57 protein-coding genes (1 of these 57 running past the window's edge) are annotated in these 55871 nt (G+C 65.3%); 30 read left to right on the top strand and 27 right to left on the bottom strand.

Annotated features, from left to right (window positions below; translation table 11 throughout):
• Positions 1-149 carry the end of a bifunctional diguanylate cyclase/phosphodiesterase gene (locus ACT4OC_RS23770; protein WP_444841481.1) on the top strand. The gene continues 2254 nt to the left of window position 1, outside the view, so only the last 149 of its 2403 coding nucleotides appear in the window; the start codon falls outside the window, past its left edge; the stop codon is at positions 147-149.
• Between the two features lie 3 nt (positions 150-152).
• On the opposite strand, the gene ACT4OC_RS23765 is transcribed toward ACT4OC_RS23770, so the two are convergent.
• Complete coding sequence (locus ACT4OC_RS23765) at positions 153-587, bottom strand: hypothetical protein (protein WP_444841480.1); 435 nt, start codon at positions 585-587, stop codon at positions 153-155.
• Positions 588-648: 61 nt separating this feature from the next.
• On the opposite strand from ACT4OC_RS23765, the gene ACT4OC_RS23760 reads away from it, so the two are divergent.
• Together ACT4OC_RS23760 and ACT4OC_RS23755 are read left to right on the top strand one after the other, a co-directional pair.
• Positions 649-1251 (top strand): hypothetical protein, encoded by a 603-nt coding sequence (locus tag ACT4OC_RS23760; protein WP_444841479.1) that lies wholly within the window; start codon positions 649-651, stop codon positions 1249-1251.
• Between the two features lie 72 nt (positions 1252-1323).
• Positions 1324-1914: a YdcF family protein gene (locus ACT4OC_RS23755; RefSeq protein WP_444841478.1), complete on the top strand. Its 591-nt coding sequence runs from the start codon at positions 1324-1326 to the stop codon at positions 1912-1914.
• Between the two features lie 72 nt (positions 1915-1986).
• Here ACT4OC_RS23755 and ACT4OC_RS23750 read toward each other — a convergent pair whose 3' ends face one another.
• The gene (locus ACT4OC_RS23750; protein WP_444841477.1) at positions 1987-3333 is read right to left on the bottom strand and encodes an aminotransferase-like domain-containing protein; all 1347 of its coding nucleotides are present in this window, start codon (positions 3331-3333) and stop codon (positions 1987-1989) included.
• Positions 3334-3510: 177 nt separating this feature from the next.
• Here ACT4OC_RS23750 and ACT4OC_RS23745 point away from each other — a divergent pair, with 177 nt between their 5' ends.
• Positions 3511-3744 (top strand): DUF1127 domain-containing protein, encoded by a 234-nt coding sequence (locus ACT4OC_RS23745; RefSeq protein ID WP_444841476.1) that lies wholly within the window; start codon positions 3511-3513, stop codon positions 3742-3744.
• 116 nt (positions 3745-3860) lie between these two features.
• Here the strand turns inward: ACT4OC_RS23745 and ACT4OC_RS23740 are convergent, their stop codons facing one another.
• Positions 3861-4286, bottom strand: a complete 426-nt coding sequence (locus tag ACT4OC_RS23740) for a universal stress protein (RefSeq protein WP_444841475.1) — start codon at positions 4284-4286, stop codon at positions 3861-3863.
• A gap of 50 nt (positions 4287-4336) precedes the next feature.
• Positions 4337-4879 carry a SixA phosphatase family protein gene (locus ACT4OC_RS23735; protein WP_444841474.1) on the bottom strand — a complete coding sequence of 181 codons (543 nt, stop codon included), beginning with the start codon at positions 4877-4879 and terminating at the stop codon, positions 4337-4339.
• Positions 4880-4978: 99 nt separating this feature from the next.
• Between ACT4OC_RS23735 and ACT4OC_RS23730 the strand changes: the two genes are divergently transcribed.
• The 5 genes from ACT4OC_RS23730 (at position 4979) to ACT4OC_RS23710 (ending at position 12809) form a co-directional block, all read left to right on the top strand.
• Positions 4979-6448, top strand: coding sequence for an NAD(P)/FAD-dependent oxidoreductase (locus ACT4OC_RS23730; RefSeq protein WP_444841473.1), 1470 nt, complete (start codon positions 4979-4981; stop codon positions 6446-6448).
• A gap of 85 nt (positions 6449-6533) precedes the next feature.
• Positions 6534-7031: a peptide-methionine (R)-S-oxide reductase MsrB gene (gene msrB, locus ACT4OC_RS23725; protein WP_444841472.1), complete on the top strand. Its 498-nt coding sequence runs from the start codon at positions 6534-6536 to the stop codon at positions 7029-7031.
• Between the two features lie 168 nt (positions 7032-7199).
• Positions 7200-9005 (top strand): flagellar hook-basal body complex protein, encoded by a 1806-nt coding sequence (locus ACT4OC_RS23720; RefSeq protein WP_444841471.1) that lies wholly within the window; start codon positions 7200-7202, stop codon positions 9003-9005.
• Between the two features lie 38 nt (positions 9006-9043).
• On the top strand, positions 9044-10924 hold the full coding sequence (gene flgK, locus ACT4OC_RS23715) for a flagellar hook-associated protein FlgK (RefSeq protein WP_444841470.1): 1881 nt from the start codon (positions 9044-9046) through the stop codon (positions 10922-10924).
• Between the two features lie 7 nt (positions 10925-10931).
• Complete coding sequence (locus tag ACT4OC_RS23710) at positions 10932-12809, top strand: flagellar protein (protein WP_444841469.1); 1878 nt, start codon at positions 10932-10934, stop codon at positions 12807-12809.
• A gap of 80 nt (positions 12810-12889) precedes the next feature.
• Here ACT4OC_RS23710 and flbT read toward each other — a convergent pair whose 3' ends face one another.
• Entirely contained in the window at positions 12890-13321 is a 432-nt protein-coding gene (gene flbT, locus ACT4OC_RS23705) for a flagellar biosynthesis repressor FlbT (RefSeq protein WP_444841468.1), read from the bottom strand.
• 542 nt (positions 13322-13863) lie between these two features.
• Here flbT and flaF point away from each other — a divergent pair.
• Together flaF and ACT4OC_RS23695 are read left to right on the top strand one after the other, a co-directional pair.
• Positions 13864-14229, top strand: coding sequence for a flagellar biosynthesis regulator FlaF (gene flaF / locus ACT4OC_RS23700; RefSeq protein ID WP_444841467.1), 366 nt, complete (start codon positions 13864-13866; stop codon positions 14227-14229).
• A gap of 25 nt (positions 14230-14254) precedes the next feature.
• Positions 14255-14620: a hypothetical protein gene (locus ACT4OC_RS23695; protein WP_444841466.1), complete on the top strand. Its 366-nt coding sequence runs from the start codon at positions 14255-14257 to the stop codon at positions 14618-14620.
• A gap of 57 nt (positions 14621-14677) precedes the next feature.
• Here the strand turns inward: ACT4OC_RS23695 and ACT4OC_RS23690 are convergent, their stop codons facing one another.
• The 5 genes from ACT4OC_RS23690 to ACT4OC_RS23670 form a co-directional block, all read right to left on the bottom strand.
• Complete coding sequence (locus ACT4OC_RS23690; RefSeq protein WP_444841465.1) at positions 14678-15043, bottom strand: hypothetical protein; 366 nt, start codon at positions 15041-15043, stop codon at positions 14678-14680.
• A gap of 157 nt (positions 15044-15200) precedes the next feature.
• Complete coding sequence (locus tag ACT4OC_RS23685; protein ID WP_444841464.1) at positions 15201-15686, bottom strand: hypothetical protein; 486 nt, start codon at positions 15684-15686, stop codon at positions 15201-15203.
• Between the two features lie 17 nt (positions 15687-15703).
• Complete coding sequence (gene flgJ / locus ACT4OC_RS23680) at positions 15704-16048, bottom strand: flagellar assembly peptidoglycan hydrolase FlgJ (protein WP_444841463.1); 345 nt, start codon at positions 16046-16048, stop codon at positions 15704-15706.
• Positions 16048-17169, bottom strand: a complete 1122-nt coding sequence (locus ACT4OC_RS23675) for a flagellar basal body P-ring protein FlgI (RefSeq protein ID WP_444841462.1) — start codon at positions 17167-17169, stop codon at positions 16048-16050. Before ACT4OC_RS23675 ends, flgJ begins: the two co-directional genes overlap by 1 nt.
• Positions 17170-17231: 62 nt before the next feature.
• Complete coding sequence (locus tag ACT4OC_RS23670; protein WP_444841461.1) at positions 17232-17405, bottom strand: hypothetical protein; 174 nt, start codon at positions 17403-17405, stop codon at positions 17232-17234.
• A 30-nt stretch (positions 17406-17435) separates the two neighbouring features.
• Here ACT4OC_RS23670 and ACT4OC_RS23665 point away from each other — a divergent pair, with 30 nt between their 5' ends.
• Entirely contained in the window at positions 17436-17849 is a 414-nt protein-coding gene (locus ACT4OC_RS23665) for a flagellar assembly protein FliX (RefSeq protein WP_444841460.1), read from the top strand.
• 157 nt (positions 17850-18006) lie between these two features.
• Here ACT4OC_RS23665 and ACT4OC_RS23660 read toward each other — a convergent pair whose 3' ends face one another.
• Positions 18007-18378, bottom strand: coding sequence for a winged helix-turn-helix transcriptional regulator (locus ACT4OC_RS23660; protein WP_444841459.1), 372 nt, complete (start codon positions 18376-18378; stop codon positions 18007-18009).
• Positions 18379-18490: 112 nt separating this feature from the next.
• On the opposite strand from ACT4OC_RS23660, the gene ACT4OC_RS23655 reads away from it, so the two are divergent.
• The 3 genes from ACT4OC_RS23655 (at position 18491) to ACT4OC_RS23645 (ending at position 20650) form a co-directional block, all read left to right on the top strand.
• Entirely contained in the window at positions 18491-19102 is a 612-nt protein-coding gene (locus ACT4OC_RS23655) for an NAD(P)-dependent oxidoreductase (RefSeq protein WP_444841458.1), read from the top strand.
• Between the two features lie 228 nt (positions 19103-19330).
• Positions 19331-19696 (top strand): RNA polymerase-binding protein DksA, encoded by a 366-nt coding sequence (dksA, locus tag ACT4OC_RS23650; protein WP_444841457.1) that lies wholly within the window; start codon positions 19331-19333, stop codon positions 19694-19696.
• 168 nt (positions 19697-19864) lie between these two features.
• Complete coding sequence (locus tag ACT4OC_RS23645) at positions 19865-20650, top strand: 2-keto-4-pentenoate hydratase (RefSeq protein ID WP_444841456.1); 786 nt, start codon at positions 19865-19867, stop codon at positions 20648-20650.
• A gap of 874 nt (positions 20651-21524) precedes the next feature.
• Here the strand turns inward: ACT4OC_RS23645 and ACT4OC_RS23640 are convergent.
• The gene (locus ACT4OC_RS23640) at positions 21525-21689 is read right to left on the bottom strand and encodes an AbrB/MazE/SpoVT family DNA-binding domain-containing protein (RefSeq protein ID WP_444841455.1); all 165 of its coding nucleotides are present in this window, start codon (positions 21687-21689) and stop codon (positions 21525-21527) included.
• 124 nt (positions 21690-21813) lie between these two features.
• Between ACT4OC_RS23640 and ACT4OC_RS23635 the strand changes: the two genes are divergently transcribed.
• Together ACT4OC_RS23635 and ACT4OC_RS23630 are read left to right on the top strand one after the other, a co-directional pair.
• Positions 21814-25194, top strand: a complete 3381-nt coding sequence (locus ACT4OC_RS23635) for a type ISP restriction/modification enzyme (protein WP_444841454.1) — start codon at positions 21814-21816, stop codon at positions 25192-25194.
• A 100-nt stretch (positions 25195-25294) separates the two neighbouring features.
• Positions 25295-25582 (top strand): hypothetical protein, encoded by a 288-nt coding sequence (locus ACT4OC_RS23630; protein WP_444841453.1) that lies wholly within the window; start codon positions 25295-25297, stop codon positions 25580-25582.
• A 105-nt stretch (positions 25583-25687) separates the two neighbouring features.
• Here the strand turns inward: ACT4OC_RS23630 and ACT4OC_RS23625 are convergent, their stop codons facing one another.
• The 5 genes from ACT4OC_RS23625 to flgF all read right to left on the bottom strand — a co-directional run bounded on the left by ACT4OC_RS23625 (position 25688) and on the right by flgF (position 29983).
• The gene (locus ACT4OC_RS23625) at positions 25688-26065 is read right to left on the bottom strand and encodes a hypothetical protein (protein ID WP_444841452.1); all 378 of its coding nucleotides are present in this window, start codon (positions 26063-26065) and stop codon (positions 25688-25690) included.
• Positions 26066-26537: 472 nt separating this feature from the next.
• Positions 26538-27290, bottom strand: a complete 753-nt coding sequence (gene flgH / locus ACT4OC_RS23620) for a flagellar basal body L-ring protein FlgH (protein WP_444841451.1) — start codon at positions 27288-27290, stop codon at positions 26538-26540.
• A 5-nt stretch (positions 27291-27295) separates the two neighbouring features.
• A complete protein-coding gene (gene flgA, locus ACT4OC_RS23615; RefSeq protein ID WP_444841450.1) occupies positions 27296-28399 on the bottom strand; it encodes a flagellar basal body P-ring formation chaperone FlgA in 1104 nt (367 codons plus the stop codon).
• 12 nt (positions 28400-28411) lie between these two features.
• On the bottom strand, positions 28412-29200 hold the full coding sequence (flgG, locus tag ACT4OC_RS23610; RefSeq protein ID WP_444841449.1) for a flagellar basal-body rod protein FlgG: 789 nt from the start codon (positions 29198-29200) through the stop codon (positions 28412-28414).
• A 15-nt stretch (positions 29201-29215) separates the two neighbouring features.
• Positions 29216-29983, bottom strand: a complete 768-nt coding sequence (flgF, locus tag ACT4OC_RS23605; RefSeq protein ID WP_444841448.1) for a flagellar basal-body rod protein FlgF — start codon at positions 29981-29983, stop codon at positions 29216-29218.
• A 381-nt stretch (positions 29984-30364) separates the two neighbouring features.
• Here flgF and fliL point away from each other — a divergent pair, with 381 nt between their 5' ends.
• The 5 genes from fliL (at position 30365) to ACT4OC_RS23580 (ending at position 37120) form a co-directional block, all read left to right on the top strand.
• Positions 30365-30862, top strand: coding sequence for a flagellar basal body-associated protein FliL (fliL, locus tag ACT4OC_RS23600; protein WP_444841447.1), 498 nt, complete (start codon positions 30365-30367; stop codon positions 30860-30862).
• A 21-nt stretch (positions 30863-30883) separates the two neighbouring features.
• Positions 30884-32086 (top strand): flagellar motor switch protein FliM, encoded by a 1203-nt coding sequence (fliM, locus tag ACT4OC_RS23595; protein ID WP_444841446.1) that lies wholly within the window; start codon positions 30884-30886, stop codon positions 32084-32086.
• Positions 32083-32538 (top strand): DUF6468 domain-containing protein, encoded by a 456-nt coding sequence (locus ACT4OC_RS23590; protein WP_444841445.1) that lies wholly within the window; start codon positions 32083-32085, stop codon positions 32536-32538. Before fliM ends, ACT4OC_RS23590 begins: the two co-directional genes overlap by 4 nt.
• Complete coding sequence (locus tag ACT4OC_RS23585; RefSeq protein WP_444841444.1) at positions 32535-33308, top strand: MotE family protein; 774 nt, start codon at positions 32535-32537, stop codon at positions 33306-33308. The genes ACT4OC_RS23590 and ACT4OC_RS23585 overlap by 4 nt, the downstream gene beginning before the upstream one ends.
• A 92-nt stretch (positions 33309-33400) precedes the next feature.
• Positions 33401-37120 carry a tetratricopeptide repeat protein gene (locus ACT4OC_RS23580; protein ID WP_444841493.1) on the top strand — a complete coding sequence of 1240 codons (3720 nt, stop codon included), beginning with the start codon at positions 33401-33403 and terminating at the stop codon, positions 37118-37120.
• Positions 37121-37137: 17 nt separating this feature from the next.
• On the opposite strand, the gene ACT4OC_RS23575 is transcribed toward ACT4OC_RS23580, so the two are convergent.
• The 5 genes from ACT4OC_RS23575 to ACT4OC_RS23555 all read right to left on the bottom strand — a co-directional run bounded on the left by ACT4OC_RS23575 (position 37138) and on the right by ACT4OC_RS23555 (position 40610).
• Positions 37138-37425, bottom strand: a complete 288-nt coding sequence (locus ACT4OC_RS23575) for a hypothetical protein (RefSeq protein WP_444841443.1) — start codon at positions 37423-37425, stop codon at positions 37138-37140.
• On the bottom strand, positions 37422-37817 hold the full coding sequence (locus tag ACT4OC_RS23570) for a TfoX/Sxy family protein (RefSeq protein WP_444841442.1): 396 nt from the start codon (positions 37815-37817) through the stop codon (positions 37422-37424). Before ACT4OC_RS23570 ends, ACT4OC_RS23575 begins: the two co-directional genes overlap by 4 nt.
• 11 nt (positions 37818-37828) lie before the next feature.
• Complete coding sequence (locus ACT4OC_RS23565; RefSeq protein WP_444841441.1) at positions 37829-38509, bottom strand: winged helix-turn-helix transcriptional regulator; 681 nt, start codon at positions 38507-38509, stop codon at positions 37829-37831.
• Between the two features lie 24 nt (positions 38510-38533).
• Positions 38534-38968 carry a hypothetical protein gene (locus ACT4OC_RS23560; protein WP_444841440.1) on the bottom strand — a complete coding sequence of 145 codons (435 nt, stop codon included), beginning with the start codon at positions 38966-38968 and terminating at the stop codon, positions 38534-38536.
• 127 nt (positions 38969-39095) lie between these two features.
• Positions 39096-40610, bottom strand: a complete 1515-nt coding sequence (locus ACT4OC_RS23555) for a DHA2 family efflux MFS transporter permease subunit (RefSeq protein ID WP_444841492.1) — start codon at positions 40608-40610, stop codon at positions 39096-39098.
• Between the two features lie 100 nt (positions 40611-40710).
• Here ACT4OC_RS23555 and ACT4OC_RS23550 point away from each other — a divergent pair, with 100 nt between their 5' ends.
• Both ACT4OC_RS23550 and ACT4OC_RS23545 read left to right on the top strand, forming a co-directional pair.
• The gene (locus ACT4OC_RS23550) at positions 40711-41217 is read left to right on the top strand and encodes a MarR family winged helix-turn-helix transcriptional regulator (RefSeq protein ID WP_444841439.1); all 507 of its coding nucleotides are present in this window, start codon (positions 40711-40713) and stop codon (positions 41215-41217) included.
• On the top strand, positions 41214-42287 hold the full coding sequence (locus tag ACT4OC_RS23545; protein WP_444841438.1) for an HlyD family secretion protein: 1074 nt from the start codon (positions 41214-41216) through the stop codon (positions 42285-42287). Before ACT4OC_RS23550 ends, ACT4OC_RS23545 begins: the two co-directional genes overlap by 4 nt.
• A gap of 138 nt (positions 42288-42425) precedes the next feature.
• On the opposite strand, the gene ACT4OC_RS23540 is transcribed toward ACT4OC_RS23545, so the two are convergent.
• Both ACT4OC_RS23540 and ACT4OC_RS23535 read right to left on the bottom strand, forming a co-directional pair.
• Positions 42426-44138 (bottom strand): protein kinase domain-containing protein, encoded by a 1713-nt coding sequence (locus ACT4OC_RS23540; protein ID WP_444841437.1) that lies wholly within the window; start codon positions 44136-44138, stop codon positions 42426-42428.
• A 28-nt stretch (positions 44139-44166) separates the two neighbouring features.
• The gene (locus ACT4OC_RS23535) at positions 44167-45426 is read right to left on the bottom strand and encodes a nitrate/nitrite transporter (protein WP_444841436.1); all 1260 of its coding nucleotides are present in this window, start codon (positions 45424-45426) and stop codon (positions 44167-44169) included.
• 593 nt (positions 45427-46019) lie between these two features.
• On the opposite strand from ACT4OC_RS23535, the gene nirB reads away from it, so the two are divergent.
• The 3 genes from nirB to ACT4OC_RS23520 are packed head-to-tail and all read left to right on the top strand — an operon-like array spanning position 46020 to position 51483.
• Positions 46020-48488 carry a nitrite reductase large subunit NirB gene (gene nirB, locus ACT4OC_RS23530; protein ID WP_444841435.1) on the top strand — a complete coding sequence of 823 codons (2469 nt, stop codon included), beginning with the start codon at positions 46020-46022 and terminating at the stop codon, positions 48486-48488.
• The gene (gene nirD / locus ACT4OC_RS23525) at positions 48485-48811 is read left to right on the top strand and encodes a nitrite reductase small subunit NirD (protein ID WP_444841434.1); all 327 of its coding nucleotides are present in this window, start codon (positions 48485-48487) and stop codon (positions 48809-48811) included. Before nirB ends, nirD begins: the two co-directional genes overlap by 4 nt.
• Positions 48812-48825: 14 nt before the next feature.
• Entirely contained in the window at positions 48826-51483 is a 2658-nt protein-coding gene (locus tag ACT4OC_RS23520; RefSeq protein WP_444841433.1) for a molybdopterin-dependent oxidoreductase, read from the top strand.
• A gap of 146 nt (positions 51484-51629) precedes the next feature.
• On the opposite strand, the gene ACT4OC_RS23515 is transcribed toward ACT4OC_RS23520, so the two are convergent.
• From ACT4OC_RS23515 to ACT4OC_RS23505, 3 genes are all read right to left on the bottom strand, one after another.
• Positions 51630-52511, bottom strand: a complete 882-nt coding sequence (locus ACT4OC_RS23515; RefSeq protein WP_444841432.1) for a VOC family protein — start codon at positions 52509-52511, stop codon at positions 51630-51632.
• Positions 52512-52651: 140 nt separating this feature from the next.
• On the bottom strand, positions 52652-53407 hold the full coding sequence (fliP, locus tag ACT4OC_RS23510; protein WP_444841431.1) for a flagellar type III secretion system pore protein FliP: 756 nt from the start codon (positions 53405-53407) through the stop codon (positions 52652-52654).
• Positions 53404-54390 carry a flagellar biosynthetic protein FliO gene (locus ACT4OC_RS23505; protein ID WP_444841430.1) on the bottom strand — a complete coding sequence of 329 codons (987 nt, stop codon included), beginning with the start codon at positions 54388-54390 and terminating at the stop codon, positions 53404-53406. The genes fliP and ACT4OC_RS23505 overlap by 4 nt, the downstream gene beginning before the upstream one ends.
• 380 nt (positions 54391-54770) lie before the next feature.
• Here ACT4OC_RS23505 and flgB point away from each other — a divergent pair, with 380 nt between their 5' ends.
• The 3 genes from flgB to ACT4OC_RS23490 all read left to right on the top strand — a co-directional run.
• Positions 54771-55178 carry a flagellar basal body rod protein FlgB gene (gene flgB / locus ACT4OC_RS23500; protein ID WP_444841429.1) on the top strand — a complete coding sequence of 136 codons (408 nt, stop codon included), beginning with the start codon at positions 54771-54773 and terminating at the stop codon, positions 55176-55178.
• An 18-nt stretch (positions 55179-55196) separates the two neighbouring features.
• Positions 55197-55622 (top strand): flagellar basal body rod protein FlgC, encoded by a 426-nt coding sequence (flgC, locus tag ACT4OC_RS23495; protein ID WP_444841428.1) that lies wholly within the window; start codon positions 55197-55199, stop codon positions 55620-55622.
• A gap of 17 nt (positions 55623-55639) precedes the next feature.
• Positions 55640-55871, top strand: a 232-nt coding sequence (locus ACT4OC_RS23490) for a flagellar hook-basal body complex protein FliE (RefSeq protein WP_444841427.1), incomplete at its 3' end; no start/stop codon positions are given.

Below are 55871 nucleotides of genomic sequence, written 5' to 3'. Positions count from 1 at the left end.
CGGCGGAGGGCGTCGAGACGGCGGAACAGCTCGACCTGTTGCGGCGCGAGGGTTGCAACCAGGCGCAGGGCTATCTGTTCAGCCCGCCGCGTCCCGCCGCCGAGGTGGAGCGCATGCTGTCGGACGGTACGCAGGCCGCGGTGGCGTAAAGGTCAGGCCTTGCGCAGCGCGAAATAGGCGCCGCAGAACGCCACAACGGCGCCGAGGCACAGCGCAGCGATGCCGGCGAGCACGCCGGACACGGTCGGCAGCGGGCTCGGTGCGGAGGCTGCCTGTCCCGCGCCGGCCAGCACCAGCACGCCGATCGCGATCAGGAGCTGGCGCATCCGCTGCGGGATTTGCCCGGACGCCGCGCTGTCCATCAGCGTTGCGGTAAAGTAGCCGCCGGAAAAACCGACGGTGGCGATCAGCCACCAGGCGATCGCCGCGCCCGCCGGCATGAAATCGCGCGTGTCACTTCGCCACAGGCCGCCGAGATCGAGGCCGTAGCGCGCGCCCAGCATGTGGACCGCGAGCGCCAGCAGCACGCCCGTGATGACGGCGCCGCCCAGGATCAGGCGGCGCGGAAAATAATTCGTTTGGGCCATGTCCCGCTTGTAGGCTAAGCGGGGTGCACGGCGCAAGCGCGCGGCGAGCCGAGGAGCCGAATTGGCAACCGAACTGAAAGAGCCATTTGACGAGGCGGACCGTCCCGGCATTCGTTACGCCTACAAGGCATCGCTGATCGGTTCGGCGCACCAGTTCGAGCTGACCGACAACGGCCTGTCGTGGGAGATCGCGGGACGATCCGGCGTGTGGGCCTATCGCGACATCTCTGCGGTGCGCCTGTCGTACCGGCCGACCTCGATGCAGTCGCGCCGCTTCCGCGCCGATATCTGGCACAGCAGCGCCGGGCACATCACGATCCTGTCGACCAGCTGGCAGACGGCGTCGCTGATGACGCCGCAGGACGATGGCTATCGTCGCTTCATCGAAGCCTTGCACGCGCGCATGGCCGCTGCGGGAAGCGCGGCGAATCTGACCGGCGGGCTGCCGTTCGGCACGCACACCGCGGCGCTGGCGGTCGTTGCCCTGCTGGCGATTGCCATGACCGGGCTGTTCGCGCGCGCGATCGCCACGGGCGAGCATGTCGGCGCACTGTTCCTCGTCGGCTTTGCGCTGCTCTTCTATTGGCAGATCGGCGGCTTCATCCGGCGCAACAGGCCGATCACCTACACCTTCGATCGCCTGCCGGAAGTGCTGCTGCCGTAATCCGGCGACATCAAACGTGACTCGCGCCTTTTCGTGGGTGGCGGCATCTTGCCGCCGGGCGAGGGAAGAATCGTGGGACATGATCGCAGCGATCGCATACCCGATGCGGCGGAGATCGCCGCAATCAGTGCGAGGCATTTTGCCGACACGGAGCTTTCGCCGGCCGATTTGCTGTTCGTGTTCGGCACGCGCGAGGACGCCGGACTGCGCGCGGAAAAGGCCTGCGCGTTGTGGCGCGAAGGGCTGTGCCGCTGGATCATCGTCAGCGGCGGCGTGACGCCGGGATCGACGCAGTCCGAATGCGAGATCATCAAGCGTGCAATGGTCGCGCGCGGCGTGCCGGCGGAGAATATCCTCGAAGAGCATCGCGCGACCAACACGGGCGAGAACGTGATTTTCTCGCTGCCGGTGATCGACGCGGCGCTGGGTTTGCGCAACGTCCGCAGCGTGATTTGCCTCGGCAACAGCTGGACGGCGCGGCGCTATGCCATGACGCTGCACCGCCACTGGCCGGAGGTGACGAAGATGCTGGTGACGATCGACAGCTTCGCGACGCCGCGCGCGCTCTGGCACACCGATCCCGAATTCCGCCGCCGCGTGCTGCACGAATGGGACAAGATCGCGCCCTATATGGCGCGAGGCTTCATCGCGGAATGGCCGTGATCGAGGTCTTCTCGATGACGCGTTTTCTTCACGCGAACCGGTATTCACTTCGCTTGAAAACGCTCTCGCCGCTCACTCCGTCGAGTCGAAATCGTCCTGCTGCGTGCGCAGGATGTCGGCGAGCGTACGCAGCGCGAAGTCGAGCTGCTCGATGGCGGGCGCGGCGAGCGCAAGCCGCACCGCGTTGGGGGCGTGACCCGGCGTGATGGCAAAGGTCGTCGACGGCGTCAGCGCGATGTCGCGGCGCGCCGCGGCGGCGACGAAGCTCTGCGACCGCCAGTGCTGCGGCAGCGACAGCCAGAGATGATAGGACTTCCGGTCCGCCTGGATCTCGAAACCGGCGAGGCGCTCGGCCGCCATCTGCTGGCGGCGCTGCGCATCGGCGCGCTTGAGCCGGATCAGCTCGGTGGCGGTGCCATCGCCCATCAGCCGCTGCCCGGCGGCAAAGGCGTAGCCCGAGGCGGTCCAGCCGCCCGAACGGATCGAGTTCAGGATGTTCTCGCGCAGGCGAGGGGGCGAGACGATGAAGCCGAGCGCCAGTCCCGGTGCGACTTTCTTGGAGAGCGAGTCCAGCACCACGCAGCGGTCCGGCGCCATCGCCGCCATCGGCGCCTCGTCGGAGAGAAAGCCGTAGACGCTGTCCTCGATCACGGTCAGGTCGAGCTTTTCCACGACGCGCAGCAGATCGGCGCGGCGCGCCGCCGGCATGGTCATGCCGAGCGGATTCTGGATCGTCGGCTGGATGTAGAGCGCGGACAGCTGGCCCTCGCGATGCGCCTTCTGCACGGCGTCGGGGCGGACGCCCTGCGCATCCATGGCGAGCGGCACCAGTGTGATGCCGAGCCGGGCGGCAATGCCCTTGACGAAGGGATAGGTGAGGGCTTCGACGCCGCAGCGCCCGCCCGCGGGCACCAGTGCCGAGAGCACTGCGGCAATGCACTGACGTCCGTTGGCGGTGAAGGCAAATTGCTCCGAGCTGGGAGTCCAACTCGGGCGTGCCATGAAGCCAGCCGCGATATTGCGCGCGGCCTGCGTCCCGCCGCTGGAGCCCTGGCGCTGCGCGATGTCGAGCGCCTCGGCGCGCTCGAGCCCGGCGAGGCTCTTGGCGATCATCGCCGCCTGGGTCGGCAGCATCGGATAGTTGATTTCGAGGTCGATCCGCACGCCGCGCGGCTCGTGCGGCAGCGTTGCGATGGGGTGCCGCGATTCGCCTGAAACAAAGGTGCCGCGGCCGACCTCGCCGACGACGAGGCCGCGCCGTAACAATTCCGTGTAGACGCGGCTGGCGGTGGAAGCGGCGATCTTGCGCTCATACGCGAAAGTCCGCTGCGGCGGCAGGCGATCGCCCGGTTTGAGGGCGCCGCCTGCGATATCGGCAGCGACGGCGTCGGCAAGCCGGATGTATTCAAATCGCGACATTATTGCACCGAGAGCAATGTTTTCCTTGCACCGATACAATTACGGGATCATCTAAGGTTCATCAAGCCCGAGATTGCACCGAGGAGGCGAGAGCAATCCGAGAACAAGGCGCGAGCGCTCTTCCGGCGCTGGCGTCAACGGCGGTGCTTGGCCGCTGCATCCGATTGGAGACCAGAAATGACCACGATCTACACGACTGCACAAACCGCTCCCGCAACCGCCTTCGGCGGTTTCACCCGCATGCTCGGCAACTGGGCCAACGGCCTTGCCGCGTATTGGGTACGCCGGGAAGCGATCAAAGCGCTGCGGGCGATGAACGATCGTGAGCTGCGCGACATCGGCATCCACCGCAGCCATATCGAGGACGCGGTGTGGGGCAAGTTCAATCCGGAGTTCGGCCCGAGGCGCTAATGCGCGCGTGCTCTGCCGGCGCGCATTCAAGCGGCTCGGTGCTGGCCTGACCTACTTTGCATGGGGTTGTTTTCGCGATTTCGAGCTTCGGTTCTGATTCAATCGGAACCGAAGCTCTAGTGCCTGACCACCAGCACCGAGCATTTGGCGTAACGCACGACATGGCCGGCGTTCGAGCCGAGGAAATAGGTTCGCATCGCCGGCCGGTGCGAGGTCATCACGATCAGGTCGGCCTTCATGCCGGCGGCCTCTTCGAGGATTTCGTGATAGATGCCGCCCTGCCGCACCACGTAGGAAATGCGCGACGCTTCGATCCCGGATTCGCCGGCGACGATGGCAAGCGCCTCCTCCGAGGTCTGGCGCTGCTGGGTGTCGAAATCGGCGGGCACGTATTCGGCCAGCATCACCGGCGTCATCGGCATCACGTTGAGCAGCCGGACCGAGCCGTTCATCGCCTGCGACAATGTCGCGGCGGTGGCGATCGCGGGTCTTGCGAGATCCGTGTCGGCCAGATCGATCGGCACGAGAATGGACTTGAACATCTGCGTCTCCCACCTTCACCGCTCAGCCTAGCACGCCTGCCGGCTTGCGGTTAATCCTTCGACATTTGCCGCAACAGCTTCGGACTGACGAACCGCGCGAGATTGCCGCGGCGGAATGCCACGTCGGTCCAATCCTTGATGTCGAAGTCGAGGATGGCAAGGCCCGAGGTCGGAAGATTGTCCTCCAGCGCCTTGCGCGAGGCCTTGTCGCCGTGGCCGGCGAGCATCAGCGCGAGCTCGTGCATGCCGGGATTGTGCCCGACCAGCATCAGCCGTTTCGGATCGGAGCTGGACGCCATCCGCACCATACGCAGCAGCTCCGCCGGCTCGGCGCCGTAGAGCTCGTCGAGCGTTTCCACTTCCGGCGCCGGTACGCGATCCTGCATCGCCTCCCACACGAGATTCCAGGTCTGCTGGGCGCGGACGGCGCTCGACACCAGCACCAGTTCGGGGAAGGGGGGATGACGGGCGATATAGTGGCCGACCTCGCCGGCGTCGCTGCGCCCGCGATTGTCGAGACGGCGGTCATGGTCCTGCCCGGAAGGCGCGTCAGTCTCGGTCTTGGCATGACGGAGCAGCATCAAACGGCGCATGGGCGAAGGTCTCTGATCGTCCTGATTCCCGCGGATTAACTACAAGCCAGCCCTCAGGACAAGGTGACAAGCGCCGCATCGTCAGTCTAAGAAAACGCCATGAGCGGGACTTCCACAAGTATGACGAATGGATATGACGCCGCAGCGCAGCAGCCGCGCTCGCGGCTGTCCTTCGACCTCGACGTCGATATCGCCATCGTGGGCGCGGGCCTCGCCGGGCTGACGGTGGCGCTGGAAGCCGCGCGCCTGGGTGCCAGCATCGCGGTGCTGGAGGGACGCCATGTCGGCTGGGGCGCGTCCGGCCATCATCTTGGCACGGTTATGCCCGGCTTCGGCCTGCCCGTGGCCGATCTGATCGAGCGGGTCGGGCTCGAGGATGCCCGGGAACTCTGGGCATTGTCGAAGGAGGGCGCCGAATACGTCCGCGCCACCGCGACCGAAGAGGCGATGCCCGGCATCTCCGTGAGCGAGGGGGCGCTGGAAGTCAGCAATGTCGACGTCGGCGAGGCTTTGATCAGCCGGCTGCAGACGCTTTCCGGGGACCTGGACACTGAGGTAGAGGGCTGGCAGGTCGATCGCGTGCGCAGCGAATTGCGAACCGACCGCTATTTCCACGGCATCCATTATCCGAAGGCATTCCAGCTCGATCCTCGCAAATACGTCCATGGTCTCGCTGCGCTGGCGCGGCGCGCCGGCGCGCGCATTTTCGAGGATACGCCGGTGGTCAGCATCGATCCGTCCGGCATCCGCAAGCGCATCGTGACGCCGTCGGCGCGGTTGCGCGCCTCGCACATCGTGCTGTGCGGCAACGTCCATCTCGGCGCGCCCTTGCGGCGGCTGTCGGAAACGCTGCTGCCGGTGTGGCGCTATGCAGCGGTGAGCGAGCCGCTCGGCGAGCGGCTCGGTGAAGTCGTCGCCTTCAGGGGCTCGGTGATGGACTCCGACGGCATCGACCATTTCCGCATCGTCGATGGCGACCGCCTGATGTGGGCGAGCCCCGAGACCACCTGGGACGCGCGTCCGAAGCGCTTTGCTGCCGCCATCCAGCGCCGCATCGACACGGTGTTTCCGCGGCTCGGCAAGGTCGCGATCGCGGACGTGTTCGGCGGCCCGGTCGGCGTCACCGTGCACGGCATGCCGCAGGTCGGGCAACTCCGCAAAGGGCTCTGGGTGGCGAGCGGCTTTGGCCGCCAGGGCATCGGCACCACGGCCATGGCGGGTCTCCTGGTGGCGCGCAGCATCCTGTGGGGCGACGAGCGCTGGCGGCTGTTCTCGCCGTTCGAACTGGTCTGGGCCGGCGGACCGACCGGCCGTGTCGCGGGCCACCTGATCGGCAAATGGACCCGCGGCAGTTCTGCCGCGGCCGGTGCGCTCGCGCGCTACCGCGAGCGGGCGCGGCTGAAGGAGCGTCAGCGCGAGGCGCGGCTGGCGGAGGCCAATCGCCAGGCCGGAGCGCGCAGCCCCCCGCGCCGTCCGCCGCCGGGTCAACCCCGTCCGGCGCGGCCGCCGGCCCAGCAGGCCGAACCGGCCGCCGCCGGCGAGCACGAGGGCGGCCCGTCCTCGCATTAATGTGAGGCAAGCGGCCTCCGATCCGTGTAACTTTCGGGCTGTGCGAGCCGTATCTCGGGCAAACCCGCCCGTACGGAGAAAACAGATGGACCGCCGCATCTTGCTTGCTTCAGCTGCCGGCCTGTTCGGCCTCTTCACCTTGCGCTGGCTCCGCGCGGAGCCGGCACAAGCCGCCGGGAAATTCGAGGTCGAGAAGACCGACGCCGAGTGGCGCGCGCAATTGACGCCGATGCAATACGAGATCCTGCGCAAGCACGGCACCGAACGGCCGTATTCGAGCCCGCTGCTGAAGGAGCATCGCAAAGGCACCTTTGGCTGCGCCGGCTGCGACCTGCCGTTGTTTTCGTCCGACACCAAGTTCGACAGCGGCACCGGCTGGCCGAGCTTCTGGCAGCCGCTCGACGACGCGCTCGGCCGCACCGAGGACCGCTCCTACGGCATGAAGCGCATCGAGGTGCATTGCCGCCGCTGCGGCGGCCATCTCGGCCACGTCTTCGACGACGGCCCGAAGCCGACGGGACTGCGCTACTGCATCGACGGCTTCGCTTTGGTGTTCAAGCCGTCTGCCGCGTCGGCATCCTGATCGCGGGTCGGCAATTGTTGCCTGGCCCGGCAATTTAGGCCCTGGTCAGCGACCGGGGCCTTTTTCTTAAGTGACTGACGTCGCGACATTTTCCACTTTGGCACGGCGCTTGCGACGGCTCGGCCGGATGCGGCGTAGGCCGCGCGGATCGAATGTGGAGAACGTGTCATGGGTATCTTCGGCGCACTTACGACGTCGGTGGGCGGCCTGCGCGCCAATTCCTACGCCCTGGAAAACGTCTCGGGTAACATCGCCAACTCGCAGACCACCGCGTTCAAGCGCATCGACACCTCCTTCCTCGACCTGATCCCGCAGACCGCGCTCACCGCACAGCTCGCCGGCGGCGTAACCACGCAGTCGCGCTCGACCAATTCGGTGCAAGGCGATGTGCAATCGGCGCAGGTCGCGACCTTCATGGCCATCAACGGCAGCGGCTTCTTCGCGGTGCAGAAGCCCGGCAACTTCACCGACGGCACGCCGGTGTTCGACGGCGTCGACCGCTACACCCGTCGCGGCGATTTCCAGCTCGACAAGAGCGGCTATCTCGTCAACGGCGCCGGCTACTACCTCCAGGGCGTGCCGATCGATCCGACCACGGGCAACCCAACCGGCAGCGCGCCGCAAGTGCTGAAATTCCAGAATGACTTCCTGCCAGCGCAGCAAACCACCAAGATCGACTACCGTGCCAACCTCGCAAGCTATCCGCTCACCACGGCGCACGAAACCTCGGTGCCGGGATCGGAATTGATACACCCGTCCTCGTACGGCGCCGGTAGCAACCCGCTGGCGCTGGGCACGCCGGCTGCGCCCTATACCGACGCCACGAGGTCCGGCACAGTGCAGTACAACAAGGCGACACCGTCGGTGGTAAACACCGGTGCGACCCTGCTCAACGGCGCGGCAGGCACGAACTCCATCTCCTCGAACTTCGTCGCCGGCGACACCATCACCGTGAACGGCACGACGATTACCTTCGTGGCGGCGGGTGCGGTCGGCAACCAGCTCAACATCGGCGACAACATCACCACGCTGCTTGCCAAGATCGACTCCATCACCGGCACCGCGACCGCCTCCACCATCTCCGGTGGCTCGATCACGCTGCACTCCGGCACCACCTCCGATCTCACCGTGTCGAGCTCCAATACGTCGGCCTTCGCCGCGCTCGGCTTCACCGGCACCGTCACGGCAACGCGCGGCGGCGGCGGCGGCGTCGGCACTGGCCAAGTGATCGGCAACGAGGCCTCAACCTTCCTCGACGAGTCGATCGCCGGCGGCGCGGTCACCACCTACGACGTATCGGGCGCGCCGGTGAACCTGCAATTCCGTTGGGCCAAGGTCGATAGCGCCACGCTCGGGGCCGGCCACACCGACACCTGGAACTTGTTCTACCAGGTCAATCCGAATGCGACGGGCACACAGGTCGCCTGGCAGAACGTCAACGTCAACTTCACCTTCTCGGCCGCCGGCCAGATGTCGCCACCGGTCGCTTCGGTCACGCTGAACAACGTCACCGTCAACGGCGTGTCGCTCGGCAGTCCCGTGATCAATTTCGGCACTGGCGGCGTTACGCAATTCGCCGACGCCAACGGCAACGTGCAGGTCAACCAGATCCAGCAGGACGGTTTCCCGGCCGGCCAGCTGCAATCGGTCGGCGTCTCCACCAATGGCCGCATTGTCGGCACCTACTCCAATGGCCGCAATCTCGATCTGGCGGAGATTTCGATCGCCTCGTTCAACGGCACCAACTTCCTCAAGCGCGTCAATGGCGGCGCGTTCGAGGCGACCGACGAATCCGGCCAGGCGCTGTTCGGCAACTCCGGCACCATCGTCGGCTCGTCGCTGGAGAGCTCGAACACCGACATCGCCGACGAGTTCACCAAGCTGATTGTGACGCAGCAGGCCTATTCGGCGAATACCAAGGTCATCACTACCGCCAACTCGATGGTGCAGGATCTTCTGAACGTCATGCGGTAGCCGCAATATTCAACCGGAAACGGCACGGGTAGTAAGTCATGGGTCTAAGCCAAGCCCTTTCCACCGCAATGTCGGGCCTGCGCGCGACGCAGAACTCGCTCGCGCTGGTCTCGTCCAACGTCGCCAACGCGGAGACGCCGGGTTACGTCAAGAAGACCGTCAACCAGGTCACCGGCTCGACCGGCGACTATGGCTCGAGCGTTCTCATCAACGGCGTCAACCGCCAGCTCGACCAGTATCTGCAGAGCCAGGTGCGCACCGAGGCGTCGGGCGCCGCCTATGCCAGCATCCGCTCGACATTCCTGTCCAACCTGCAGGGCGTCTACGGCAACCCGGCGGAAAGCGGCACGATCGAAAGCTCGTTCAACGCCTTCCTCACCGCGCTGCAGGGCCTTTCCACCAGCCCCGACTCGCAATCGGCGCGCATCGGCGCCGTCAACGCCGCGGCATCGCTGGCCCAGGAGCTGAATTCGACGACGCAGGGCATCCAGAACCTGCGCGCCAACGCCGAGACGGGAATCAACGAGTCCGTCATCGTCGCCAACAATGCGCTGAAGCAGATCGCGGCCATCAACACCCAGTTGCAGGCCGGCGGCAAGACCGACGCGTCGACCGCCGCGCTGCTCGACCAGCGCGACCAGTACATTGATCAGCTGTCCGAGCTGATGGACATCCGCGTGGTCACCAACAATCTCAACCAGGTGACGGTGTTCACTAATTCCGGCGTGCAGCTGGTCGGCACCGAAGCGGCGACCTTGACCTTCAATCCGCAAGGGACGATGACGCCGAACACGCTGTACAGCAACGATCCGGCCAAGAGCAACGTCGGCACGCTGACCATCAGCTTTCCGCACGGCGGCGACTACGACCTGGTGTCCACCAATTCGTTCCGGTCCGGCAAGATCGCGGCCTATCTCGAGCTGCGCGACAACACGCTGGTGAAGGCGCAGACCCAGATCGACCAGTTTGCAGCCGCCATGTCGAGCGCCTCGTCGGACAAGTCGACCGACGGCGTCGCGGCACCTGCCTCCGTGCTGCCCGCGGCCGGCTACGATCTCGACCTCACGGGGCTGCAGAGCGGCAACGTCATTCACATCACCTACAGGGACAACACCACCAACACCACGCACAATCTGTCGATCGTGCGCGTCGACGATCCGAGCGTGCTGCCGCTGTCCAACAACGCCACCCTCGACCCCAACGACGAGGTGCTGGGTATCGATTTCTCCGCCGGCATGGCGTCCGTGGTGTCGCAGCTCAACGCCGCGCTCGGCGGCGCCGACCTGCAGTTTTCCAATCCGTCCGGCTCGACGCTGCGCGTGCTCGACGACGGCGCGCCGAACCGCTCCGACGTGCTTGCCGCCTCGGTCACCACCACGATGACGTCGCTCACATCGGGCAATCCCGAGGTGCCGTTCTTCACCGACAACGGCAAGGCCTACTCCGGCGCGATCAGCGCGGCCGGCCTGCAGATGACCGGTCTTGCCGGCCGCATCAGCATCAACACCGCGCTGCTCGGCGATCCCTCGCGCACGGTGGTGTATTCCACCAATCCGCTGACGCCGGCGGGAGACAACGTCCGCGTCAATTTCGTGCTCAACCAGCTGTCGACGGGTACGTTCCGCTACGCGCCGCAAACCGGCATCGGCACGACCGGCGCGCCGTTCACGGGCACGCTGACGAATTTCGTGCGGCAGATCCTCAGCCAGCAGGGCGAGGCGGCAACGGCCGCCAAGCAGCTCGCCGACGGCCAGAATGTCGTGCTCAGCACGCTGAAGGAAAAGGTGACGGCGACTTCCGGCGTCAACATCGACGACGAGATGGCGCATCTGCTGGCCTTGCAGAATGCCTATTCGGCCAATGCGCGCGTGATGTCGTCCATCAAGCAGATGTACGACACGCTGATCCAGGCGATGTGAGGAGCCCATGGCTATCGACGGCGTCAACGGCAAGACCGCCTATATCGGATCGGCGATCGTCAATCTGCGCAATCAGCTCAACGACCTGACGCAGCAGCTCGCCAGCGGCCGCGTATCGACGACCTATGCCGGTCAGGGACCCGATCGCGGCTTCGCATTGAGCCTGCGCGCGCAGATCGCGAGCATCGACGCGTTCGCGGACACCGCGGTCAACGTCAATACGCGCCTTTCCGTCGCCAACCTGGCGCTGAAGGGCATGATCGACATCGGGCAGAGCGTGAAGGCGTCGGCGGCGTCGTCCACCATCGTGCTCAACAACAACGGGCAGACCTCGGGCCAGATCACGGCGCAGGCGGCATTCGCCAACGCGGTATCGCTGCTCAACAGCCAGTCCGGCGACCGCTATCTGTTTTCCGGCCGCGCCTCCGACACGGCGGCGACCGTGCCGGCCGACGTCATGCTCTACGGCAACGGCGCGCAGGCCGGCTTGAAGCAGCTGGTCGACGAGCGGCGGCAGGCCGACCAGGGCGCCGGCAACATGGGACGCCTCACGGTGTCGTCGCCGCCGCTGACGACGACGGTGACCGCGATTGCCGAAGACGCTTCGCCGTTCGGTTTCAAGCTCGGTCCGATCACGTCGTCACTGACCGGCGCGACGGTGACGCAGGCGGCAGGCGTGCCGCCGTCGGCATCGATCGATCTCGGCGCCACCAATCCGAACGACGGCGACAAGATCACCTTCAATCTCGATCTGCCCGACGGCACCAGCGAGCAGATCACGCTCACCGCCACCACGGTCAGTCCGGCACCGGCGGGCTCGTTCCTGATCGGCGTCGATACGGTCGCGACGACGGCGAACCTGCAGGCGGCGCTGAACGCCTCGATCCAGAAGCTCGGCGACACCGCGCTGGTGGCGGCTTCCGCGATTGCCGCGTCGAAGGATTTCTTCAACCCGTCGGCCTCGATCAGCGGCAGCTCGGTCAATAACCAGGACGTCGTGCCGGCGCCGATCACCGGCAACACGGCGCTGTCGGGGGCGGCGGGAACGGATTCGTTGACGGCGGGCTTCGCCGCGGGCGACACCATCACCGTCAACGGCACCACGATTACCTTCGTGGCATCGGGAGCGACCGGCAACCAACTCAACGTCGGCGACAGCGTGCAGGCGCTGCTTGCGAAGATCGACCAGATCACGGGAACGAAGAATCCATCGACCGTCGGTGGCGGCGCCATCACACTGCACGGTGCCGACGGGCAGAGCCTGTCGGTGACGAGCTCGAATGCGGCGGCATTCGCCGCGCTCGGCTTCGGCCCGACGGTGTCGGCCAATCCGGCGCCGCTGCGCGTGGGCGGTCCTCCGTTCAGCACCGCCACCGCGCTGATCGGCGGCACGGCAGCCAACACCGTCTCGTGGTACACCGGCGAGAACGGCGCCGGTTCCGCGCGCGGCACGGCGGTCGCGCGCGTCGATCAATCGATCAACGTGCAGTATGGCGCGCGCGCCAACGAGGAAGCGCTGCGTTACCAGCTGCAGAACATCGCGGTCTATGCCGCCGTCACCACCAACACCGCCAATCCCAATGCCGGCGCGCAGGTGAACGCGCTGCAGCAGCGCATTTCGACAAATCTCGCTCCGCAAACCGGCCAGCAGTCGATCCAGGACATGCAGGCCGAATTCGCCGGCGCGCAAACCGCCATCAAGGCCGCGACCGACCGCCAGACCCAGCTAAAGGGCATGGCGCAGACGATGCTGGACTCGATCGAAGGCATCAACCAGGACGAGGTCGCGACCAAGATTCTCGCGTTGCAGACCGCGCTGCAGGCGTCGTATCAGACGACGTCATTGCTGTATCAGACAACACTGACCAAGTTCCTCCCGATCTAGTAACCGCAGGCGGCGGCCGTTCGCCAAAGCAGGAAGGCCCGCGCGAGCAGGCCTTCGCGTTCGGTGGCGATGCGAATTGGCTAGGCGGATTTGCGTCCCGCCGCCGCCTCGGGGTCTTGCAGGCTGCGTGCGCTTTCGAGCAACTGCTCCTCGTGGCCGATCAGCTTCTTGGCTTCCTTCAGTGCGTGATAGAGGTCGCCATTGAGGATGTGGTTGTTGATGCCTTCGATGAAGGGCCACGCGCTCGGCATCGTCGAGATGATGTCGCGCACGAGGCTGAAATAGGTCGGATGATGCGCCATCGGATCGGGCGACAGGTACATCAGCTGCACCGCCAGATAGACCAGCTTGGCGGGCGTGTCCGCGGTGTCGGGAGTGAGGATGTCCTTCTCGCGCAGGATCGGAATGCGGTCGCCGTCGATCAGGAGACGGGCGCGCTGGTCGCTGTTGGTAATGACGCAGGCGCCGATGATGATTCGCTCGTTTGGCTTCAGTTCGACTTTCAAGGCCATGCCTGATTCTCCATTGCCGCGCTTTTCGCGAAGGAAATGACGGCTTTTCGCGCGCCGGCGCGCGGATCCTGGCCGATGCGGCAGCAATCCTTTCCGATCATAGTTAACCAATGGTGAACGGCTGAGGCCGTAAATGGGGCTTGGCGGCCGGATTTGCGGTTTTTCTCAGTAGAATTGCGGAGAGGCACGGTCTGTCGCGGTAGATGTTGCCTTAACGGCTTTCTGCTCCGCAGCCGCGGTGAGACCGGCAAGTCGACGCTGAACATCACTGGCGTCAACTTCAATGCCGCCGGTCCCGGTCTGGCCAACCGCGTCAGCGGTACCGACTTCATCGACCACGCCGCGACCGAACGGCGGGCGAGACCCCGCCGTTTTTCGTTTTCAGATGCATCTCGCGGCGCGTGCCAATTTTTTGCGATTAAGCCGAACTCCGCCACAATTGGTAATCGGCGCTAACCATATTTAAAGTCCCTACATGTATGAAACTTGGGCAGTTTTTTTGAATCAAGCGGTCGATGCGCCGCTTCTACCGAGGTCACTGAATGTCAAACGCAGCCCAAGCCTACGCCCGCACGTCCCAAACGACCGCTTCCCCCCGCGAGATAGAGGCGCAGGCGCTGCTCAAGGCCGCGCGGCAGCTCCAGGAAGTGCAGACCAACTGGAAGGGCCCCGGCAAGGACATGGAGCATGCGTTGTTGTTCAATCGCCGCCTGTGGTCGATCTTCATGAGCGCTGCGTCCGCCGCGGAGAATCAGCAGCCGCTCGAGGTACGCCAGAACATTGCCAATATCGGCGTGTTCGTGATGAAGCAGACTGTCGATATGCAGCTCAATCCGGATCCGGCCAAGCTGAAGTCGCTGATCGACATCAACTGCAACCTAGCCGCCGGCCTGTCTGGCCGCGGCTGAGCCTCACCAGTTCGGAGCCGCCGCGATGGCTGACATGATGAGCATCCTGAGTGCCAGCTACAAGGCAGCTGGCCTCAACGTGCCGTCGAAGACGCCGTACGTGGCGGTCGATCCTGCCCTCTATGAGGGCAGCTGGACCGGCAAATATCCCGACAACAAGACGTTCACGATCAAGGTGTCGAACGTCACGGGATTCCGCGCCCAGGTGCAATACAGCTCCGGCGGCACCAACAAGTTTCAGCAAGTGCTGATCAAGGACAACGCGTTCCGGATCGGTGACACCAAGTTCTTCCTGCAGAGCAATGGCAAGGCGCAGATCAGGAACGTCGTCACCGATCCCGCGACGGGTGCCACCTATCTCGACCAGGCGTATGCGGCGCGCAACAAATAGCGCGCCCGAAAGTGGGAGCGGACTTCTCGGACTGGATCATGCGTCGACAGGCCGCCTTCAGGCGCTGCGGTCGGTCGCGCGCATCCGTGTGGGGGCGGCCTTGGTTAAATCCAGTGTGTTGAAATAGGCGCGGCGGCGCAGCACCGCCTCTTCGGGGAATTGCTTCACCACCTGGCTCGTGCGGTTGTCGACCACCTGATAGACGACGGCGGCGGCCTCGCGGTCGATTACCACCTGGTTCGACAACGAACGCGACACGACGTTGGAATTGTAGCGCACGGCAGGTCCTGGGTCGGCCGCCGTGACGGTCTGGCTCGGGGGCAGTTCGGTCGCAACTGCCTGCTCAGCCGCTTTACTGATCGGCTGAACAATTGGCGTTGCAACCGGCGCCCCCGCCGGCTTGATGCTGAAATCCGTACTCATGGCAACCCTCCTGGTGCGCCTCGAGTCAAATCCCAACCCGTCCCGGGGGGCAATATTGCAGGCCGTCTCTCAACATGCGGTTAGAAAGCGCGGTGAATCCCGCGCTGACGGCAGCGCGGGATTTTGCCTCAATTTGTAGGGATTGCGCGCGCCGCGCCTAGAGCGAGCGGCTGACCGCGAGCGGCCTGACCTGGCGCGGCGAGGGCGCGGCGCGCTGACCGGCGGCGGTGTAGGCGCTCGGCATGTTGCGGCGCTGCACCTCGGCATTGACGCCGCGCACGATGCCTTCCGAGACCGCGTGCGCGGTGGCGAGCACGGTGAGGTTGATCTGCAGCATGGCGCGGAAGGTCTCGTGATGGCGCTTCAATGAAGCGAGCAGATCGGGCGCGACCAGCTTCAGATGCGCCTGCGCAACGCGCAGCGCTTCGACCGCGGTGACGTAGCGTCCGGTCAGCGCGGACTTCTGCTTCTCCAGCATCATCGCCTCGCGGACCTTGCCGGCGCGAACCAGCCCGGTTTCCTGGTCGACGACGGCGAGCAGCTGGCTCATCACGTCCATCATCTCTTCGGCGAGCTTGCGCGCCTCCTGCGGCGTCGTGACCGGAGAGCGGGGCGCGGGCCTGGCTTGCTGTTGCTGGTTCATGTCTTGTCCCCCGAAGGTCAGCCGCGCTTCGCCTGCTGCAGGATCAGCGTGCGGAACACATCGTTGGAAATGCCGACGCCGCCGGCCCTGGCGAAGGACTTCGAGTACTCGTCCGTCAGCATCGAGCGCCACACCCCGGTGCCGGGCGTGTCGCCGAACGGGCCTTCGCCCTTGATGCCGCTGGTCATCTGCGAAAACATCGAGTTGAGGAACATCGCCTCGAAATCCCGGGCCTGGCCGCGGATCTTCTGCTGCGTCGCCTCCGGCACTTTCGTCAGCGCCTCGGCAAGCTGCGTGTCAGGGCGCTTGACCTGGAGGGGATGCGCGTAGGTGGTGATGGAGTTGATGACGCCGCCAGCCATCACATCACCTCGATGTCGGCCTGGATGGCGCCGGCGGCCTTGATCGCCTGCAGGATGCTGATCATGTCGCGCGGGCCGATGCCGAGGCCGTTGAGCCCGTCGACGAGCTGCTGCAGCGACACGCCGTCCTTCACCAGCGCGAGCTTTTTGCCGTCCTCGACGACGCCGACATTGGTGCGCGGCGTCACCACGGTCCGGCCGCGCGAGAACGGCTGGGGCTGGCTGACCTGCGGGCTTTCGGAGATCGTGACCGTGAGGTTGCCTTGCGCCACTGCCACGGTGGAGACGCGGACATCGCGTCCCATCACGATGACGCCGGAGCGTTCGTCGATCACGATGCGGGCGACGAGATCCGGGTCGACCTGCAACTGCTCGATCTCGGTGAGGAAGGCGACGACGTTGCCCTTGAATTCGGACGGAATCGAAAGCTGCACGGTCGAGGGATCGATCGGCTCGGCAGTCTTGATGCCGAGGAAATCGTTGACGGCGGCGGCGATGCGCTTGGCGGTGGTGAAATCGGCGTTGCGCAGCGCGAGGCGCACATTGGGCAGGCGGTTGAGCGCGAACTCGATCTCGCGCTCGATGATGGCGCCGTTGGCGATGCGCCCGACCGTCGGCACGCCGCGCACGATCTTGGCGGCCTCGCCCTCGGCCTGGAAGCCGGAGATGGCGACCGAGCCTTGGGCTACCGCATAGACGTTGCCGTCGGCGCCGAGCAGGGGGGTGACGAGCAGGGTGCCGCCGGTCAGGTTCTTGGCATCGCCCAGCGCCGAGACGGTGACGTCCATCCGCGTACCCTGGGTGCCGAACGCCGGCAAATTGCCGGTGACCATGACGGCGGCGACGTTGCCGGTGCGGATGGTGGCGCCGCGGATGTTGACGCCCATGCGCTCCAGCATCGCCTGCAGCGACTGCTTGGTGAAGGGGATGTTGTTGAGGGTGTCGCCGGTGCCGTTGAGGCCGACGACAAGGCCGTAGCCGATCAGCTGGTTCTGCCGCACGCCCTCGATGTTGGCGAGGTCCTTGATCCGCGACGTCGCGCCGGCAGGCCACGCCGACAGCGCCAGCGCGACGAACGCGCACACCGCCCAAATCAGTCTTGCCTTCCGGATGCCTTGCATCCCAACACTCCCCTCGAATTCCCTGAACGTGCGCGACACTCCCATGACGCGCCGTCCGCTCATCACCATGCGAGCGCCGTGCCACCGGCGGTCTCGGATTCAATCGGTTGATTTCGATCCAAATTCTTCGGCGAGGCGGCAACCTGATGTTCACGCCAAGCGAAGCGAAACTGCCGTGTGCGGCAGTTTTTGCCCACCTGTTTACGGCTCGTTAACCATAACGAGGCGATGGTCATGGCAGGGCTTCTGGCTGGGGCAGCACCATCATGCGCATCTACGGATCGAACGGCACGACGCTGGGCACGCCGGCGAACAATGCGCGGCGCACCTCGTCCACCGGCTTCTCGCTGCCCGATGCGGCCGCCGCCCCCGAGACGCGCTCGGCGGCGCCGCCGAAAGCCGCCGCCAATATCGACGCGCTGCTGGCGCTGCAGGGCGTCGAGGAGGATCCGGTCGAGCGCCGCAAGCGCTCGGTCGCCCGCGGCCGCGGCGCGCTCGACGTGCTCGACGATCTCAAGATCGGGCTGCTCTCCGGCAATCTCGATGCGTCCACCGTGAGCCGGCTGCGCGATGCCGCCGCCAGCCTGAAATCGTCCTCCGGCGATCCCGGCCTCGACGCGGTGCTTTCGCAGATCGAACTCCGCGTCGAGGTCGAGCTCGCCAAGGCGGGGCGGGTGTAGGTTCAATCGCGCTGCATCCTCGTCGTGTCATCGCCCGCGAATGCGGGCGATCCAGTATTCCAGAGACGCCAGTGCTTGAGCCGGGAAGCTGCGGCGTACTGGATGGCCCGCTTGAAGCGGGCCATGACACCGAATGTGTGGCGCCGGCTCGCCTCCCTCACGCCGCCTTCGCATTCTTTTGCGCGTCGTAGCGGCGTTGCGCGGCCAGCACTTCTTTCAGGTAACGCTCGGCCCAGTCGCGCAGGTGGTCGACGGCGGTGGCGAGCGTTGTGCCGAGCGGGGTGATGGAATATTCGACCGTTACCGGAACGGTGGGAATCGCGCGGCGGCGGATCAGCCCGTCGCGCTCCAGCGACTTCAACACCTGGCTCAGCATCTTCTGCGAGATGCCTTCAATGGTACGGCGTAACGCGTTGAAGCGCATGGGCTCGTCGCGGACGAGAAGCAGGATGAGCACCGCCCATTTGTCGCCGATGCGATCGAGGATCTGCCGCGTCGGGCAATCGGCCGAATAGGCGTCGGGTTTCATGGCGGTTACTCCGGCGTTAGCTGGTGAGGTTGAAGTGCTCTCTTAACATCTACTCTCTTCCCGCTATCTAGTCACCATTGGAAACCGAACTCAATCCCAATGGAGACATCACATGAAGATCGCCGTCGTCGGCGCCTCCGGCAATGCCGGCTCGCGCATCACAGCCGAACTCGCGCGCCGCGGCCACGCCGTCACCGCCATCGCCCGCAACCCCGAGAAGATCGCCAAGGCCGCCAATGTCCTCCCGACCACGGGCGATGCGTCGGATCAGGCGGGTCTCACTCAACTCCTGAAGGGCCATGACGCCGCCATCTCTTCCATCCACTTCCTGGCCAGCGATCCCGCGAAGCTGATCGGCGCCGCGAAAGCCTCCGGCGTTCCCCGCTACCTCGTGGTCGGCGGCGCCGGCAGCCTCGAGGTCGCCCCCGGCGTGCGGCTGGTGACGACCCCCAATTTCCCGGCCCAGTACAAGGCGGAAGCCGAGAAGGGCGCAGCCTTCCTCGATCTGCTCCGCCAGGAGAAGGAACTGAACTGGACCTTCATCTCGCCCTCGGCCCTGTTCGCCCCAGGCGAGCGAACCGGCAAGTTCCGCTTGGGAACCGACCAGCTGCTGACCGGCACCGACGGCAAGAGCTGGATCAGCTTCGAGGATTATGCCGTGGCGTTGGCTGACGAGATCGAGAAGCCGGCCCATATCAGGCAGCGTTTCACGGTCGGCTACTAGGGTATTCAGAGGGGCCGGAGACGGCCCCTCCCAGCCGCACCCGGCCGGAACGGATAAACTTGCCTGTGCAAGGCCTTGGGGGCGGTCCGCGTTTGGCCCGACATCATATTGTGTGTGACATGGCGGCGCTATATAAGGCGGCCCGCGGACGGAACTACGCCCGCCAAACGAGATGGGCTGCCCTTGGAAAAGTTGAAAAACTACCGGCCTTCCGAAAAAGAGCCTTTCATGAACGACCGGCAGAAGGAGTACTTCCGGGCCAAGCTGCTGGCCTGGAAGGACGAGATCCTGCGCGAGTCGAAATTGACCCTGCAGGCGCTGCAGGAGGAGAACGTCAACCACCCGGATCTCGCCGACCGCGCCTCCTCGGAGACCGACCGTGCCATCGAGCTCCGCGCCCGCGACCGCCAGCGCAAGCTGATCTCCAAGATCGACGCGGCGCTGCAGCGCATCGAGGACAACACCTACGGCTATTGCGAGGAGACCGGCGAGCCGATCTCGCTGAAGCGCCTCGAAGCCCGCCCGATCGCGACGCTTTCCGTGGAAGCCCAGGAGCGCCACGAGAAGCGCGAGAAGGTGTATAGGGACGAGTAGGTGACCGATCCTCATCCCGAGGAGCGCGAAGCGCGTCTCGAGGGATGAAGGCCCTACTGCGGCCTCATGGTTCTCCAGGCGATGCGAAGCATCGTCCGGAATGCGCTTCGCGCTCCTCACCATGAGGGGATACAATGTGCGGCCCGACACACCGAAGAGGAGCCGCCGATGGATAAAATTCTCGCGGCCGCCAAGTTCATCGCCTCTCGCCGCCGCAGCCGTGCGCAGCTCGACGCGCTGCCGGCCGATATCGCTCCCAGGGACGAAGCCGAAGGCTACAAGGTGCAGCGCGCGCTGCACGACCTCATGCGGCCGCAAGTAGGTAGCCTCGTCGGCTACAAGATCGGCTGCACCAGCAAGGTGATGCAGGAATATCTCGCCATCCCGCACCCTTGCGGCGGCGGCGTGTTCGAGAAGGGCGTGCATGACAGCGGCGTGAAGCTTGGCGCGTCCGACTACGTCCGCGTCGGCGTCGAATGCGAGATCGCGGTGAAGCTGGCGCGCGACCTGCTGCCGACCGAGCAGCCCTTCACGGCGGAATGGATGCACGAGGCGGTGGAGGCCTATTATCCCGCGATCGAGATCGTCGACGACCGCTACGTGAAATGGGAGACGCTGGGCGCGCCGACGCTCATCGCCGACGATTTCTTCGCCGCCGGTTGCGTGCTGGGCCAGCCTGTGCCCCGCGCGAGCGCGCCGGACCTGCTGAAGGTCAAGGGCCGCGCCGTCGTCAACGGCAAGGAGGAGGGCCGCGGCACCGGCGCCGACGTGCTCGGCCATCCCCATCATGCGCTCGCCTGGCTCGCCAATCATCTCGCCGCCGAAGGCAGGGGCCTGCATGCCGGCCAGCTCGTGCTGACGGGGAGTCTGGTGAAGACGGTGTGGCTCAACGCCGGCGACCATGTGCGGATGGAGCTAGAGGGGCTCGGCGAAGTGGAGGCGACGCTTTCGTGATGCCGTAGATGGGGCAAAGGCGCGAAGCGCCGTGCCCACCTGTCTTGCGCCGTGCTCGCGAAGGTGGGCACGCTTGCGCTTTGCCCACCCTACGGTACGGGGCGAGGTGGAGGCGACGTTTTCGTGAGGGGTGTTCGCGATAGCGCAGCGGTAAATCGTCATCCCGCGAAAGCGGGTATCCAGTACGCCGAGACCTCTCGGTTCACTCACTGACGCCTCTTGAATACTGGATCGCCCGCCGGAGCCTGTCATCGGGCGCGCATTCGCGCGACCCGTTGGCGGGCGACGACACCGCCGCGCGCATCATTTCGATTTGATCGTCAAACATCAGAGAGACATGCAGAAACATTCCCGCGGCGCGTTGCGTCCGGGGTTTGCCTGCGTTTTCGCCCCCTGGAAGACAGAGGACGCAGGGAAAGCCGGGCGCCGACTGCGCCCGCATCGCCGTGTGCGGTGGGTAGCAAAGGAATGCACACGGGTTTGACAGGTACAGCCAGGACATCCCGGCTTTCCCCGCGCAATGGTTTACGGCTTATACGTACTCTCCCCGGGGAACGGCCTTTCTTGCCCCCGTTGCCCCGCCAGCACAGGCCGGCGGGGATGGACGCCAGGGTCGCGGCGCCAGGACCACACGATTTCGCCGTACGCCGCCGCGTTTCGCCTGGCAGGAATGACCCCGCCTGACGCAGCAAGCGTCCACCGCAACCCGCGCCAACGTGCCGTGACGATCATGATACGTCCCTCCGTAGCGGCGCGGGGTGAGGTGGTTATGGCAGGGAAATCGTTTCTGGTAAAGAGAATATTTCGGATATCACGATGTTGTGATAATCGGAAGTTATGGGCTAGACGACGAGCCCGCGTCGGTTCTCCGCGTCTAGCCTTCGTTGGCGGGCTTACGAGGCGCTTCGCTGACGCCGGCCACACGGCCTTCATCGAGAGCGACAATATCAATCTCGTCGCCTTCCTTGAGTTTGAGCCGATCGATCAGTGACTCGGGAAGCAACACCGCAAGGTCGTCATCCCACTTGAAAACCCGCATGAACCGCTCCGATCTCTACAATTTCTGATATTATCATGGACGTGGGCCATGCGCGATCTGTTCATGGGAAGTAGTTGTAAAGATTGTATTTTTCGAGTAGCGATTGTTGCGGCGAGAATCGTTGATGCGCCGGGGACTCAATTTGGCGACGAAAACAATTGCGAGCGCAGTTTCAGAGTTTGGAGCCAGCGCAAAGGCAAAGCTGAGCAACATTGCGATCAGCGGTGCGCCGGAAGACCAACTGCGCGGACCCCTTGAAATTCTGTTGCATGATCTGGCCGAAATCGCGGGTTTGCCGGCGAAGGCCGTCCATCTCGTTGGTGAGACTACTCTGGTGCATCTCAAGACGCGCCCCGACTATGCCGTAACTGTCAGCAATGCTCTCGTCGGCTTTGTCGAGGTCAAGGCGCCCGGCAAGGGAGCCGATCCGCGCAAGTTCTCCGATCCTCACGATAAGGATCAGTGGGACAAACTGAAGTCGCTTCCTAATCTGCTCTATACTGATGGCAATGCCTTCAGCCTGTGGCGTGACGGCGAATTGGTCGGCAAGGTCGTTCATCTCGAAGGCGACGTCGAAACATCGGGTTCCAAGCTCATCGCGCCGGCAACGCTTGTTCCGATCATTGAAGATTTTCTCCACTGGAAGCCGATTCCGCCGAAGACGGCGAAGAAGCTCGCGGAGATTTGCGCCCGTCTCTGTCGTCTGTTGCGCGATGAGGTAGTGGAGCAAATGGGGCTCGGCAATCCCGGCCTTACCGCCCTTGCGCAAGACTGGCGGAAACTTCTCTTCCCGCAAGCTGACGACGCGCAGTTCGCAGACGGTTACGCTCAAGCAGTCACGTTCGGCCTGCTGGTCGCGCGTTCACGCGATATTTCCGTGGCGGGTGGCGTTGATCACGCCGCGCAGGAACTGCGAAAATCCAACTCGTTGATTGCGACTGCACTGAGGCTGCTCACGGACGACGTGACCAATCAGGAAGCTCTGAAGACCTCGCTGGCGACACTGGCGCGAGTGCTGGACGAAGTGAATTGGCACACTATCAGCAAGGACAAGCCGGAGGCATGGCTTTATTTCTATGAGGATTTTCTGGAGGTCTATGACAACAAACTGCGCAAGCGAACGGGTTCCTACTACACGCCGCCAGAAGTCGTGGCCGCGATGGTCAATCTCGTCGATGAGGCGTTGCGCGGCCCGCTATTCGAGCGTCCCGCTGGCTTCGCTGCTGCCGACGTCGTCGTTGCCGATCCGGCCGTAGGTACTGGTACCTTCCTGTTGGGTGTGCTCCGGCGCATCGCCTCAACGGTCTCAGACGACCAAGGGGCAGGTGCAGTGCGGGGGGCGATCGAAGCCGCTACCAAGCGCGTGATTGGTTTCGAACTTCAGTTTGGACCGTTCGCTGTGGCGCAGTTACGGATTATCGCGGAAATGCAAGCGTTGATGGTTGCTCCGAGCGCGGCAACGCTCCCGGTTCCCGATCTCCGGCTGTACATCACCGACACGCTCGGTAACCCCTTCGTCGAGGAAGAGTCACTTGGGCAGGTATACGAGCCGATTGCCAAGTCTCGCCGTGACGCAAACGCTATCAAGAAGACGCAGCCCATAACCGTTGTCATTGGAAATCCGCCATACAAGGAAAAAGCCGAAGGGCGGGGCGGTTGGATCGAGGCGGGAAGTGGTGGCAAGTTGACCGCCCCACTCGATCGCTGGAGGCCTCCGCCGGAATGGGGCGTTGGCGCACACGTCAAGCATTTGAAGAACCTCTACGTTTATTTCTGGCGGTGGGCCACATGGAAAGTGTTCGGGTCCGGTCACTACGCAGCGACCGGTTTTCCGGACAAGGATGAAGAAGGAATTGTCTGCTTCATCACGGTCGCCGGCTTTCTCAATGGTCCGGGCTTCGAAAAGATGCGCGACGACCTTCGGCGCACATGTTCCGAGATATGGGTTGTCGATTGCACGCCGGAAGGACACCAGCCAGAGGTGGCGTCTCGAATTTTTCAGGGCGTGCAGCAGCCGGTCTGTATTGTGCTCGCTGCTCGCAAGCTCGGTAAGGGCGTTGAAGAGCCCGCGAAGGTACGCTTTGTGGCATTGCCAAAGGGACGGCGAGAGGAAAAGTTCGCAGCACTCGCTGGTCTTTCTCTTCATGTGTCGGACTGGATCAACTGCCCGCCCGGTTGGCGCGATCCCTTTTTGCCATCTGCAACGGGCATTTGGGCACTATGTCCCTCACTGAAGGATTTATTTGAGTATGACGGTTCCGGCGTGATGCCCGGCCGAACCTGGGTTATTGCGCCGGATATGGATTCGCTCGAGGCGCGGTGGTTGCGGTTGGTTGCCGAAAAAGACCCCAATCAGAAAGAGTTGTTGTTTCATCCGCACCTCAGAAAGAACGAGCCTGGTGACAAGCATGTTCGAAAGGGTGTTTCCGAAGGTCTATTTGGTCATGAGGAAAGACTTGAAGCCGTGATGAGCGACAAGGGGCCATCTATTGAGCCCGTTCGTTATGGCTTTCGATTCTTAGATCGACAATGGGTTATTCCTGATGCGCGACTGATCAATCAGTCGAACCCAACTCTGTGGAAAACGAATTCGTCTAAGCAAGTTTTCCTGACTGCATTGGAAGCGCACTCGCCGTCATCCGGACCAGCCCTGACATTTACCGGCCTCATACCGGACTTGCACCACTACAAGGGTTCGTTTGGTGGTCGCGTTTACCCGCTATGGAGCGAACGCGCGGCGACAAAGTCAAACATTAAGCCTGACCTGCTGGTTTATCTCGCAACTATCTATGGGCGGCCGATAAAGGCAGAAGAACTTCTCGCCTACGTTGCTGGCGTGATGGCACACCCGGCTTTCACAAAGCGCTTCCTTTCTGATCTCGTTCAACCGGGTCTTCGTGTTCCCTTGACAGCGGACGCAAAGATGTTTGCAGAAGCCGTTGAGCTTGGTAACGAAGTCATTTGGCTTCATTCCTACGGTGAGCGCTTCACGGATGCAGGTGCGAACAGGCCGAAGCAGGCGCCGCGCCTGCCGAAGGAAGTAGCCCCTACGATTCCGAAGGGCGGTGCAATACCATCTGCACCGGAACCACTGCCCGATACAATGGTGTACGATCCGGCAAATCGACGGTTGAAGATCGGTAAGGGCTATGTCGACAATGTCACGCCTGAAATGTGGGCGTACGAGGTTTCGGGAAAGCAAGTTCTTTGGCAATGGTTCAGCTATCGCCGCCGTGACCGCAGCCGTCCCATCATTGGCGACCGGCGGCCGCCGTCGCCGTTAGACGCCATTCAACCCGACGGGTGGTTGCCGGAATACACGACTGATCTGCTCGACTTGTTACACGTCCTTGGCCGCCTGATTTTGCTGGAGCCCAAACAAGCCGACCTCTTGAACCGCATCCTTGCTGGCCCACTGCGAACTGCCGGCGAGCTTGCGGAAGCGGGGGCGCTGGCAACCGTGGAGGGTGCCTCCGCAAAGACGAAGACCAAAAGCAAGGGTTAATTCGCAATCGGTGGGGTGCGGGGACAAGTCTGCCAAATGCCTCGCCGCGCTCTGCAAAATCGATCATGATTTCACCGATTCGGCTTCCAAAGCGTGTGAAATGGCGTCTCCCCGGCAAAGCGATCTCTTTCACCTCGACGAGCAATCCGACCTGTTCGGCGAGGAAACGCCCACGCCTGAATACCGGGCTGATCCAGATTCGGTGCGTGCCGAATTGTACAAGATACTGGCCGAAGCGCGCGCGGCGAAGCAGCTGCCGTGGGAGCCGAAGACGGTCTTACTCTACCGCACCATCTTTCCGCAGATGACGAACTGGCTGCCCGATGAGGAAGGTGCCCAGTTGCGGTTTGAGTTTGAGGCGGAAATCAAGCGGCTCGAGGCGGCCTAAGCCTTTCACGTAATATTCGTCGCACCAACGCCACTGCCTCCGGCAGGGGAGCTACCGGAGGCCGCATTTCGGATACCATCATCTGATAGGCGATACGGGTTTTTGCTACCTCACCACCTCTGCGCCCGGAACGCGCACCCGCACCGGCGGGCCCATGTCGCGTTGCCAGATGGTGCCATTGTCGAACTGGAGCATCATGCCATCGGGAGAATAGACCGCGCCGACATTCCAGTTGTCGACCCAGATGCGGCTTGCCGGTGCGAAGGTGTCCGGCCAGGCGCGCGAGGGCTCGCCGAATTCGTTCACGAGACTGAGGTTGGGTCCGTTCTGCGTGATGACGGCAGGGCTGGCGGACGGCGCGCGGCAGTTTTCGACGCAGCGCCAGGCGCCGGTCAGGTTGGCGATCTGGGCCGAGGCTGCGGTTGCCGTGAAGATCGTGGCCGTGGCGGCCAGCGCCGCAAGGGCGCGTTGAGTTGGTTTCATGCATTCGCTCCACAGAAGTGACGTTGGATTGTGGCCCCTCTGGTCGAGGGTCCTTTCGTTATTCGATTGCGCGGCGTTTCGTTCCGGCTGGCTGCGTGGAACAGGCGGTTCCCTGCGTGCGCGTGGCGGATCGTGGCGTCAGTGCGTTGGTGTTGCCGCGTATTTGTTGGCCCGATGGCGCGGGCGTGCCGCCGTCGTCATCGCCCGCGAAGGCGGGCGATCCAGTATTCCAGAGACGCTTGCGACTGAGCCGAGAGGCCGCGGCGTACTGGGTCACCCGCTTGCCGCCTTCGCTAAAGCTTCGGCGGGCCTTGCACCAAACCCCGGCGAAGCCTTGGCGAAGACGGGTCGCGGGTGACGACAAGCGGATGCAAGAAACGCCACGGCCTCCGGCAGGGGAGCTACCGGAGGCCGCGTTGATACACTTCGCCACGCCTAGGTTCGCAGCGTCGTGTGGGAGCTCTTTGAAGAGTTAGAACGGCAGGATCACGTCCATCACCTGCTGGCCGTAGCGCGGCTGTTGCACGTCGGTGATCTGGCCGCGGCCGCCATAGGCGATGCGGGCCTGCGCGATCTTGCTGGAGTCGATGGTGTTGTCGCTCTGGATGTCCTCCGGGCGCACGATGCCGGCCACGATCAGCTCGCGGATCTCGAAGTTGACGCGGATCTCCTGCTTGCCCTCGACCACGAGGTTGCCGTTGGGCAGCACCTGCGTCACCACGGCGGCGACGTTGGTGGTCAGCGATTCCTGGCGGTTGACCGAGCCCTTGCCGTCGGTGGACGACGTCGAGTCCGTGGTCAGGATCTTGCCGGGGAAGATTTTCAGCGGTTGCGTCACCGTCGCCGAGCCCGCGAAGTCCGATATGCCGGAATCCTCCTTGCTGGAGCGGCTGCGCTGGGTCTGGTTGGACAGATTGGCCTTGTCGGTGATGTTGACGGTGATGGTCAGGAGGTCGCCGACGCGCGCGGCGCGCTGGTCCTTGAAGAAGGCTCTGGAGCCGTTGCGCCACAGCGAGTTGGCGTTGTAGGAGGCGACCTCGGGCTTCGGCATCGGCATCTGCACCGGCTTGTAGCCGGGCTGCGCGGTCGGGTTCTCGATCGCGTTCAGCTTCGGGCTCTCGCCGATCTGCGACAGGCGGTCGACGGCGGAGCAGCCGCCGGCGAGCGCTGACATCGCAAACAGCGCGGCGAGCCCTACGATACGGAAACCTGAAAAGCGGGACATTTACGTTACTCGGGTTTGGCCGGGATTTTCGCGCCGGCACTGGCAAGGGAGGCGGCGGCAGCGGCAGGCGCTGCGCCGAGCGAGGAGGTGCTGTCGGATACCTTGTCCTGAAGTTTGGGCTGCACGTTTGGCTGTGCGACTTCCGGGCGCGGGGCGACCGCGATGGCGACGCGGCCGCGGCCGACCACGACGGCGGAAACCGTGCGCTTGGATTGCAGGTTCATGACGTTGACGACGTCGCCCTCGGTGCCGGCCTCGAGCGCCTTGCCGAGCACGGTGAGATGAATGCCGGCGGTCTCGTAGATCAGCGTGACGCCCTGGTCGCGCTGCACGAGGTCGGGCTTGGCGACGTCGGCGCCCTTCAGCGCCTGGCCGGCGCGCATCTGGCGGCGCGCCTGCATGCCGACGGCGCGGTCGCGGGTCAGCACGTCGGGGCCGAGCTCGGCCTTCGGGCGGCGCTCCACCACGACGTCGGAGGATTTCAGCACTTCGTTGCGATCGACGCTGCGCGCCAGCACGGCGGCTTCCACGGTCTCGACCGCGGTGCCGCTGTAGCGCAGCTTGACCGGGGCAAGGCCCGCCTCGTTGGAAATCTCGAAGGTGACGTCGAAGCGGCCGTTGCGCTGATCGTAGCGCACGGCGACCGGATTGAGCGCGCCTGAATTGGCGGCATCGAGGCGGACCTCGCCGGGCGCGCGCTCGAAATTGACGCTGATGTTGGCGGCATCGCCAAGGCCGTTGCGGCGCTCCAGCGCGCGGGCCACCGCCTGCTCGATCTCACTTGCCTCGAAGCTGCGGGCCTGCCGCGTCACCGAGATTTCGCGCAGGTTCTGGGTGTCGACGCCGATCACCTGGTGGCCGCGCAGCGTCGCGATCACCTGCGCGACCGGCAGCGTGCCGGTCGTGCCGGGATCGGGCGCGCGGTAGATGGCGATCTTGCCGGCAGGGCCTGCATTGTCGATGACGTCGCCGATCCGCACGATGTCGGAGGTGACGACGACATTGGCGCGCAGGGTCGGGGTGGCGATGACCTCGGTCCTGCTTTGCGCGAACGCGCCGGAGGTCAGCGCGAACAGGGCGGCGGCGATGAGGAGGGGGCGGGCGATCATGACCGTCAATCCTCAGCGGAACATCTGGGTGGTGGCTTGCAGCATCTGGTCGGCGGCGGAGACGACCTTGGCGTTCATCTCGTAGGCGCGCTGGGCGGCGATCAGGTCGGAGATCTCGGTGACCACCTCGACGTTGGACTGCTCGAGGTTGGATTGCAGCATGTCGCCGAGGCCGTCGGTGTTGGCGATGCCGTCCTGCGGCGCGCCGGAGGCCGGCGTTTCCTGGAACAGATTGTCGCCGACGGGCTTCAGGCCGGCCTTGTTGATGAAGCGGGTGAGGCCGATCTGGCCGACCGTAGTCGGCGTGGTCGAGCCCGGCAGCATCACCGAGACCTGGCCCTGCGCGTTGATGGTGAGCCCCGAGGCATTGTTCGGGATGGTGATGGTCGGCTGCACCGGATTGCCCTGTGCATTCACGATGCGGCCCTGCGCGTCCATCATGAAGGAGCCGTCGCGGGTATAGGTATAGGTGCCGTCGGGCATCTGGATCTTGAAGAAGCCCTCGCCGCGGACGGCGACGTCGAGCTCGTTGCCGGTCGGCAGCAAGTTGCCCTGGCCCATCAGGCGCGGCGTGCCGACGGTCCTGACGCCGCCGCCGAGATCGATGCCGACGGGGAGGATGGTGCCCTGGTCGGAGGCCTGCGCGCCGACGCGGCGCACATGGTCGTAGATCAGGTCCTGGAACGCCGCGCGCTGCTTCTTGTAGCCGGTGGTGCGGAGGTTGGCGATGTTGTTGGAGATCACCTGAACGTTGAGTTCCTGTGCCGCCATGCCGGTCGCTGCGGTGATGACTGCGCGCATTGGTCTATCTCCTCATCAAGCCGGCACTTCGGCGAGCCTGTCGATCGCCGTGCGGTGCAGGTCGTGCTGCTGCTGCAGCATCGATGCGATATGCGAGTACATGCGGTTGACCTCGACCATCCGGCTCATCTCGACGATGGCATTGACGTTCGAGCGCTCGATGAAGCCCTGGTGCAGCACCGACTTGGTGTCCGGCTGCGCGGCGTTGCCCTCGCCGAGCGAATAGAGGTTGGAGCCTTCCTTGCGCAGCCGCTGCGGCTGGGTGAAGTTGACGATGCGCAGCTTGGCGCGGATCGAGTCGATGCGGTTGGTGCCTTCCAGCACCGTGATGGTGCCGTCCTGGGCGATGTTGATCTGCTTGTCGGTCTGCTGGAAGCGAATCGGGCCGTTGTTGCCGAGCACGGGATGGCCGGAGGCGTTGACCAGCTGGCCCTGGTTGTCGATCTGGAAGCCGCCGTCGCGGGTGTAGCGCTCGCCGGCCGGGGTCTGCACCACGAACATGCCGTCGCCGGCAATCGCGACGTCGAGCGGGTTCTTGGTCTGGTCGGGCGAGCCCTGCGCCAAGTCGTGCAAGGTGGCGCGGTCCATCACGTGGCTGATACGGCGGTCGCTGCCGGCGGCGAAATTGTCCTCGCGCGCGGTCGCCATCAGGTATTCCTGAAACATCGACCGGTTGGCCTTGAAGCCGTTGGTGTTCACGTTGGCGACGTTGTTGGCGATGACGTCCATCTGCCGTTCCAGCGTCACTTGTCGCGAAAGTCCGACGAGAAGCGTGTTCTCCATCGGTGGATCTCCCCTGGTGATGATCCGCCTGCCGGTTCTCCCAAACGCGGCTAGCGGACCTAAGCGAACCCTTGCTGGCTCTCCCAAGCCGCGAAGGATTCGTCCCTCACTCAGCGAAAGCCGTGCCAACTCGAAAAATGCAGGAAAGTCAGAGTCTTGGGCGTTTGACCGGGGCGATGCAGGACGGCAGAAAGGTCTTGTTGACCATGTTTGCCCGGCAGATTTTTCCTAGCTCACGGCCAAAAGAAAGAAACCGTTAACCATTATTACCCTAGCGTTGCCGCTATCAGGGCGCGCGTTTGCGCCGGCGGCATTCGTATCGCGTCACGGCCATCAGCTGGCAGCACCTTCGCGCTTCACCCGGGATAAATGGGGCGGGCGATGGCGGACAATGAACAGGAAGGCGCGGCAGCCGATGCTGCAGAGGCGCCGTCCTCCAGCAAGGGCAAGCTCAAGCTGATCATCGCCGCCGCCGGTTTCCTCGCCATCGTCGGCGGCGTCGGCGGCTGGATGCTGATGTCCAGGGGCCCCTCCGACGACAAGAAGCAGGCGCAGGCGGCGCCCTCCAAGCCGCCGTCCTATGTCGACGTGCCCGAGATCATGGTCAACCTCGTCAGCCTGCCCGGCGAGCGGGTGCAATATCTCAAGATCAAGGTCGTCCTCGAGGTCAAGGAAGACAAGCAGATCGAGGCGATCAAGCCGAGCATGCCGCGCGTTACCGACATCTTCCAGACCTACATGCGCGAGCTGCGCGCCGGCGACCTCAACGGCTCGGCCGGGCTGTTCCGCCTCAAGGAAGAGCTGACGCGCCGCGTCAACACCGCGGTGGCGCCGCAGCAGGTCAGCGCGGTGCTGTTCAAGGAAATCGTGATTCAGTAAGGGGACGGGGACCTCCAAGCCATGGCTGGCAACGACCAAATGGACCAGGACGCCATTGCCGCACAATGGGAAGCGTCCATGGCCAACGAGGACCCCGCCGAGGCCGAAAAGGCCGCAGCCGCCAATGAAATCTCGGGCACCATGGCGCTGCAATGGGCGGCCATGGTCGAGGACGGCAGCCGCGACTTCGGCAACGCCAAGAATTCCGGCGAGCGCGTGCTCTCGCAGGAGGAAATCGACAACCTGCTCGGCTTCACCGCGGGCGAGGTCAATCTCGACGACCATTCCGGCATCCGCGCCATCATCGACTCCGCGATGGTGTCCTATGAGCGCCTGCCGATGCTGGAAATCGTCTTCGACCGCCTGGTGCGGCTGCTGACGACCAGCTTGCGCAATTTCACCTCCGACAACGTCGAAGTCTCGCTCGACCGCATCACCTCGGTGCGCTTCGGCGACTACATGAACTCCATACCGCTGCCCGCCGTGCTCTGCGTCTTCAAGGCGGAGGAGTGGGAGAACTTCGGGCTGGCCACCGTCGATTCCAGCCTGATCTATTCCATCATCGACGTGCTGCTCGGCGGTCGCCGCGGCCAGACCTCGCTGCGCATCGAGGGCCGGCCGTACACGACGATCGAGACCAACCTGGTGAAGCGGCTGATCGAGGTCGTGCTGGCGGATGCCGAGCACGCGTTCCGGCCGCTGTCGCCGGTCACCTTCGCCATCGACCGCCTGGAGACCAACCCGCGCTTTGCCGCTATCAGCCGGCCGGCGAACGCCGCGATCCTGGTGCGGCTGCGCATCGACATGGAAGAGCGCGGCGGCAACATCGAGCTGCTGCTGCCCTACGCGACCATCGAGCCGATCCGCAACGTGCTGTTGCAGATGTTCATGGGCGAAAAGTTCGGCCGCGACCCGATCTGGGAAGGGCACTTCGCCACCGAGGTCTCGCAGGCCGAGATTTCCGTGGATGCGGTGCTGTACGAGGCCGACATTCCCCTGAAGCAGCTGATGGGGCTGAAGATCGGCGACACCCTGCCGCTGGAGATGAAGGCCGATGCGCTCGTTACCGTGCGCTGCGGCGACGTCACGCTGACCGAGGGGCGGATGGGCCGGGTCGGCGACCGCGTCGCGATCCGCGTCACCAAGCAATTGCGCAAACCGAAGACCACGCTCGCCATGTTCGAGAGAGCCGACGAGCAAACCAAGATGCTGGAGGCCCAATGAGCCATATCCTCGGAATAGCCATCGAGAGCCTGGTGGCGGTGCTGCTGCTGCTCACCATCGGCTACTGCATGCTGCTCAACAAGCGCCTGCAGCGGCTGAAGGCCGACGAGCACTCGCTGAAGGCGACGATCGGCGAGCTGATCACCGCCACCGAGATCGCCGAGCGCGCGATCGGCGGGCTCAAGCATACCGTGCGCGACGTCAACGAGAATCTCGGCAGCCAGCTCGCCACCGCAACGCAGATGTCGGCGCATCTCAAGCACCAGCTGGCGGAGGGCGATGCGGTGATCCGCCGCCTCTCCAAGATCGCCTTCGCCGCGCGGCCGCCCTCGTCCGAGCGGCGCGAGGAAGCCGCGTCCGCGCCGGCGCCGCGGACGTCGACCGCAAGGGCGGTCGCCGAGGCGGCGCAGGCCTTCTCCGAACGCCAAAGGGCTAGTGGCCTCGCCGCATGAAGTCGTTCCGCGACATCCGCGTCATTCCGGTCGTGCTGGTCGCGATCCTCGGCCTCGTCGTGCTGAAGGTGGCCGGCCTCGTGATCGACGGCGGTTATGTGTTCGATTACCAGGCGAGCGCCGGGCAGCCCAAACAGGCATCCTGGGCGCAGGAGATGCTGAACTATCCAGGCGGCCCGAAGGGCGATCCGGCCGATATCACGGGCTCCGCGGCGAAAAAGGAAGAGCCGCCGAAACCGGTGGCGCCCGCGACCGAGCCGGCCAAGCCGGACGGGAAGGTGGTGTTTCCCGATCAGAGCCCGAGGGTGTCGGAATCCGAGCGCGCCATCCTGGAACGGCTGCAGTCGCGCCGCCAGGAACTGGAGCAGCGCGCCCGCGAGATCGAAATCCGCGAGAGCCTGCTCAAGGCCGCCGAGAAGCGGATCGAGAGCAAGGTCGAGGAGATGAAGGGCCTCGAGGGTAAGGCCGCTGCCGCCGCCGGCCAGCGCAACGAGCAGGAGGCGACCCGCTTCAAGGGCATCATCACGATGTACGAGGGCATGAAGCCGAAGGACGCGGCCAAGGTGTTCGATCGCCTCGAGATGAGCGTGCTGATCGAGATCGCCTCGCAGATCGCCCCGCGCAAGATGAGCGACATCATGGGCCTGATGCAGCCGGAGGCCGCCGAGCGGCTCACCGTCGAGCTCGCCCGCCGTGCCGGAGGCCTCGACAAGCAGGCGGCCGAATTGCCCAAGATCGAGGGCAGGATGCTGAACCAGAAAACCAATTAACGCGCATAATTAACAGACCCTTAAGCCCGCCAATCCTACAGTCGCAAGCGGCGGAATCTGCCTGTCCGCCGACGACCGGACCGTTGACGCTGATGACACGCCTGGCGCGAAGGGATTTCCGCTCGCTCCGCCGCGCCGCGGCGGGGATCGCCCGGTGCTGCCGTCATGGCGCGCTGGCGGCCGTGCTCGGCCTGGCATTGGCGGGCGTTGCGACGGGTGCGTTTGCGCAGGCCGATGCAGTGCGGGGCGAGGCCACGCTTGCCGCCAATGGCGGCTATGCCCGCCTGACGATCAAGCTCGCCGAGGACGTCGAGTCGCAGGTGGTGGCGGCGGGCCAGATCATCGTCGTCCGCTTCAAGCGGCCGGTGGTCTTGCCGGTCGGCAAGATCGGCGACGCCGTGCCGGACTACATTTCCGCCGCGCGTGCCGATCCGGATGGCACGGCGATCCGCCTGTCACTGGCGCGACGAGTGACCATCAACACCATGACCGCCGGCGAGCGGCTGTTCGTCGATCTGCTGCCGGATTCCTGGAAGGGGCCGCCGCCGCCCTTGCCGAGCGAAGTGGTGCGCGAGCTGTCCGAGCGCGCCCGCGCCGCCGAGCGCGCGTTGCGGCAACAGAAGGCCGACGATATCGCGCGAAAACGGCCGCCGGTGCGCGTCAAGGCCTCGGTGCAGCCGACTTTCGTGCGCTTCATCTTCGAAATGCCCGACGGCGTCGGGGTCTCCTCGGTGCTGAACGAGCAGAAGCTGTCGCTGCTCTTCAACGCGCCGCTGACCTTCGACCTTGCCGACGCCAAGGTCGCCGCACCTCCGAACGTCGCCTCCATCAACCAGCGCATCGACGGCGACAAGAGCATGGTCGAGGCCGAGCTGATCGGCGATGTGGACGTGCATTCGTTCCGCGAGGAGAAGAGCTACATCATCGATGTCGCGTTCCAGCAGGCCGACAAGATGCCGGCGGCGCCGGCGAGGGCGGCCTCCGAAACACGCAGCAGCCACACGCCGTCGGCGCCAGCCGCCGCACCGCTCGCGGCAATGAAGCCCGCAGCCGAACCGCCCGCGAGGCAGGAGACCGCCGCCAGGCCCGAACCGCAGGCCGCCGTCATCCCTGCGGAAGTGCCTCCGCCCACCTCGGAGGCCATCGCCGAGCAGGCCGGGATCGAGATCAAGCCGGCGGTTGCCACCGAACCGGCCGGGCCGGCGGCAGCCGTAGCGCCGGAGAAGCCGGCCAAGGTCGAAGCGGCAATGCCGCCGGCTGCGAAGGCGGAAACCGCTCCCGGCGCCGCCGCTGCGCCGAAGCCCAAGCCCGCGGCATCGGCGCCGGCCAACCAGCCTGCCGTCGCCGGCGACAAGCTGGCCTCCGTCGCCGCCCAGCGCGACGCCGACGGGCTGCGCGTGACCTTTTCATTTGCAGCCACCACGCCGGCGGCGCTGTTCCGCCGTGCGGACACCGTGTGGCTGGTGTTCGATTCCGCAAATCCGGTCAACATCGACGCCATCCGCAGCAAGGGCGGCGCGCTGGTCGCCGAGGTGAACAGCCTGTCGATCCCGCACGGCCAGGCGGTGCGCATCCGCCTCAACCGGCCCCAGCTCCCTTCGCTGACCGGCGAGCAGAGCGGCAACGGCTCGATCTGGAAGCTGACTTTCGCCGACAGCATCGGCGCCCCGCCGCTGCCGCTGGTGGCGGTGCGCAACATCACCGAGCCGTCGCTCGCCAACGTCTCGGTGCCGCTCGCCAATCCGGGCCTCTTGCACAAGTTCAGCGATCCCGACGCCGGCGACAGGCTGTTCGTGGTGACCGCGCTGCCGCCGATCCGCGGCCTGATCAAGCGCCAGGATTTCGTCGAGCTGACGCTGCTGGAATCCATCCACGGCGTCGCGGTGCGTCCGAACTCCGACGACGTCACCGCGGAGATCGCCACCGACAAGATCCGGCTCGGCAAGCCCGGCGGGCTGACGCTGTCGTCGGCCGACGTCGCGGCGGAGCGCGCCGCGACTGCGGCCCGCTCGCCCTTCGACGGCGAGGAATGGCGCAAGAACCAGGCCGGTCCGTTCATCGCGCGCGAGGACGCATTGATGCGGGCGGCGGCGAGCGCGAACACCTCGGCCGAGCAGAAGCAGCGCGCGCGCATGGACCTGGCGCGCTTCTACATGGCGCGCGGCATGTATTACGAGGCCAAGGGCGTCGCCGATTTCGTGCTCGACGACGCCAAGCCCGGCTTCGAAGACCCCGGCGCGCTGATGTTGCGCGCGGTCGCGCACACCGTCATCGGCCGCCCGACCGCGGGCCTGCACGACCTCGCCAATCCCGTGATCGGCAACAATTACGACTCGCAGCTGTGGCAGGGGCTCGCCAGGGCGCGGCAGGGCAAATGGGCGGAAGCGCGCGAGAAATTCAAGAACGTCGAATTCGCCATCGCTTCGCTGCCTCCGGAGCTGCAGCGTATCGTGCTGATGGACGCGATGCGCGCGTCGCTGGAAGTGAAGGACTATTCCGGCGCCGCCCGGCGGCGCAGCGATCTCGACGTCGTCGGCGTTCCCGCTGAGCTGCGGCCGGCGGTGTCGGTGTTGCGCGGGCGGCTCGCCGAGGCGCTCGGCTACGACCGCGACGCATTGAGCGATTACTGGACCGCGATCTCCTCCGACGATCGGGCATCGGCGGCGGAGGCCAAGCTGCGCGACATCATGCTGCGGCAGAAGCGCGAGGAGGTGAAGCAAGCCGATGCCCTGCGCGAGCTGGAAACGCTGTCGGTGAGCTGGCGCGGAGATGCGGTGGAGGTGAAGGCGCTGCAGCTGATGGCCGATATCTATGCGAAAGACGGCCGCTACAACGACGCGCTGCTGGCGGTGCGGACCGCAACGCGCCTGCAACCGAATTCGGAAGTGTCGCGCCAGGCGCAGGACATGGCGGCGGCGCTGTTCACCGAGTTGTTCCTCAGCGGCAAGGGCGACGACCTGCCGCCGGTCGAGGCGCTGGCGATGTTCTACGAATTCCGCGAGCTGACCCCGATCGGCCGCCGCGGCGACGAGATGATCCGCAAGCTCGCCGACCGCCTGGTGGCGATCGACCTGCTCGACCAGGCCGCTGAGCTCCTGCAGTACCAGATCGACAAGCGTCTCGAGGGCGCCGCGCGCGCGCAGGTCGCCGCCCGCCTTGCCATGGTGTACCTGACCCACCGCAAGCCCGACCGCGCCATCTCGGCGCTGCGTGCCACCCGCATCGCCGATCTCTCGGGCGAATTGCGCACGCAGCGGCTGCTCCTGGAGGCGCGGGCGCAGAGCGACGTCGGCCGGCACGACCTTGCGCTCGACATCATCTCCAACATTTCGGGGCGCGAGGCGATCCGGCTGCGCTCCGACATCCATTGGGCGTCGCGGCACTGGCGCGAATCCGCCGAGCAGATCGAGCTCTATTACGGCGAGCGTTGGCGCGATTTCAAACCGCTCAATTCGGCGGAGAAGAGCGACATCATCAGGGCCGTGGTCGGCTATGCGCTTGCCGAAGACTCCATCGGGCTGGCGCGCTTCCGCGAGAAATACGCGCCGCTGATGAGCGGAGAGGCCGACCGCATCGCCTTCGAGATCGCGAGCAAGCCGGCGGGCGGCAACAGCGCCGAGTTCGCCGAAATCGCCAAGATGGCCGCCGGCGTCGATACGCTGGACGGCTTCCTGCGCGAGATGAAGACCCGCTTCCCCGACATGACCGCCCGCGCGCCGCTGCCGCCGGAGACGGTGAGGGGCGATCCGACCGAGACCGGGTCCCTGCCGGAAATCGTCGGGCTGAGGCAGATTGCGCCGGTCCGTCGATAGGGCGGGTGCGCGTTGCTTCAGTGCGACCTTACCTCGTAGACCCGAACGCTCGAGATGAACGGATTGCCTTCCGCGAGCTTCTCCGCGTCGTCGAGGCTGGCCGCACTGACGATGGTGAAGCCGGTGATGGAATCCGGGCCGAGCGGCAGATCCTTCGATCCGCTCCTCGATATCTCGCGGCCGCCGCCGAAGCCGCCCATGTCGACGGTATGGGGCTTGGTCGCCTCGAACCATTTGCCCCAGGCGGCCATGACTTCCGGGGTAGGCTTTTCAAATCCGTAGTGCAACAGGACGAACTTCTTCACGCGCGACTCCCTTTCACTGATCCAGGCAACGGCTTTCTCGTCGAGGACTTTGCTTTCGGAACGATTGTCTCGGCATACCGCAGCGAACGCGCTATCCAGGAAGCGCGCTTGCGCGCGTCGGCCAGCAGCTCTTCCGGCAGCCGCACGTATTCTCGCATCGGCCGGCCCTTCATGGGCTCAAAGGTGCGTTCGCCGAATTCGGCGGTGAAGCGGGCGCGATCCTGCTCCGACAGCCGCAAGATGAAATCGTCCTGATGCAGGCCGATGAAGAGGTTGCCGTTGGCGAAGGCGGCGGGATAGCCGAACATCTTGCGGCGGGAAATGCTTTCGCCTGATGGTACCGACTTGTCGAACAGGTCGATCAGCGACTGCGGCGATTTGGTCCAGGCCATCGGTTGCTCCATCAGCCTGCCACGGGCGAGATGCGCGGCCGGTCCGCAAGGTCGAACAGCAAGGGCAGCTTGCGGACCGCGGCCAGCGAGCCGCTTACCGTGGCGCGCCTGGCGGCGATGGCGTCCTGCAGCGGCACGCGCATGCCCACGATCTGGAGCACCGCGTCGAACGGGGCTTCCAGCGTCCCCTTGCAGTCCGCGATCCCCTTGCGGATGGCCGTACCGCTGTCGCTGCCCGCAACGGTGAACCCGGCCGATTTCTTGCCGTGAGTGACCACGAGGCCAATGTTGATATCCGGCACCGGCGTGCGTCGCGCGATGGCGTCGAGGCCAAGCAGCACCCAATCCGGCTCGAACGTATCGCCGGCAACCTGCGGAAACAGGAAGCGGCCGCCCCAGCGGATCAATTCCCTGATCGCGGGCTGAACTTCGCGGCCGATCTCGGTCAGTTCGTACACCGGCGCATTGGCCGGCCGCGGCAACACCGTCCGGCGCACGACATTGCAGTCGATCAGGGCGTTGAGGCGTGCGGTCAGCAAGGTGGGGCTCATTCCATCGAGATGGTCCAGCAGGTCGCCAAAACGTCTTGGGCCGAGCAGAAGCTCCCGAATGATCAGCAGCGTCCAGCGTTCGCCGATGATCTCCGCTGCGCGGGCAAGTGCGCAAAATTGCGGATAATGGAGATTGCTCATGCCGTGACGGTTGCTTCCTCCGCGTCATCTTCGCCAGGCGAGGGCGATCAGAGGTCCTGCAACGACGAATTGCAGGATCGTGAAAGCGGTTTCGAGCAGCACGTAATCCGGCACCGAGGTCATCACGTTCTTGGCCGCCACCGCGAGCGTGGTGAAGGACCACGACAGCAGACCGACGCCAAGGCCGTACAACAGCCCGTCCCTGAGGAAGGAGCGGCTCGGCCGCGTGAACACACGAGGGAACAGCCAGGAGAAGATGGCGCCCTGGATGACCATCGAAGCCAGCCCGAAGGCGATCACCGGCTCGTCGCGATAGATTCGCAGCGCATGGTATTGCTGTTCGAAAAGCACGAGGTGCCAGACAAAGGCAATCGGAAAGGAAGGAAGCAGATAGGCGGCAAAGCCGAGCCAGAAGCTGCGGCCACCGGCCGGACGTGCAACGTCGGATGTAACCGTCATGAAGATAAACTCCCCGCAACTACATTTTTTATAGTACATACTCCAAAAAATGGAGTCAATACGTAAGGGCCCTTACGTGCGGGAAGGTTCGGTCTCGGCAACTCCAAAAATGAGCGGGGGTGGCGCCTCACGCCGTCTTGCGGCTCCTGACCAGCAGCGCGAACACCACGGCGAGCCCCGAAGCCACCGTGTACATCGTGAAGGCGTTGAGATAGCCGATCATGGTCGCCTGCCGCGTGATCTCCCTGGCGATCCGGGCGAGGCCCTGCACCGTGTCGAAGCTCCATGCGCCCGTCACGTCCGGCATCGCCAGCGCGCGGTTGTAGGGCGTGATCATCTCGGTCATGCGGCTGTAATTGGCGCCGGTGGTGCGCACGATCTCGGCGATCGACAGCGAGATGAAGAAGCTCGATCCGATGTTGCGCAGCAGATGGAAGATCGCGGAGGCCTCCGCGTAGTGCTTGGCATCGAGCGTGCCGAAGGCCACCGCCGTGATCGGCACCCAGACGACGCCGACGGCAAAACCCTGGATGGCGCTGTTGGCGACGAGAATCTCCATCGTCACGTTGAGATCGAAGGTCAGCATCCACAATCCTGCGGCGGTCTGCAGGCCGAACCCGAAGGCCATGCTGATGCGCGGATCGATCCGGCTCATGAAGCCGGCGGTCATGAAGCCCACCAGCATGCCGACGCCGCGGGATCCGATCACCTGTCCGACCAGCATGTCGGGAAAGCCGGCCTGTTGCTGCAGGAGAGGGGGCAGCAGCACCATCGGCGTGAAGTTCAGCATGCCGTAGATCGTCACCAGCGCAAGGCCGATCGCGTAGTTGCGGTCGGTCAGCAGCTTCAGGTTCACGAAGGGATGCTGCGCGCCGAGGCTGTGCACGAGGAAGACGTAGAAGGCGATCGCCGCGACCACGCATTCGACCACGATCTCGGTCGATTCGAACCAGTCCAGCCGGACGCCGCGGGCGAGCACGAGTTGGATCGCAGCGAGCGCGGTGGCCAGCGCGATGAATCCGGTCCAGTCGAAGCGCACTTTCGCGAGCAACTTGTCGGCCGGCAGCGTCAGGGCCATTCCGACGGTGGAGGCGATGCCGATCGGCACCAGCATGTAGAACGACCAGCGCCAGCTGTGCATCTCGGAAAGATAGCCGCCGAACACCGGGCCGAAGGCCGGCGCGACCGCCACCGCCATGCCGAAAATCGACATCACCATCGCGTGCTGGCGGCGTGGAAAGGTATCGAACAGGATCGTTTGCGACAGCGGTATCACCGGCGCGCCGGCGCCGCCCTGCAGGATGCGCCACAGCACCAGCATTTCCAGCGACTGCGCCATCCCGCACAGCAGCGTGGCGGCGGTGAAGCAGGCGATCGACCAGATCATGACGCGCTTGGTGCCGAAGCGGGAGACCAGCCAGCCCGTCATCGGCGTCACGACGGCGGTGGCGAGGATGTTGAAGGTCATCACCCAGGCGATCTCGTCCTGGGTCGCCGACAGGGCGCCCTGCATTTGCGGCAGGATGGTTGACGTTGTCAGCAGCGCCGTGCCGTAGAGCGAGGAGCCGAGAACCACCGTCGTCAGCGTCAGATAGCGCTGCGCCGGCGTCATGCCGTCGGCGGCTTCCTCTGCCAGGTCCACAGTACTCAAGGCGCTTTTCCCTTGATTGTCGGCCGGATAATAACCTAGCTTACCAATAATAATAACCTAGCTTACCAATCAGGGCGGAGGCAACGGCGGCGTGCCGAATACCGAGGACTATATTGGCGTCGTGATCTCCGACGTGGCGCGGCTGCTGCGGACGGAATTCGACCGCCGCGTCCGGCGCCTCGGCATCACCCGCGCCCAATGGCTGGTCCTCACCCGCCTGCACCGCCGCCCCGGCGCGTCGCTCTCCGAGCTCGCCGAAATGATGGAAGTGGAAAAGGCGACCGCCGGGCGCATGATCGACCGCCTGGTCGCCAATGGCTGGGTGGAACGCCGCACCGCGCGGGACGATCGCCGCGTCAAGCGCGTCTATCTCACCGCGGCCGCCGAGCGCGTGCACAGGCGGATCTGGCGCGTCGCCGAAGAGACGGTCGATGCGGCGCTCGCCGACCTTTCGGCGCGGGAACGCCGGCAGCTGATGAGCCTGTTGCTGCGCATCAAGACGACGCTGGTGTCGGCGGATGGCGGCGATGCGGCGGCAAGCGGCTCGAAGCGCCCGCTGAACGGCGCCAGCCGGCACAACGGCAGGGCGGCGCCATGAGCAAGCGGATGCAGCGGCTGGCGCTGGTCGGCGTGCCCGTGCTGATCGTGCTGGGCGCGCTGGCCTTCTGGCTGCAGGGCGGCCGCCACATCTCGACCGAAAATGCCTTTGTGAAGGCCGACATTGCCCAGATCGCCAGCGAAATTCCCGGCCGCATCATGGAGCTTGGCATCCGCGATCATTCGGCCGTCTCGGCGGGCGATTTGTTGCTGCGCCTCGATCCCGCCAGCTATCGGCTGGCGCTGGCGAAGGCGGAAGCGGAGGTCGATTCCGCGCGCGCTTCGGTGGAGCAGATGAAGGCGAATTTGCGCGAGATCCGGGCCGAGGCGAAGGAAGCCGAAAACAAGCTGGAATTCCTGCGAAGCCAGGCGAGGCGCCAGCGCGATCTCTCCGGCCGCGGCGTGGCATCGGTGGCGCAGCTGGAGCGGGTCACCAGCGAAGAGCAGGAGGGCGAGGATCGCCTCGCGGTCCTGCATCAGCGCATCGCGCGGGTGGAGGCGGCGCTCGGCGGCAGGCCGGACCGGCCGACCGATGCGTTCGCGGCCGTGCGCGAGAAGATGGCGATGCGCGACCGCGCGGCGCTCGAGTTGTCCTACACCGAGATCAAGGCGCCGAAGTCCGGCGTCGTGGTCAATTTCCGCCTGCAACTCGGCGAACAGGTCAAGCCGCAGACGCCGCTGTTCGCCCTGGTGACCGACCGGCGGCCGTGGCTGGAAGCCAACTTCAAGGAGACCGAGCTCACCCACGTCAAGGTGGGCCAGAAGGCGAAGGTCGTGCTCGACATGCATCCCGACGTCGCCTGGGATGCCGTGGTGGAAAGCATCAGCCCGGCAACCGGCGCCGAGTTCGCGGTGCTGCCGGCGCAAAACGCATCCGGCAATTGGGTGAAGGTCGTGCAGCGGCTGCCGGTGCGGCTGCGGCTGATCGAGCAGCCGGGCGAGCCGCGGTTGCGCGCCGGCATGACGGCTTACGTCAGCATCGATACGAGGCGAACGCGGCAGCTCTCGAACCTGTTCGGCGGCGGCCCGGTGATCGCGGCCCCGACGGGGGAAGGGGACAAGGCGAAATAGGGCGCGACGCACTCACTCCGTCATTGCGAGCGAAGCGAAGCAATCCACTCTTCCTTGCGGTGGCAGAGCTGGATTGCTTCGCTTCGCTCGCAATGACGGGTGAAATGCCGTCACTTCGCATTCGGCAGCTACCTGCCGCTATCGCCACGCCAGCAGCAGCACGACCAGCACGATCAGCCCCGCCGAAAGCAGCTTCCAGAACAGCAGCGGGTTGCGCTCGTAGAGCGCCGGCTTGCTCGCCACGGCGGGCTTGGCCCAGGTCGCGCCGTTTTCCAGCTCATGGGCGAATTCGATCACGTCGCCGAAACGCTGCGTGCGGTCCACAGTGAGCGCCTTGCCGATCACGGCGTCGAGCCAGGCCGGCAGATCGGGGCGGTAGCGCGACAGCGGCGCCGGCTTGGAAAAGCGCGGCCGCGAGAACGGCTCGATCTCGCCGAAGGGATAGGCGGCCGAGAACATCCGGTACACGGTGACGCCGAGCGCAAAGAGGTCGGAGAATTCGTCGCCGGCTTGCCCGGCGAACAGTTCCGGCGCCATGTAGCTTGCGGTGCCCGGAATGTCTTCGGCCGGAAAATCCTCCAGCAGCGGCACGCGCGCGACGCCGAGATCGACGAGGCGCAGCCCCCCGTTCTTGAGCAGGATGACGTTGTCCGGCTTGATGTCGCGATGGATGATGCCGGCGCGGTGCAGGGTAGCGACCGCGCGCGACAGCTTGGTGGCGATGCTCGTGCCTTCGGCGAGCGACAATTGCGGCGGGCGGTTGAGGCGCTGCTCCAGCGTCTCGCCCTCATAGAACGGCATCACCGAATAGAGCCGGCTCTGGCGCCCGTCCGGCACGTCGACGATCTCGCCGATCCACAGGCTGCGCACGCGCGCGGCGACCCAGGCCTCGCGGACGAAGGCGAGACGATAGGAGCCCTCGCTCGCCACCCGCGGATGCGGAAATTTCAGCACGACCTCGCGGCCCAGCCGGCGGTCGACCGCCTTGAACAGGCGGCTGTAGCGTCCGTCGGACAGGACGTCGCCGAGCGCGAAATCGTCGATGACCTCGCCAGTCGACGGCAGGTCCAGGATCGGCAGCGTCGCGATCGAATGGGTGAGCTCCTCGCGGTCGGCCGGCGGCAGGTCGAGCACGTCGAGCACCAGCGCAGTCATGTTGTCGGCGCTGCCGGCGGTGAGCGCGGCTTCGACGAGGGCACGCGCGGAATCGTCGGGAGAGGTACGCTCGCCGAGCAAGGCCTGCAGACGGTGATCGGACAGCGAGCCGTGCACGCCGTCGCTGCAGATCAGGATACGGTCGTGCTGCCTGAGCCCGATGGTGGTGTAGTCGAAGCGGGCGAAGTCCTCGAAGCCGATGGCGCGGCTCAGCGCATGCGCGAGGTCGCCGCGGCCGGCGACGTGGTCCTTGGTCAGCCGCTCCAGCCGGCCTTCGCTGAGGCGATAGACGCGGGTGTCGCCGATGTGGATGACATGGCAGAGCCGGCGCGACAGCACGGCGGAAGAGAATGCGCAGCTCATGCCTGCAAGCCGCTCGTCGTTGTGGCCCTGCGCGTAGATCCAGCTGTTGGCGGCCTCCAGCGCGCGCGAGGCGCGGCGGCGCACGCCGAGCGTCTCGGGCAACGAATAATAGGCGTCGATGAAGCAGCGCACCGCGATCTCGGCGGCCTCGCGCCCGCCGCGATGGCCGCCGACGCCATCGGCGACCGCGGCGACGACGTCGCGGTTGGACAGCTTCGCCTGGCCGAGGCAGGCGCCGACATAGTCTTCATTGGCCGCACGCTTGCCGGTCTCGCTGACGAAGCCGACGCGAACCTGAAGACTACGCTGCGATCCGATCGTTATCTGCTGCAATGCCTGTCCGACCCCGGGGGACGCGGCGTCAGACCCGCGCTCCCGAGACCGCTCCCCATGTGGTGCGCCAGCGGACCTTGACCATGGCAAGTCCGACGAAGCCGAGCAATGCCAGCACGGCAAAGAACAGGAAGCCGGCGCCGAATCCGCCGGTCCATCCCTTGGCGAGGCCGAGCGTCTGGGCCAGGAAGAAGCCGCCGATGCCGCCGGCGCAGCCGACCATGCCCGTCATAAGGCCAATCTCGCCCCGGAAGCGCAGGGGAATGAGCTGGAACACCGCGCCGTTGCCCATGCCGAGGGCGAGCACGCCGATCGAGAACAGCAGCACCGAGACCCAGGCGATCCTCGGCATCGTCGTCAGCGACCAGCCGCCTTGTGAAGGCGAGACCGGTCCCTCCGGCATGAAGGCGATGACGGCATAGGCCGCCACCACCACGGCGAACAGGATCGAGAGCGAGCGGATGCCGCCGATGCGGTCGGCGATGTAGCCGCCGACCGGGCGGAAGCCGGAGCCGAAGGCGACGATCAGCGCCACCAGCAGGCCGGCGGCGACGCCCGAGACGTGATACTGCACCGTGAAATACAGCGGCAGCGCGTTGGCGAGACCGACGAAGCCGCCGAAGGTGATGAAGTAGAAGAACATGAACCAGCGGCTGTCGGAATCGCGCAGCAGCGCGCGATAGGCCTCGAGCGATACCGGCTTGCGCTCGCCCGGCGCGTCCTTGGCGGCGCCGATGTAGAAGGCGAGGATGATCGCCATCGGGATCAGCAGCGCGCCGAACACGGCCTGCCAGCCCCATGTTTCGGCGATGACGGGCGCCAGCAGCGTGTCGATGACGACGCCCATGTTGCCGGCGCCGGCAATGCCCATGACGATGCCTTGATACTGCGGCGGATACCAGCGGCTTGCCTGCGGCAACGCCACGGCAAAGGATGCGCCGGCGATGCCGAGCACGAGGCCGAACGCGATGATCGCAAACTTGGTCGGCAGGCCGAAGTACCATACCCAGACGGTGGCGGCGATGACGAGGGCTTGCGCAATGATTCCGGTGCGCTTGGCGCCGATCAGGTCGGCGAGGATGCCCATGGGCACGCGCAGTACCGCGCCTGCCAGAACCGGAATTGCGACGAGGGTGAACTTCTCGTCGACGGCCAGGTTCATGTCGCGCGCGATGTAGATCATCAGCGGGCCGAGCGCCACCCAGGCCATGAAGCTGATGTCGAAGTACAGGAACGCCGCCAGCAGCGTCGGCCAGTGCCCCGCCTTCTTGAACTCGGCAAACTTCATTACAGCCTCATGCCGTTGGCCGCACTGTGCACGGCACAGTGATCAGCGCAGATGGATGGATATTGATGAGTAAAGAGAGCCGGCTCGTCATTGAGGCGCTCTCATTTCGCCCTCAAGTTAAGCAAGAGCCGTGCCACATCATTGTGCATCGTGCTGCCTTGGTAATCGCAGGGTGTTGTTTTCGGTGCACGGTGCATCAATCGCGTGTTTTCGACGCGTATCGGCACTCAATGGCGCACGATGGTGCATTTTTGAGCGCGGCGACGATGGCGGAGCTTGCCCCGGACGAGCTCGGCAAACGCGCACGGCGGCGCGCAGACTGCACAAGAGATAATCGGGAAGGCCGAAAATTTGTGCGGTGCTTCCAAAAGTCTCGCGCCGGGCGGCTCGACGCTTATTTGTTAAACCATTGATATTTCACATCAAAGTATCCAAGCGGGACTGGCACGGCTTTTGAATATTGACATCAGAGATCGTCACTGCCGACGCTCCCTCGCCCGCGGACGGGCTTCACAACATCTGAAAAACCACTCGTCACCGGCTCGACGACGGCGTCGTCGCGCGGGAAGCCGTCGGAATTTGAAAGGCAGACCATGCTCGAGAGACTTGCGAAGCAGAAACTGGTGGTGATCGGCAACGGCATGGCCGGTATCCGCACCGTCGAGACGCTGCTGGAGCGCGCGCCCGATCTCTACGACATCACCGTGTTCGGCGCCGAGCCCTACGGAAACTACAACCGCATCCTGCTTTCGCCCGTGCTCGCCGGCGAGAAGACCGTCGACGACATCATGCTCAACACCGAGCAGTGGTACGACGACAACGGCATCACGCTGCGCAAGGGCGAGACCATCACCATGATCGACCGCCGTACTTGCGAGGTGGTCACCGCCACCGGCGATCGGGTGCCGTACGACCGCTTGCTGATCGCGACCGGCTCCAACCCGATCGTCTTGCCGATATCAGGCAACAAGCTGAAAGGCGTGATCGGCTTCCGCGACATCCAGGATGTCGAGCACATGGTCGAGGCCTCGACCACGCGCCGCCATGCCATCGTGATCGGCGGCGGTCTGCTCGGGCTCGAAGCCGCCAACGGGTTGATGAAACGCGGCATGAACGTCACCGTCGTGCATTTGCTGGACACGCTGATGGAGCGCCAGCTCGATGCGGTGGCCGGCGGCCTCCTGCGCAAGTCGCTGGAAGAGCGCGGCATGGTGTTCAAGATGCCCGCGGAGACCGAGGCGATCCTCGGCGAGGACCACGTCACCGGCGTGCGATTCAAGGACGGCACCGAGCTGCCCGCCGATATCGTCGTGATGGCGGTCGGCATCCGCCCCAATATCGAGCTGGCCAGGAAGGCGGGCCTCCATTGCGAGCGCGGCATCGTCGTCTCCGACACCATGCAGACTTATGACGGCCGCATCTACGCGGTCGGCGAGTGCGTGCAGCACCGCCGCCAGTGCTACGGCCTCGTCGCGCCGCTGTTCGACCAGGCGAAGGTCTGCGCCAATCACCTGGCGATGAAGGGCTTTGCCACCTACGACGGCTCGGTGACTTCCACCAAGCTGAAGGTGACCGGCATCGACCTGTTCTCGGCCGGCGATTTCGCGCCGGGCGCGGACAAGGAGGAGATCGTGCTGCAGGACGCCAACCGCGGCGTCTACAAGCGCATCATCCTGAAGGACAAGAAGATCGTCGGCGCCGTCCTCTATGGCGACACCGTCGACGGCCCCTGGTATTTCCAGCATCTGCGCGACGGCACCGACGTCTCGGCGATGCGCGAGCGGCTGGTGTTCGGCGCCGCCAATCTCGGCGACGGCGGTCACGCCGGTCAGAACTCCGTGGCCGCCATGAGCGACGACACGGAGATCTGCGGCTGCAACGGTGTCTGCAAGGGCACCATCGTCAAGGCGATCACCGAGAAGAAACTGTTCACGCTGGACGATGTGCGCGCCCACACCAAGGCGTCCTCGTCCTGCGGCTCCTGCACCGGCCTCGTCGAGCAGGTGCTGGCCTTCACGCTCGGCGGCGACTATTCGGCGGCACCCAAGGTCAAGCCGCTCTGCAAGTGCACCGACCACAGCCATGACGACGTCCGCCGCGTCATCGTCGAGAACTCGCTGAAGACCATTCCAGAGGTCATGAAGTTCATGGAGTGGAAGACGCCGAACGGCTGCCATTCCTGCCGCCCGGCGCTGAACTACTATCTGCTTTCGACCTGGCCCGGCGAATACAAGGACGACCAGCAGTCGCGCTATATCAACGAGCGCGTCCACGCCAACATCCAGAAGGACGGCACCTACTCGGTGGTGCCGCGGATGTGGGGCGGCGTCACCACGCCGAACGAGCTTCGCGCCATCGCCGACGTCGCCGACAAGTTCCAGATCCCGACGGTGAAGGTGACCGGCGGGCAGCGCATCGACCTGCTCGGCGTCAAGAAGGAGGACCTGCCGGCGGTGTGGGCCGACCTCAACGACGCCGGCCTCGTTTCCGGCCACGCCTATGCCAAGGGGTTGCGCACGGTGAAGACCTGCGTCGGCTCGGAATGGTGCCGCTTCGGCACGCAGGACTCCACCGGCCTCGGCATCAAGATCGAGAAGGCGATGTGGGGATCGTGGACGCCGGCCAAGGTGAAGCTGGCAGTCTCCGGCTGCCCGCGCAACTGCGCGGAAGCGACCTGCAAGGACGTCGGCGTGGTCTGCGTCGACTCCGGCTACGAGATCCACTTCGCCGGCGCCGCCGGCCTGCACATCAAGGGCACCGAGTTCCTCTGCAAGGTGGAGACCGAGGAGGAGGCGATCGAGGTGATTGCCGCACTGACGCAGCTCTACCGCGAGCAGGGCTGGTATCTCGAGCGCATGTACAAATGGTGCGACCGCGTCGGTCTCGAGCAGATCCGCAAGGCGGTTGTCGACGACCGCGCCAACCGCAAGGCGTTGCACGACCGCTTCGCCTACTCGCAGAAGTTCGCGCAGGACGACCCGTGGGCGGCGCGTGCCCGCCGCGGTGTCGAGAGCAACGAGTTCAAGCCGATGGCCGAGCTGGCCGAAATGGAGCCCGCATGAGCAACTGGATCGAAATCGGCGCGCTGAAGGACGTTCCGCGCCTCGGCTCGCGCGTGGTGCGCACCGCCGCCGGCAACATCGCGGTGTTCCGCACCGAGAACGACGAGGTGTTCGCGCTCGACGACCGCTGCCCGCACAAGGGCGGACCGCTGTCGCAGGGCATCGTGCATGGCAAGCGCGTGACCTGTCCGCTGCATAACTTCGTCATCGAGCTCGAAAGCGGCAAGGCCGTCGCGCCGGACGAGGGCTGCACGCATTCGCACGCGGCCAAGGTGGAGAACGGGATCGTGTGGCTGTCGGTTCGCCAATGCGCGGCCGCCTGATCGGGTGAGCGGATATGCCGGTCAAGACCTCGTGCCCCTATTGCGGTGTCGGCTGCGGCGTCATCGCCAACGTCGACAGGACGGGCGGCGTCAGCGTCACCGGCGATCCCATGCATCCCGCCAATTTCGGCCGGCTATGCTCGAAGGGGTCGGCGCTGGCCGACACCGTGGGTCTCGACGGGCGCCTGCTTGCGCCCGTGGTCGACGGACAGGAGACGGACTGGGATGCCGCGCTCGATCTCGTCGCGGACGGCTTTGCCAGGGCGATCCGCGAGCATGGGCCGGACTCGGTGGCGTTCTACGTCTCCGGCCAACTGCTCACCGAGGACTATTACGTCGTCAACAAGCTCGCGAAGGGTTTCTGCGGCACCGCCAATATCGACACCAATTCGCGGCTCTGCATGGCTTCCAGCGTCGCCGGCCACAAGCGCGCCTTCGGCAGCGACACCGTGCCGGGCTGCTATGAGGATCTCGAGCTAGCCGATCTCCTCGTGCTGGTCGGCTCCAATGCGGCCTGGTGCCATCCGGTGCTGTACCAGCGGATGATCGCGGCCAAGGAGAAGAATCCCGACTGCCGCATCGTGGTGATCGATCCACGCCGCACCGCGACCTGCGAAGGCGCGGACCTGCATCTGCCGCTGCGCCCCGGCAGCGATGCCGTGCTGTTCAACGGGCTGCTCGCTGCGCTGAAGCGCGCCAATGCGGCCGATGGCAGCTTCGTGCGCGCCTTCACAAATGGCGTCGATGCGGCGCTGGCGGCCGCCGGCGACCAGACGGTGGCGGAGACCGCCGATATCTGCGGCCTCACCGAGGGCGCGGTCGAGCGCTTCTTCGACTGGTTCATTAAGACCGAGCGAACGGTCACGCTCTATTCGCAGGGCATCAACCAGTCCTCCAGCGGCGTCGACAAGGTCAATTCCATCATCAACTGCCATCTCCTCACGGGGCGGATCGGCCGGCCCGGCATGGGGCCGTTCTCGCTGACCGGCCAGCCCAACGCGATGGGCGGGCGCGAGGTCGGCGGGCTCGCCAACCAGCTTGCGGCCCATATGGAGATCGACAACCCGCTGCATCGCGACATCGTGCAGCGCTTCTGGCAATCGCCCGTCATCGCCGGCAAAGCGGGGCTGAAGGCCGTCGACATGTTCGATGCGGTCGCCGACGGCCGCATCAAGGCGATCTGGATCATGTCGACCAATCCTCTGGTGAGCCTGCCAAATGCCGACCGGGTGCGCGCGGCGCTCGATGCCTGCGAGCTCGTCGTGGTGTCGGACGCGCTACGCTACACCGAAACGACGCGGCATGCGCGCGTGCTGCTTCCGGCGCTGACCTGGGGCGAGAAGGACGGCACCGTCACCAATTCCGAGCGCCGCATCTCGCGCCAGCGTCCGTTTCTGCCGGCGCCCGGCTCGGCCCGCGCGGACTGGAAGATCATCTGTGACGTCGCCAAACGGATGGGATTTGCCGGCTTCGATTATGCCAATGTCGCGGAAATCTTCCGCGAGCATGCGCGACTCTCCGGCTTCGAGAACAACGGTGCGCGCGATTTCGACATCTCGGCGCTCGAAACCATCCAGGACCGCGCCTATGAGGCGCTCGCGCCGGTGCAGTGGCCTATCACGCACGAAGACCCGACCGGCGTACCGCGGCTGTTCGAGTCCGGCGGCTTCTTCACGCCGGACCGCAAGGCGCGCTTCGTGCCGGTCACCCCGCGTGCGCCGCAGAATGCAACCAGCCGCGACTATCCGCTGGCGCTCAACACCGGGCGCATCCGCGACCACTGGCATACGATGACGCGCACCGCGCGATCGCCGCGCCTGAACCTGCACACGTTCGAACCCTCTGCCGAATTCCATCCCGAGGATGCGCGCCGCGAAGGGCTCGACAATGGCGCGCTGGTGCGGCTGACCTCGGCCTATGGCGCGATGGTGGCGCGCGTGGCTGTCATGCCCGAACAGCGCCGAGGCTGCGTGTTCGTGCCGATGCACTGGAGCGGCGAGTATGCGGGGCAGGCGCTGAGCAATGCGCTGGTCAATCCCGCCACCGATCCGATTTCAGGCCAGCCGGAACTGAAGCACACGCCGGTGCGGGCCGAACCTTATTTGCCGAAATGGCACGTCTTCATCCTGAGCCGGCGCGAGATCGCAAACCCCGCCGGCGGCTACTGGGTGCGCGGCCGGATGGATCGCTACTTCCGCATGGAGCTCGCCTTCGACGAGCGGCCGGCAAGCTGGCGCGACTGGGCGCGCGAGCAGCTCGGACTTGCGGGAGCGGATATCGAATGGATCGCCTATCGCGATCCCGGGGCGGGGCGCTACCGCTACGCCGCCGTGCGGAACGGCAGGCTGGAGGGCTGCGTGTTCGTCGCGCCCGATCACAAGCTCGTCTCGCGCTCCTGGCTGTCGAGCCTGTTCGCGGAAGATCCGCTGTCGCCGGCGGCGCGGATGTCGCTGCTGGCGGGGCAGCCGAGCGATGCCCGCGAGGATATCGGCACGATCGTCTGCTCGTGCTTCGGCGTCGGCCGCAACCAGATATCGACCGAAGCGCTCAAGGGCGCGTGCGACGTCGAGACCATTGGCAAGCGCCTGAAGGCCGGCACCAATTGCGGCGCCTGCCGGCCGGAGATCGCGAAACTGTTGCATGCCGGGGTACGCGACGCGCAGCCGGCGTGATGCAAGGCAAAGTCAGCGCCCCGACACTCTCCGCGTCATGCCCGGGCTTGTCCCGGGCATCCACGTTCTTGGCGCTCGTGTAAGGAAAGACGTGGATGGCCGGGACAAGCCCGGCCATGACGAAGAGAGAATTGCCCGGTCGGCCGTCAATACGGCTCCACTTCCATCGCCCAGGGCTGTTGCTCGTGGCCATGGGCGTAGGTGCGGTTGGTCTGCGCCGGATTGCGGTTGACCAGCGGCCGCATGTACATCGGATGCGTGGCGCTGCGCACCTCGTGCTCGATGGTGAAGAGGCGCCGGCCATCGGCGGGATCGACGATGTCACAGAAGCGATACTGGTACTGGTTGTCCTCGCGCGTGATCAGGCCGCGCTCCAACAGTCGCCGGTAAGGTCCGGAAAAGTCGGTGATATAGATCTGCACGTGGTGACCGTCGAACTCCGGCTGCTTCCGGTCGGTCTCGCGGAATTGCAGGTACTGATCCTTGCCGACCTTGACGCGCGCGACCATGCCGTCGCCGTTGGCGAGCGAGGCCGGGATGCCCATGATCCGCGGATAGAAAGCGCAGATGCCTTTCGCCGTTCCCACGGGCACTTCGAACTCGACATGGGGAATGCCGAGCGCGACGGGACCGAAGCGCTCCGCATCCGGCTCATAGACGCGCAGGTGGTTGCCCCAGGGGCAGGTCGCCTCGACATGGTCGTTGCGTTCGCTGAACGCAAACGCGGTGCCTTCCAGTTTCGGTGCGACGGAGGCCAGCCGCTTGAGCAGGGCCTCGCGATCGGGGATGACCAGCGCGGTATGGCCGCGCAGCACCTGCGCGTCGCCACTCGGCAGGTGAAACTGGCTCTTGCCGACATTCACCCACATGTTGCTGTCGGAGACCATCAGGTAGGGATCGCGGGTCAGCCCAAGTCCGGCGACATAGAAGAGGGTGGCCGGCCGCTGGTCGGGCACCTGCACGTTGACATGCTCGAGATGGATGGAGTTGCCGAGGTCTTCAGCGGCGCGGTCGAACGGCTGCGGCATGGGGCGGGTTCCCTGATTTTTGCCACATCATAATGGAGCGCGCCGCCTAATCCAGCCGTACACTGTGCGGGCGAGCCGGGACTCACCTACTGTGCATGGGGTTGTTTTCGCGCTTTTGTGTCCAGGCGGTGGCCTTGCGCCTATCCCCCGCCGTAGCTCTGCACAAGGCTGCCGGCGACCAGCGACCAGCCGTCGACCAGCACGAAGAAGATCAGCTTGAACGGCAGGGACACCACGACCGGCGGCAGCATCATCATGCCCATCGACATCAGCACCGAGGCGACGACGAGGTCGATGATCAGGAAGGGCAGGAACAAGAGGAAGCCGATCTCGAAGGCGCGCTTCAGCTCCGAGATCATGAAGGCGGGGACGAGGATGCGCAGCGACATGTCATCCGGAGTCGCGGGGCGAGCTTCTCCCGACATGTCCATGAATAGCTTCAGGTCCTTCTCTCGCACGTTCTTCTGCATGAAGATGCGCAGCGGACCCGAGGCGCGCTGCAGGGCGTCCTCGACGCCGATCTGGTTGGCGATCAGCGGCCTGATGCCGTCGTCATAGGACTTCTGCAGCACCGGCCCCATCACGAAGGCGGTGAGGAACATCGCCAGCGCAATGATCACCGAGTTCGGCGGCGCGGTCGCCGTGCCCAGTGCCGTGCGCAGGAGCGACAGCACCACCACGATGCGCGTGAACGACGTCATCATGATCAGGATCGAGGGGGCGACGGAGAGGATGGTCAGCAGCGCGATCAGCTGGATCGCGCGCTCGGTGACGCCGCCGCCGCCCTGGCCGAAATTGATGCTGATGTCCTGCGCTAACGCCGGATCGGCCAGCGATCCGGCGGTTATCAGGGCAACGTGGAAAAAAACTCTACGCGGAAGGGCCGCGATCCTCACGAAGGATTCTTTGGCCGTCCCAGCAGGGACGCCATCTCGTCTTCGAGATTCTCAAAGCTGGTCTTCTGCGGCGCAGGCGAGGGGGCCTCGTTGCGCGAGGGCCGCGCGGCCGGCGCTTCCGGCTGGACGGGCGGGGCGACGTCGCCGCCGGCGGGCCGGCGAAGCGCCGCTTCCAGCCGCTGCGCCATCTCCGCCAGATTCTGGTCGGCCGAGGAGGCCGGGGGCGGCGCAGGAGGCGGTGGCGGCGGCGGAGCTGCGGCGCGCTCGCGGACCGGGGCTTTCGGCGCTTCCGGCGAACGCGAGGGGCGCGGCATCATCGGTTCGCTGCGCAGCATTGGCTCGCTGCGCGGCATGGGTTCGCTGCGCAGCATCGGCTCGCTGCGCGGCATGGGTTCGCTGCGCGGCATGCGCGGCGGCAGCGGTTCGGCGCGCGGCTCGTTGCGTCCGCCGAGCGGCTCGGGCGCGAAACCGGCGAGCGGATCGGAGGGCCGCTCCATCGGCGGCGGGGGTGGAGGCGGCATGGGCGCGCGGCGGCGGGCCTCGTCGGCGAAGGAGGGGCGCGGCGGGCGCGGCGGCGGCTCGGGCATCACGGGCTCGACATGATCGAATGTCTCGGCCCGGACCGGCTCGCCTTCCCACGCGGTGTCGGGAAGCGGCGCGATTCGCGGCGGCGCTTCCGCCCCGCCCGGACGCTGCGCGAGCTGGTCGCGCACCGGCATGGCGCGGACGATATTGGTCTCGACGACGATGTCGCTGGGGCCGCCGATCATCAAGAGGTGCTCGATGTTGTCGCGGCGGACCAGCACGAGGCGGCGGCGGCCATCGACGGCGGCGGCATCGATCACGGCCAGCCGCGGCATCCGTCCGCGGGCGGTGTTGGCGCCAAGCCGGTTATTGGCGAATCGCCGGACCAGCCAGGCGGCGCCGCCGATCAGCGCCAGGACGGCGACGAAGGCGAAGAAGAATGTAATCGTTGACGACATGGATGTCCCCGGCCAACTGGCCTCTCACAAGCTCCGGTCTCAACCGACGCGGACAACTGAAGCGAGCCGCACCGGGCGAGAGCAACGCCCGAGATCAGCCTTATTCCTTAATTCCCCACGGCAAATTCCTGCCGCCCGGCCCAGTAATAGACCAAGAATCGCTTGGACCAAAACGACTTCTGGCCGGCCAGGTTGGATTGCCCTTTGCTGGTTAACGCAGGTTTCGTGGCGAAAATGCGCTTGCTTTGCCGCAACTCTGCGGACTCTCGCACCGCGCAGGCTCCCGCCGCGCGGTTCTTAACCGGTTGTTAACCATAGACGCGGCAAATTCTGCCTACCTCGGGCGTCCCGCCTTGGGGCAACGGGGGAGCGAGAGGCCGATGGCCATTAACGATTTGCCCATGCTCGCGGCGCTGCGCACCAAGATGCAGTGGCACCAGGAGCGGCAGCGGGTGCTCGCCGAAAACATCTCCAATTCCTCGACGCCGAACTTCCGGCCGCGCGACCTGGTCGAGCCCCAGTTCAACCAGCAAGGAGCAAGCGTCGGCGGCACGGCCACGCTCGCCATGGCGCGCACCAGCGGCAGCCACATGGGCTCATCGGAGGCGGGGCCGAGCTTCAAGCATGACGGCGGCCGGAGCGGGTTCCTCACCCGGCCCGCCGGCAACGCCGTCAATCTCGAGGACCAGATGCTGAAGGTCTCCGCCAACCAGATGGACTATGCGGCGGCGACCTCGCTCTACAGCCGCAGTCTTGGCCTGATCAAGACCGCGATCGGCAAGCGCTGAGCTTAAGGGGAGCGGACCATGGCCAATGACGGCAGCGACTTCGCAAGATCGATGAGCATCGCCACATCCGGCCTGCGCGCGCAGGCCGGCCGCATGCGGGTGATCTCGGAAAACATCGCCAACGCCGATTCGACGGCGCTCACCGCCGGTGGAGAGCCGTATCGGCGCAAGATACCTTCGTTCACGTCCGCGCTCGACCGCACGCTCGATGCCAAGGTAGTGGCGCTCGGCCGGATACGGACCGACCAGACGGCCTTCCGCGTCAAGAACGAGCCGGGCAATCCTGCGGCGGATCCGGCCGGCAACGTCAGGTACCCCAACGTCAATCCGCTGATCGAAATGACCGACATGCGCGAGGCGCAGCGGTCCTACGAGGCGAACCTCAACATCATCAGTGCGACGCGCCGGATGATCCAGCGCACCCTCGACATCCTCAAGGCCTGAACAGGAAGGTTTGCAACATGGCTTCCCCCACAGTCGCCGCCAACGCCTATGCCAGCCTCGCCAAGATCATCGAGCAGCCCGGGGCGGCGAAGGGCAGCGAGACCGGCGGTCCTTCCTTCAGCGCACTGCTCAAGGATGCCATCGGCAACGTCGTCGATGCCGGCAAGAAGTCCGACGCGCAATCGATGGCGATGGCCTCCGGCAAGGCCAACGTGATGGACGTGGTGACGGCGGTGGCGGAAACCGACG

It is taken from the genome of Bradyrhizobium sp. (assembly GCF_052389815.1).
Taxonomy (GTDB): Bacteria; Pseudomonadota; Alphaproteobacteria; order Rhizobiales; family Xanthobacteraceae; genus Bradyrhizobium.
This window is presented reverse-complemented; position numbering and strand designations above follow the sequence as displayed.

Coding starts and splice junctions, on each gene's coding strand:
- ACT4OC_RS23765 (WP_444841480.1), bottom strand. CDS start 587: ATGGCCCAAACGAATTATTTTCCGCGCCGCCTGATCCTGGGCGGCGCC.
- ACT4OC_RS23750 (WP_444841477.1), bottom strand. CDS start 3,333: ATGTCGCGATTTGAATACATCCGGCTTGCCGACGCCGTCGCTGCCGAT.
- ACT4OC_RS23745 (WP_444841476.1), top strand. CDS start 3,511: ATGACCACGATCTACACGACTGCACAAACCGCTCCCGCAACCGCCTTC.
- ACT4OC_RS23740 (WP_444841475.1), bottom strand. CDS start 4,286: ATGTTCAAGTCCATTCTCGTGCCGATCGATCTGGCCGACACGGATCTC.
- ACT4OC_RS23735 (WP_444841474.1), bottom strand. CDS start 4,879: ATGCGCCGTTTGATGCTGCTCCGTCATGCCAAGACCGAGACTGACGCG.
- ACT4OC_RS23730 (WP_444841473.1), top strand. CDS start 4,979: ATGAGCGGGACTTCCACAAGTATGACGAATGGATATGACGCCGCAGCG.
- msrB (WP_444841472.1), top strand. CDS start 6,534: ATGGACCGCCGCATCTTGCTTGCTTCAGCTGCCGGCCTGTTCGGCCTC.
- ACT4OC_RS23720 (WP_444841471.1), top strand. CDS start 7,200: ATGGGTATCTTCGGCGCACTTACGACGTCGGTGGGCGGCCTGCGCGCC.
- flgK (WP_444841470.1), top strand. CDS start 9,044: ATGGGTCTAAGCCAAGCCCTTTCCACCGCAATGTCGGGCCTGCGCGCG.
- ACT4OC_RS23710 (WP_444841469.1), top strand. CDS start 10,932: ATGGCTATCGACGGCGTCAACGGCAAGACCGCCTATATCGGATCGGCG.
- flbT (WP_444841468.1), bottom strand. CDS start 13,321: ATGGCCTTGAAAGTCGAACTGAAGCCAAACGAGCGAATCATCATCGGC.
- flaF (WP_444841467.1), top strand. CDS start 13,864: ATGTCAAACGCAGCCCAAGCCTACGCCCGCACGTCCCAAACGACCGCT.
- ACT4OC_RS23695 (WP_444841466.1), top strand. CDS start 14,255: ATGGCTGACATGATGAGCATCCTGAGTGCCAGCTACAAGGCAGCTGGC.
- ACT4OC_RS23690 (WP_444841465.1), bottom strand. CDS start 15,043: ATGAGTACGGATTTCAGCATCAAGCCGGCGGGGGCGCCGGTTGCAACG.
- ACT4OC_RS23685 (WP_444841464.1), bottom strand. CDS start 15,686: ATGAACCAGCAACAGCAAGCCAGGCCCGCGCCCCGCTCTCCGGTCACG.
- flgJ (WP_444841463.1), bottom strand. CDS start 16,048: ATGGCTGGCGGCGTCATCAACTCCATCACCACCTACGCGCATCCCCTC.
- ACT4OC_RS23675 (WP_444841462.1), bottom strand. CDS start 17,169: ATGCAAGGCATCCGGAAGGCAAGACTGATTTGGGCGGTGTGCGCGTTC.
- ACT4OC_RS23670 (WP_444841461.1), bottom strand. CDS start 17,405: ATGACCATCGCCTCGTTATGGTTAACGAGCCGTAAACAGGTGGGCAAA.
- ACT4OC_RS23665 (WP_444841460.1), top strand. CDS start 17,436: ATGCGCATCTACGGATCGAACGGCACGACGCTGGGCACGCCGGCGAAC.
- ACT4OC_RS23660 (WP_444841459.1), bottom strand. CDS start 18,378: ATGAAACCCGACGCCTATTCGGCCGATTGCCCGACGCGGCAGATCCTC.
- ACT4OC_RS23655 (WP_444841458.1), top strand. CDS start 18,491: ATGAAGATCGCCGTCGTCGGCGCCTCCGGCAATGCCGGCTCGCGCATC.
- dksA (WP_444841457.1), top strand. CDS start 19,331: ATGAACGACCGGCAGAAGGAGTACTTCCGGGCCAAGCTGCTGGCCTGG.
- ACT4OC_RS23645 (WP_444841456.1), top strand. CDS start 19,865: ATGGATAAAATTCTCGCGGCCGCCAAGTTCATCGCCTCTCGCCGCCGC.
- ACT4OC_RS23640 (WP_444841455.1), bottom strand. CDS start 21,689: ATGCGGGTTTTCAAGTGGGATGACGACCTTGCGGTGTTGCTTCCCGAG.
- ACT4OC_RS23635 (WP_444841454.1), top strand. CDS start 21,814: ATGCGCCGGGGACTCAATTTGGCGACGAAAACAATTGCGAGCGCAGTT.
- ACT4OC_RS23630 (WP_444841453.1), top strand. CDS start 25,295: ATGGCGTCTCCCCGGCAAAGCGATCTCTTTCACCTCGACGAGCAATCC.
- ACT4OC_RS23625 (WP_444841452.1), bottom strand. CDS start 26,065: ATGAAACCAACTCAACGCGCCCTTGCGGCGCTGGCCGCCACGGCCACG.
- flgH (WP_444841451.1), bottom strand. CDS start 27,290: ATGTCCCGCTTTTCAGGTTTCCGTATCGTAGGGCTCGCCGCGCTGTTT.
- flgA (WP_444841450.1), bottom strand. CDS start 28,399: ATGATCGCCCGCCCCCTCCTCATCGCCGCCGCCCTGTTCGCGCTGACC.
- flgG (WP_444841449.1), bottom strand. CDS start 29,200: ATGCGCGCAGTCATCACCGCAGCGACCGGCATGGCGGCACAGGAACTC.
- flgF (WP_444841448.1), bottom strand. CDS start 29,983: ATGGAGAACACGCTTCTCGTCGGACTTTCGCGACAAGTGACGCTGGAA.
- fliL (WP_444841447.1), top strand. CDS start 30,365: ATGGCGGACAATGAACAGGAAGGCGCGGCAGCCGATGCTGCAGAGGCG.
- fliM (WP_444841446.1), top strand. CDS start 30,884: ATGGCTGGCAACGACCAAATGGACCAGGACGCCATTGCCGCACAATGG.
- ACT4OC_RS23590 (WP_444841445.1), top strand. CDS start 32,083: ATGAGCCATATCCTCGGAATAGCCATCGAGAGCCTGGTGGCGGTGCTG.
- ACT4OC_RS23585 (WP_444841444.1), top strand. CDS start 32,535: ATGAAGTCGTTCCGCGACATCCGCGTCATTCCGGTCGTGCTGGTCGCG.
- ACT4OC_RS23580 (WP_444841493.1), top strand. CDS start 33,401: ATGACACGCCTGGCGCGAAGGGATTTCCGCTCGCTCCGCCGCGCCGCG.
- ACT4OC_RS23570 (WP_444841442.1), bottom strand. CDS start 37,817: ATGGCCTGGACCAAATCGCCGCAGTCGCTGATCGACCTGTTCGACAAG.
- ACT4OC_RS23565 (WP_444841441.1), bottom strand. CDS start 38,509: ATGAGCAATCTCCATTATCCGCAATTTTGCGCACTTGCCCGCGCAGCG.
- ACT4OC_RS23560 (WP_444841440.1), bottom strand. CDS start 38,968: ATGACGGTTACATCCGACGTTGCACGTCCGGCCGGTGGCCGCAGCTTC.
- ACT4OC_RS23545 (WP_444841438.1), top strand. CDS start 41,214: ATGAGCAAGCGGATGCAGCGGCTGGCGCTGGTCGGCGTGCCCGTGCTG.
- ACT4OC_RS23535 (WP_444841436.1), bottom strand. CDS start 45,426: ATGAAGTTTGCCGAGTTCAAGAAGGCGGGGCACTGGCCGACGCTGCTG.
- nirB (WP_444841435.1), top strand. CDS start 46,020: ATGCTCGAGAGACTTGCGAAGCAGAAACTGGTGGTGATCGGCAACGGC.
- nirD (WP_444841434.1), top strand. CDS start 48,485: ATGAGCAACTGGATCGAAATCGGCGCGCTGAAGGACGTTCCGCGCCTC.
- ACT4OC_RS23520 (WP_444841433.1), top strand. CDS start 48,826: ATGCCGGTCAAGACCTCGTGCCCCTATTGCGGTGTCGGCTGCGGCGTC.
- ACT4OC_RS23515 (WP_444841432.1), bottom strand. CDS start 52,511: ATGCCGCAGCCGTTCGACCGCGCCGCTGAAGACCTCGGCAACTCCATC.
- ACT4OC_RS23505 (WP_444841430.1), bottom strand. CDS start 54,390: ATGTCGTCAACGATTACATTCTTCTTCGCCTTCGTCGCCGTCCTGGCG.
- flgB (WP_444841429.1), top strand. CDS start 54,771: ATGGCCATTAACGATTTGCCCATGCTCGCGGCGCTGCGCACCAAGATG.
- flgC (WP_444841428.1), top strand. CDS start 55,197: ATGGCCAATGACGGCAGCGACTTCGCAAGATCGATGAGCATCGCCACA.